General features: G+C 66.0%; 49 protein-coding genes and 1 pseudogene. 28 read left to right on the forward strand and 22 right to left on the reverse strand.

The window, feature by feature from the left end; genetic code table 11:
• Together HMPREF2716_RS20665 and acnA are read right to left on the reverse strand one after the other, a co-directional pair.
• The coding region (locus tag HMPREF2716_RS20665; protein WP_070621998.1) for a methyl-accepting chemotaxis protein at positions 1-1,123 on the reverse strand (1,123 nt) is incomplete at its 3' end.
• A gap of 372 nt (positions 1,124-1,495) precedes the next feature.
• A complete protein-coding gene (gene acnA, locus HMPREF2716_RS20670) occupies positions 1,496-4,228 on the reverse strand; it encodes an aconitate hydratase AcnA (protein WP_003087332.1) in 2,733 nt (910 codons plus the stop codon).
• A 326-nt stretch (positions 4,229-4,554) separates the two neighbouring features.
• Here acnA and rlmM point away from each other — a divergent pair, with 326 nt between their 5' ends.
• Both rlmM and tusA read left to right on the forward strand, forming a co-directional pair.
• Positions 4,555-5,613 carry a 23S rRNA (cytidine(2498)-2'-O)-methyltransferase RlmM gene (gene rlmM / locus HMPREF2716_RS20675; protein WP_003087345.1) on the forward strand — a complete coding sequence of 353 codons (1,059 nt, stop codon included), beginning with the start codon at positions 4,555-4,557 and terminating at the stop codon, positions 5,611-5,613.
• 84 nt (positions 5,614-5,697) lie between these two features.
• The gene (gene tusA / locus HMPREF2716_RS20680) at positions 5,698-5,937 is read left to right on the forward strand and encodes a sulfurtransferase TusA (RefSeq protein WP_003105999.1); all 240 of its coding nucleotides are present in this window, start codon (positions 5,698-5,700) and stop codon (positions 5,935-5,937) included.
• A 31-nt stretch (positions 5,938-5,968) separates the two neighbouring features.
• Here tusA and HMPREF2716_RS20685 read toward each other — a convergent pair whose 3' ends face one another.
• From HMPREF2716_RS20685 to HMPREF2716_RS20705, 6 genes are all read right to left on the reverse strand, one after another.
• On the reverse strand, positions 5,969-7,279 hold the full coding sequence (locus HMPREF2716_RS20685) for an NAD(P)/FAD-dependent oxidoreductase (protein WP_023518543.1): 1,311 nt from the start codon (positions 7,277-7,279) through the stop codon (positions 5,969-5,971).
• Between the two features lie 68 nt (positions 7,280-7,347).
• On the reverse strand, positions 7,348-8,712 hold the full coding sequence (locus tag HMPREF2716_RS20690; protein WP_023518544.1) for a glutamine synthetase family protein: 1,365 nt from the start codon (positions 8,710-8,712) through the stop codon (positions 7,348-7,350).
• 127 nt (positions 8,713-8,839) lie between these two features.
• Positions 8,840-9,028, reverse strand: coding sequence for a hypothetical protein (locus HMPREF2716_RS28995; protein WP_003449842.1), 189 nt, complete (start codon positions 9,026-9,028; stop codon positions 8,840-8,842).
• A gap of 151 nt (positions 9,029-9,179) precedes the next feature.
• Positions 9,180-10,577: an FAD-dependent oxidoreductase gene (locus HMPREF2716_RS20695; RefSeq protein ID WP_003120450.1), complete on the reverse strand. Its 1,398-nt coding sequence runs from the start codon at positions 10,575-10,577 to the stop codon at positions 9,180-9,182.
• 10 nt (positions 10,578-10,587) lie between these two features.
• On the reverse strand, positions 10,588-10,941 hold the full coding sequence (locus HMPREF2716_RS20700; protein ID WP_003104412.1) for a RidA family protein: 354 nt from the start codon (positions 10,939-10,941) through the stop codon (positions 10,588-10,590).
• A gap of 55 nt (positions 10,942-10,996) precedes the next feature.
• Positions 10,997-12,358, reverse strand: a complete 1,362-nt coding sequence (locus tag HMPREF2716_RS20705; protein ID WP_023118385.1) for an MFS transporter — start codon at positions 12,356-12,358, stop codon at positions 10,997-10,999.
• Positions 12,359-12,735: 377 nt separating this feature from the next.
• On the opposite strand from HMPREF2716_RS20705, the gene HMPREF2716_RS20710 reads away from it, so the two are divergent.
• Positions 12,736-13,617, forward strand: coding sequence for a LysR substrate-binding domain-containing protein (locus HMPREF2716_RS20710; protein ID WP_003104408.1), 882 nt, complete (start codon positions 12,736-12,738; stop codon positions 13,615-13,617).
• Between the two features lie 68 nt (positions 13,618-13,685).
• On the opposite strand, the gene HMPREF2716_RS20715 is transcribed toward HMPREF2716_RS20710, so the two are convergent.
• Positions 13,686-13,865 carry a PA1571 family protein gene (locus HMPREF2716_RS20715; RefSeq protein WP_003104406.1) on the reverse strand — a complete coding sequence of 60 codons (180 nt, stop codon included), beginning with the start codon at positions 13,863-13,865 and terminating at the stop codon, positions 13,686-13,688.
• A gap of 209 nt (positions 13,866-14,074) precedes the next feature.
• Between HMPREF2716_RS20715 and HMPREF2716_RS20720 the strand changes: the two genes are divergently transcribed.
• Both HMPREF2716_RS20720 and HMPREF2716_RS20725 read left to right on the forward strand, forming a co-directional pair.
• Positions 14,075-15,220: an ATP-NAD kinase family protein gene (locus tag HMPREF2716_RS20720; RefSeq protein ID WP_003122902.1), complete on the forward strand. Its 1,146-nt coding sequence runs from the start codon at positions 14,075-14,077 to the stop codon at positions 15,218-15,220.
• Positions 15,221-15,230: 10 nt separating this feature from the next.
• Positions 15,231-15,827 carry a DUF1287 domain-containing protein gene (locus HMPREF2716_RS20725; RefSeq protein ID WP_003104401.1) on the forward strand — a complete coding sequence of 199 codons (597 nt, stop codon included), beginning with the start codon at positions 15,231-15,233 and terminating at the stop codon, positions 15,825-15,827.
• 117 nt (positions 15,828-15,944) lie between these two features.
• On the opposite strand, the gene HMPREF2716_RS20730 is transcribed toward HMPREF2716_RS20725, so the two are convergent.
• Both HMPREF2716_RS20730 and HMPREF2716_RS20735 read right to left on the reverse strand, forming a co-directional pair.
• The gene (locus tag HMPREF2716_RS20730; RefSeq protein WP_003087375.1) at positions 15,945-16,226 is read right to left on the reverse strand and encodes a pyrimidine/purine nucleoside phosphorylase; all 282 of its coding nucleotides are present in this window, start codon (positions 16,224-16,226) and stop codon (positions 15,945-15,947) included.
• A gap of 94 nt (positions 16,227-16,320) precedes the next feature.
• Positions 16,321-16,872 (reverse strand): 3'-5' exonuclease, encoded by a 552-nt coding sequence (locus HMPREF2716_RS20735; RefSeq protein ID WP_003104398.1) that lies wholly within the window; start codon positions 16,870-16,872, stop codon positions 16,321-16,323.
• 103 nt (positions 16,873-16,975) lie between these two features.
• Here HMPREF2716_RS20735 and HMPREF2716_RS20740 point away from each other — a divergent pair, with 103 nt between their 5' ends.
• A complete protein-coding gene (locus HMPREF2716_RS20740) occupies positions 16,976-17,842 on the forward strand; it encodes an NAD(P)-dependent oxidoreductase (RefSeq protein ID WP_003104396.1) in 867 nt (288 codons plus the stop codon).
• A gap of 6 nt (positions 17,843-17,848) precedes the next feature.
• Here HMPREF2716_RS20740 and HMPREF2716_RS20745 read toward each other — a convergent pair whose 3' ends face one another.
• Positions 17,849-18,190, reverse strand: coding sequence for a DMT family protein (locus HMPREF2716_RS20745; protein WP_003104394.1), 342 nt, complete (start codon positions 18,188-18,190; stop codon positions 17,849-17,851).
• A 115-nt stretch (positions 18,191-18,305) separates the two neighbouring features.
• On the opposite strand from HMPREF2716_RS20745, the gene HMPREF2716_RS20750 reads away from it, so the two are divergent.
• From HMPREF2716_RS20750 to HMPREF2716_RS20760, 3 genes are all read left to right on the forward strand, one after another.
• The gene (locus HMPREF2716_RS20750; protein ID WP_003449855.1) at positions 18,306-19,061 is read left to right on the forward strand and encodes a hypothetical protein; all 756 of its coding nucleotides are present in this window, start codon (positions 18,306-18,308) and stop codon (positions 19,059-19,061) included.
• 103 nt (positions 19,062-19,164) lie between these two features.
• A complete protein-coding gene (locus HMPREF2716_RS20755) occupies positions 19,165-19,419 on the forward strand; it encodes a YkgJ family cysteine cluster protein (protein WP_003087397.1) in 255 nt (84 codons plus the stop codon).
• Between the two features lie 133 nt (positions 19,420-19,552).
• On the forward strand, positions 19,553-20,161 hold the full coding sequence (locus tag HMPREF2716_RS20760) for an START domain-containing protein (protein WP_003104390.1): 609 nt from the start codon (positions 19,553-19,555) through the stop codon (positions 20,159-20,161).
• 114 nt (positions 20,162-20,275) lie between these two features.
• On the opposite strand, the gene gltA is transcribed toward HMPREF2716_RS20760, so the two are convergent.
• Complete coding sequence (gene gltA / locus HMPREF2716_RS20765) at positions 20,276-21,562, reverse strand: citrate synthase (RefSeq protein ID WP_003087400.1); 1,287 nt, start codon at positions 21,560-21,562, stop codon at positions 20,276-20,278.
• Positions 21,563-21,910: 348 nt separating this feature from the next.
• Between gltA and sdhC the strand changes: the two genes are divergently transcribed.
• The 11 genes from sdhC to HMPREF2716_RS20820 all read left to right on the forward strand — a co-directional run bounded on the left by sdhC (position 21,911) and on the right by HMPREF2716_RS20820 (position 35,915).
• On the forward strand, positions 21,911-22,297 hold the full coding sequence (sdhC, locus tag HMPREF2716_RS20770) for a succinate dehydrogenase, cytochrome b556 subunit (protein ID WP_003104388.1): 387 nt from the start codon (positions 21,911-21,913) through the stop codon (positions 22,295-22,297).
• On the forward strand, positions 22,291-22,659 hold the full coding sequence (gene sdhD, locus HMPREF2716_RS20775; protein WP_003104386.1) for a succinate dehydrogenase, hydrophobic membrane anchor protein: 369 nt from the start codon (positions 22,291-22,293) through the stop codon (positions 22,657-22,659). Before sdhC ends, sdhD begins: the two co-directional genes overlap by 7 nt.
• Before the next feature lie 3 nt (positions 22,660-22,662).
• Positions 22,663-24,435: a succinate dehydrogenase flavoprotein subunit gene (gene sdhA / locus HMPREF2716_RS20780; RefSeq protein ID WP_003087407.1), complete on the forward strand. Its 1,773-nt coding sequence runs from the start codon at positions 22,663-22,665 to the stop codon at positions 24,433-24,435.
• Positions 24,436-24,446: 11 nt separating this feature from the next.
• Entirely contained in the window at positions 24,447-25,154 is a 708-nt protein-coding gene (locus tag HMPREF2716_RS20785) for a succinate dehydrogenase iron-sulfur subunit (protein ID WP_003087410.1), read from the forward strand.
• Between the two features lie 256 nt (positions 25,155-25,410).
• Positions 25,411-28,242, forward strand: a complete 2,832-nt coding sequence (locus tag HMPREF2716_RS20790) for a 2-oxoglutarate dehydrogenase E1 component (protein WP_003087413.1) — start codon at positions 25,411-25,413, stop codon at positions 28,240-28,242.
• A 42-nt stretch (positions 28,243-28,284) separates the two neighbouring features.
• Positions 28,285-29,514 (forward strand): 2-oxoglutarate dehydrogenase complex dihydrolipoyllysine-residue succinyltransferase, encoded by a 1,230-nt coding sequence (odhB, locus tag HMPREF2716_RS20795; RefSeq protein WP_003114264.1) that lies wholly within the window; start codon positions 28,285-28,287, stop codon positions 29,512-29,514.
• 68 nt (positions 29,515-29,582) lie between these two features.
• On the forward strand, positions 29,583-31,019 hold the full coding sequence (gene lpdA, locus HMPREF2716_RS20800) for a dihydrolipoyl dehydrogenase (protein ID WP_003087422.1): 1,437 nt from the start codon (positions 29,583-29,585) through the stop codon (positions 31,017-31,019).
• Between the two features lie 328 nt (positions 31,020-31,347).
• Positions 31,348-32,514 carry an ADP-forming succinate--CoA ligase subunit beta gene (gene sucC, locus HMPREF2716_RS20805; RefSeq protein ID WP_003087425.1) on the forward strand — a complete coding sequence of 389 codons (1,167 nt, stop codon included), beginning with the start codon at positions 31,348-31,350 and terminating at the stop codon, positions 32,512-32,514.
• Positions 32,514-33,401: a succinate--CoA ligase subunit alpha gene (gene sucD / locus HMPREF2716_RS20810; RefSeq protein WP_003087428.1), complete on the forward strand. Its 888-nt coding sequence runs from the start codon at positions 32,514-32,516 to the stop codon at positions 33,399-33,401. Before sucC ends, sucD begins: the two co-directional genes overlap by 1 nt.
• Positions 33,402-33,691: 290 nt before the next feature.
• Positions 33,692-35,005, forward strand: coding sequence for a branched-chain amino acid transport system II carrier protein (brnQ, locus tag HMPREF2716_RS20815; protein WP_016263674.1), 1,314 nt, complete (start codon positions 33,692-33,694; stop codon positions 35,003-35,005).
• Between the two features lie 145 nt (positions 35,006-35,150).
• Entirely contained in the window at positions 35,151-35,915 is a 765-nt protein-coding gene (locus HMPREF2716_RS20820) for a DUF599 domain-containing protein (protein WP_023130018.1), read from the forward strand.
• Between the two features lie 58 nt (positions 35,916-35,973).
• On the opposite strand, the gene HMPREF2716_RS20825 is transcribed toward HMPREF2716_RS20820, so the two are convergent.
• A complete protein-coding gene (locus HMPREF2716_RS20825; RefSeq protein ID WP_003087435.1) occupies positions 35,974-36,210 on the reverse strand; it encodes a hypothetical protein in 237 nt (78 codons plus the stop codon).
• Positions 36,211-36,382: 172 nt separating this feature from the next.
• On the opposite strand from HMPREF2716_RS20825, the gene HMPREF2716_RS20830 reads away from it, so the two are divergent.
• The 5 genes from HMPREF2716_RS20830 to HMPREF2716_RS20850 all read left to right on the forward strand — a co-directional run bounded on the left by HMPREF2716_RS20830 (position 36,383) and on the right by HMPREF2716_RS20850 (position 41,380).
• Positions 36,383-36,856, forward strand: coding sequence for a PaaI family thioesterase (locus HMPREF2716_RS20830; RefSeq protein WP_003087438.1), 474 nt, complete (start codon positions 36,383-36,385; stop codon positions 36,854-36,856).
• A complete protein-coding gene (locus tag HMPREF2716_RS20835; RefSeq protein WP_003087441.1) occupies positions 36,853-37,299 on the forward strand; it encodes a PaaI family thioesterase in 447 nt (148 codons plus the stop codon). The genes HMPREF2716_RS20830 and HMPREF2716_RS20835 overlap by 4 nt, the downstream gene beginning before the upstream one ends.
• A gap of 36 nt (positions 37,300-37,335) precedes the next feature.
• Positions 37,336-38,565, forward strand: a complete 1,230-nt coding sequence (locus HMPREF2716_RS20840) for a hypothetical protein (RefSeq protein WP_023106765.1) — start codon at positions 37,336-37,338, stop codon at positions 38,563-38,565.
• 117 nt (positions 38,566-38,682) lie between these two features.
• Positions 38,683-40,587 carry a molecular chaperone HtpG gene (htpG, locus tag HMPREF2716_RS20845; RefSeq protein WP_003087446.1) on the forward strand — a complete coding sequence of 635 codons (1,905 nt, stop codon included), beginning with the start codon at positions 38,683-38,685 and terminating at the stop codon, positions 40,585-40,587.
• Positions 40,588-40,654: 67 nt separating this feature from the next.
• Positions 40,655-41,380, forward strand: a complete 726-nt coding sequence (locus HMPREF2716_RS20850) for a dienelactone hydrolase family protein (RefSeq protein ID WP_016253593.1) — start codon at positions 40,655-40,657, stop codon at positions 41,378-41,380.
• A gap of 10 nt (positions 41,381-41,390) precedes the next feature.
• On the opposite strand, the gene panB is transcribed toward HMPREF2716_RS20850, so the two are convergent.
• Entirely contained in the window at positions 41,391-42,212 is an 822-nt protein-coding gene (gene panB / locus HMPREF2716_RS20855) for a 3-methyl-2-oxobutanoate hydroxymethyltransferase (protein ID WP_003087450.1), read from the reverse strand.
• Positions 42,213-42,292: 80 nt separating this feature from the next.
• On the opposite strand from panB, the gene HMPREF2716_RS20860 reads away from it, so the two are divergent.
• On the forward strand, positions 42,293-43,075 hold the full coding sequence (locus HMPREF2716_RS20860) for an AraC family transcriptional regulator (RefSeq protein ID WP_003117756.1): 783 nt from the start codon (positions 42,293-42,295) through the stop codon (positions 43,073-43,075).
• 10 nt (positions 43,076-43,085) lie between these two features.
• Here the strand turns inward: HMPREF2716_RS20860 and HMPREF2716_RS20865 are convergent, their stop codons facing one another.
• The 5 genes from HMPREF2716_RS20865 to HMPREF2716_RS20885 all read right to left on the reverse strand — a co-directional run bounded on the left by HMPREF2716_RS20865 (position 43,086) and on the right by HMPREF2716_RS20885 (position 48,744).
• A complete protein-coding gene (locus tag HMPREF2716_RS20865) occupies positions 43,086-44,387 on the reverse strand; it encodes a cytochrome c (protein WP_010794004.1) in 1,302 nt (433 codons plus the stop codon).
• Positions 44,388-44,436: 49 nt separating this feature from the next.
• The gene (locus tag HMPREF2716_RS20870) at positions 44,437-46,683 is read right to left on the reverse strand and encodes a xanthine dehydrogenase family protein molybdopterin-binding subunit (RefSeq protein ID WP_023518546.1); all 2,247 of its coding nucleotides are present in this window, start codon (positions 46,681-46,683) and stop codon (positions 44,437-44,439) included.
• A complete protein-coding gene (locus HMPREF2716_RS20875) occupies positions 46,680-47,171 on the reverse strand; it encodes a (2Fe-2S)-binding protein (RefSeq protein WP_003140151.1) in 492 nt (163 codons plus the stop codon). The genes HMPREF2716_RS20870 and HMPREF2716_RS20875 overlap by 4 nt, the downstream gene beginning before the upstream one ends.
• A 206-nt stretch (positions 47,172-47,377) precedes the next feature.
• Positions 47,378-47,800, reverse strand: coding sequence for a MarR family winged helix-turn-helix transcriptional regulator (locus tag HMPREF2716_RS20880; protein WP_003120438.1), 423 nt, complete (start codon positions 47,798-47,800; stop codon positions 47,378-47,380).
• Positions 47,801-47,838: 38 nt separating this feature from the next.
• Positions 47,839-48,744: a substrate-binding periplasmic protein gene (locus HMPREF2716_RS20885; protein WP_003120437.1), complete on the reverse strand. Its 906-nt coding sequence runs from the start codon at positions 48,742-48,744 to the stop codon at positions 47,839-47,841.
• Between HMPREF2716_RS20885 and HMPREF2716_RS20890 the strand changes: the two genes are divergently transcribed.
• Positions 48,743-49,777 carry an amidohydrolase family protein gene (locus HMPREF2716_RS20890; protein WP_003097898.1) on the forward strand — a complete coding sequence of 345 codons (1,035 nt, stop codon included), beginning with the start codon at positions 48,743-48,745 and terminating at the stop codon, positions 49,775-49,777. The genes HMPREF2716_RS20885 and HMPREF2716_RS20890 overlap by 2 nt on opposite strands.
• A 68-nt stretch (positions 49,778-49,845) precedes the next feature.
• Positions 49,846-50,322: a DUF3859 domain-containing protein gene (locus tag HMPREF2716_RS20895; RefSeq protein ID WP_003087466.1), complete on the forward strand. Its 477-nt coding sequence runs from the start codon at positions 49,846-49,848 to the stop codon at positions 50,320-50,322.
• 173 nt (positions 50,323-50,495) lie between these two features.
• Here the strand turns inward: HMPREF2716_RS20895 and HMPREF2716_RS20900 are convergent, their stop codons facing one another.
• Together HMPREF2716_RS20900 and HMPREF2716_RS30070 are read right to left on the reverse strand one after the other, a co-directional pair.
• Complete coding sequence (locus HMPREF2716_RS20900) at positions 50,496-50,936, reverse strand: biofilm oxidative stress transcriptional regulator BosR (protein ID WP_003087468.1); 441 nt, start codon at positions 50,934-50,936, stop codon at positions 50,496-50,498.
• Between the two features lie 105 nt (positions 50,937-51,041).
• A pseudogene (locus HMPREF2716_RS30070) lies at positions 51,042-51,183 on the reverse strand (methyl-accepting chemotaxis protein); the annotation flags it as partial.

Genomic DNA, 51,183 nt, shown 5'->3' on the forward strand with positions numbered 1-51,183 from the left:
CGATGGCGGCGTTGAGGGCGAGCAGGTTGGTCTGGTCGGCGATGCCCTTGATCACATCGACCACACCGCCGATCTCGTTGCTGTCCTGGGCCAGGCGACTCACCGCGGCCCCGGTCTCGCCCACCGACTCCGACAGGCGCTGGATGGCGTTGCGCGTCTCCGCGGCGATGTCGCGGCCGCGCGAGGTCAGTTCGTTGGCCTTCTGCGTGGCGTCGGCGGTCAACTGGACATTGTTCGCCACTTCCTGGGTGGTGGCGGCCATCTCGTTGACCGCGGTGGCCACCTGTTCGGTCTCTGCGCGCTGCTGTTCCAGACCGGCGGAGCTGTGGTGGGCCAGGGTGTCGGCCTTGCGCGCCTGTTCGGTGAGGTATTCGGCGGTGTCCTGCAGGCGCGTCAGGCAGGTCTTCAGACGCGCGTCCTGGCTGAGGATGGCCATTTCCAGGCGCGCCTGGTCGCCGCGGCTGTCGGTGTACATCTGCGCGATCAGCGGGTCGGAGGTGGTCTGTTCGGCGAGCCGCATCAGGCGCTTCAGCCCGCGCTTCTGCCAGCGCAGTCCGGCCAGGCCGAGCGGAACGGCGAGCAGGCCGGCGAGGATGAAGCCCCACCAGGAGTTCAGCCAGATACCGATGAGGAAGCCGATCTGGCTGATCAGGATGAACGGCAGCCAGTCGAGCAGTACCGGCAGCCAGCGGTCGCGCCGGGGGATCGCCGGCTTGCCGGCGCCGAGGCGACGGTAGAGGGCCTCGGCGCGCTGGATCTGTTCGGCGGTCGGCTTGACCCGCACCGACTCGTAGCCGACCACCGCGCCCTGGTCGTAGATCGGCGTGACATAGGCGCTGACCCAGTAGTGGTCGCCGTTCTTGCAGCGGTTCTTGACGATCCCCATCCACGGGCGGCCGGCTTTGAGGGTGGTCCACATGTGGGCGAACACCGCCGGCGGGACGTCGGGGTGACGGATCAGATTGTGCGGCGCGGACATCAGCTCCTCGCGACTGAAGCCGCTGATGTCGATGAAGGCTTCATTGCAGTAGGTAATGATGCCTTTGAGATTGGTGGTGGTGATCAGGCGTTGCTCCGCCGGATAGACGCGCTCGTGCTGGGTGATCGGTTGATTGTTGCGCATGGGCCTTCCAAAACAAGTGAAGCATTTACCTCTGCATCGGCGAAAACGCCTTTCACATGAGGGATTTGTGAATGCTTTCACGAGGAAAAACAGATAGCTATTGACCCAAAGCATGAGAACCGACCACGTGGTCGGATAGATGGCGGATTCGCTGATGGAGGTCAATACGTTACGGTTTCGTGTCATTCCCGGCGGCGCGCATGGGCTGGGGAGGGGCCTGGCGGATAAGCGCGAGGCGGCCATTCGCCGGTCCTGCGGGGTATCGGCGGATGACGCAGGGGCGGCGTTCGCCCTGCGAAGCGCCCGCTGCCCCGGGCGCCGGAATGAAAAAGGGGTGGCCGAAGCCACCCCTCCGCGCGTACCGCCGCTGCCTCAGAGCATGCTGCGCAGCACGTAGTGGAGGATGCCGCCGGCCTTGAAGTACTCGACCTCGTTGAGGGTGTCGATGCGGCAGAGGACCTTGAAGCTGTCCTGGCTGCCGTCCTCGCGGGTCACTTCCACGCTGAGCGGCATGTGCGGTTTGAGTTCGCCGCCGAGGCCGCGGATGTTCAGCACCTCCTTGCCGGTCAGCTTCAGGCTCTTGCGGTCCTGGCCGTTCTCGAACTGCAACGGCAGCACGCCCATGCCGACCAGGTTGGAGCGGTGGATGCGCTCGAAGCTCTCCGCGATCACCGCCTTCACGCCCAGCAGGTTGGTACCCTTGGCCGCCCAGTCGCGCGACGAGCCGGTGCCGTATTCCTTGCCGGCGACGATCACCAGCGGGGTGCCGTCCTGCTGGTAGCGCATGGCCGCGTCGTAGATCGCCAGTTTCTCGCCGCTGGGCACGTACAGGGTATTGCCGCCTTCCTCGCCGCCGAGCATCTCGTTCTTGATGCGGATGTTGGCGAAGGTGCCGCGCATCATCACCTCATGGTTGCCGCGACGGGAGCCGTAGGAGTTGAAGTCCTTCGGTTCCACGCCGTGCTCGCGCAGGTAGCGGCCGGCCGGGCTGTCGGCCTTGATGTTGCCGGCAGGGGAGATGTGGTCGGTGGTCACCGAGTCGCCCAGCACCGCCAGCACCCGCGCCTGCTCGACGTCGGCGATGGCCGGCGGCGCCTCGGCGATGTGTTCGAAGAAGGGTGGATGCTGGATGTAGGTGGAGTCGGCCTGCCACTCGTAGGTGTCCGACTGCGGCACCTGGATCGCCTGCCATTTCTCGTCGCCGGCGAAGACCTCGGCGTACTCCTTGTGGAACATCTCGGTGTCGACCTTCTGGATCGCCTCGGCGATTTCCTTCTGGCTCGGCCAGATGTCCTTCAGGTAGACCGGCTGGCCGTCCTTGCCGGTGCCCAGCGGTTCCTCGCTGAGGTTGATCCGCACGCTGCCGGCCAGGGCGTAGGCCACCACCAGCGGCGGCGAGGCCAGCCAGTTGGTCTTCACCAACGGGTGCACGCGGCCTTCGAAGTTACGGTTGCCGGAGAGTACCGAGGCGACGGTCAGGTCGGCCTGCTGGATGGCTTTCTCGATCGGCTCCAGCAGCGGCCCGGAGTTGCCGATGCAGGTGGTGCAGCCGTAGCCGACCAGGTCGAAGCCGAGTTCGTCGAGGTAGCGGGTCAGGCCGGCGGCCTTGAAGTAGTCGGTGACCACCTTGGAGCCCGGCGCCAGCGAACTCTTCACCCAGGGCTTGCGTTGCAGGCCTTTCTCCACCGCCTTCTTCGCCAGCAGCCCGGCGGCCATCATCACGCTGGGGTTGGAGGTGTTGGTGCAGGAGGTGATGGCGGCGATCACCACCGCGCCGTTCTTCAGGCGGTGGGTCTGGCCGTCGTGCTGGTAGTCGATCTCGCCGAAGGCGGCGTTGGCGCCGACCGCGGTGCCGCCGCCGCCCTCGCTGAGCAGGCGGCCTTCTTCGGTGCTGGAGGGATGCAGTTGCAGGCCGAGGAACTCGTTGAAGGCGCTGGCGACGTTCTGCAGGGCCACGCGGTCCTGCGGGCGCTTCGGTCCGGCCAGGCTGGCCTCGACTTCGCCCATGTCCAGGTGCAGGGTGTCGGTGAACACCGGCTCGTGGCCCTTCTCGCGCCACAGGCCCTGTTCCTTGCTGTAGGCCTCGACCAGCTTGACCGTGCTTTCCGGGCGTCCGGACAGGCGCAGGTAGCCGAGGGTGATCTCGTCCACCGGGAAGAAGCCGCAGGTGGCGCCGTATTCCGGGGCCATGTTGGCGATGGTGGCGCGGTCCGCCAGGGGCAGGTCGGCCAGGCCGTCGCCATAGAACTCGACGAATTTCCCCACCACGCCCTTCTTGCGCAGCATCTGCGTGACGGTCAGCACCAGGTCGGTGGCGGTGATGCCCTCGCGCAGCTTGCCGGTGAGCTTGAAGCCGATGACCTCGGGGATCAGCATCGATACCGGCTGGCCGAGCATGGCGGCTTCCGCCTCGATGCCGCCGACGCCCCAGCCGAGCACGCCGAGGCCGTTGATCATGGTGGTGTGGGAGTCGGTGCCGACCAGGGTGTCGGGGAAGGCGTAGGTCCTGCCATCCTCTTCCTTGGTCCAGACCGTGCGGCCCAGGTACTCCAGGTTGACCTGGTGGCAGATGCCGGTGCCCGGCGGTACCACGCTGAAATTGTCGAAGGCGTTCTGGCCCCAGCGCAGGAAGGCGTAGCGTTCGCCGTTGCGCTGCATCTCGATCTCGACGTTCTGTTCGAAGGCCGATTCGCTGGCGAACTTGTCGACCATCACCGAGTGGTCGATGACCAGGTCCACCGGCGACAGCGGGTTGATCTTCTGCGGGTCGCCGCCGGCCTTGGCCATGGCCGCGCGCATGGCGGCCAGGTCGACCACCGCGGGCACCCCGGTGAAGTCCTGCATCAGGACCCGCGCCGGGCGGTACTGGATCTCGCGGTCGGAGCGGCGCTCCCTGAGCCAGCCGGCGAGGGCCTTGAGGTCGTCGCCGGTGACGGTGCTGCCGTCCTCCCAGCGCAGGAGGTTTTCCAGCAGGACCTTCAGCGACATCGGCAGCTTGCCGAGATCGCCCAGGGTCCGGGCGGCTTCCGGGAGGCTGTAGTAGTGGTAGGTCTTGCCGTCCACAGCGAGACTGCGAAGGGTTTTCAGGCTGTCCAAAGCAGGCATTTCTGATTTCCTCACGGCGGGCCCGGGGGCGGCGGGCCTGGCCTCGTCCTGACGCCAGGCCCGTCGTCGAGCCGATAGTGCCTGGCTTCGCCCGGGACCCGCGGCGTCCGCGGACGCCAGGATGCCGTTACCTCGGTAATGCGCGGTGGCCCGATCCCATCGGTACCGGCCGCTGGCGAGAGTCAGACTTTGGGATAGCGTTGTTCGAAACCTTCAAGCTAGACCGGCTCGAGGGCTCCTGCCATATACACTGGACCGACGAACGGTCGCTGCAGTTCCCTTGAGGCATGCCCGGCACTATAGTGCGCGGCCAAGGAGACAACCCCATGAATACCCTGTTGATGCACTGCCGGCCAGGCTTCGAAGGTGAAGTCTGCGCCGAAATCGCCGAGCATGCAGCCACTCTCGAGATTCCCGGCTACGCCAAGAGCAAGCCGGCCAGCGCCCACGTCGAGTTCGTCTGCCAGGACGCCGACGGCGCCGAGCGCCTGATGCGCCGCCTGCGTTTCGCCGACTTGATCTTCCCGCGCCAGTGGGCGCGCGGGCCCGGCTTCATCGAATTGCCGGAAAGCCAGCGCATCGAGGTACTGCTGGCGGAACTGGCGAGTTATCCGGTTTGCGGCAGCCTCTGGCTGGAGGTGCTGGACACCAATGCCGGCAAGGAGGTGTCGACCTTCTGCCGCAAGTTCGAGAAACCGCTGCGCGCGGCGCTGGTGAAGGCCGGGCGGTTGCAGGAGGACCCGGCGCTGCCGCGCCTGCTGCTGACCTTCCGCTCTGGCCGGGAAGTCTTCGTCGGCCTCGCCGAGCCGCGCAACAGCGCGCTCTGGCCGATGGGCATCCCGCGCCTGAAGTTTCCCCGCGAGGCGCCGAGCCGTTCGACGCTGAAGCTGGAGGAAGCCTGGCACCAGTTCATCCCGCGCAGCGAATGGGACAAGCGCCTGGCGCCGGACATGCTCGCCGTGGACCTCGGTGCGGCGCCGGGCGGCTGGACCTGGCAACTGGTTAACCGGGAGATGCGGGTGACCGCCGTGGACAACGGGCCGATGGCGGAGAACCTGATGTATTCCGGGCTGGTCGACCACCAGAAGGTCGACGGCTACCAGTACCGCCCGCGCCAGCGGGTCGACTGGATGGTCTGCGACATCGTCGAGAAGCCGGCACGCACCGGTGCGTTGATCGAGACCTGGATCGGCGAAGGGCTTTGCCGCGAGGCGGTGGTCAACCTCAAGCTGCCGATGAAGCAGCGCTACGCCGAGGTGCGCAAGATCCTCCAGCGCCTGCGCGAGAGCTTTGACGCGCGCGGCCTGAAGGTAGCGATCGGCTGCAAGCAGCTGTATCACGACCGCGAGGAAGTGACCTGCCATCTACGCCGCCTCGAACGCTGAGGGGCGGCGGCATTCCGGCCGGGGACAGGTGACCGGCCGCGCCGCATGCGCGACAATGCGCGGATTCTGTTGCGGAGTTTCCCGATGACCCATTCTGTCGACGCCATTCTCGACGCCACCGGCCTGAACTGTCCCGAGCCGGTGATGATGCTGCACAACAAGGTCCGCGACCTGGCGCCCGGCGGCCTGCTCAAGGTGATCGCCACCGATCCCTCGACCCGCCGCGACATCCCCAAGTTCTGCGTGTTCCTCGGCCACGAGCTGGTCGAGCAGCAGGAAGAGGCGGGCACCTATCTCTACTGGATCCGCAAGAAGGCCGACTAGGCCTTCCGCGGACCCCGCCATCCCTCGCGCTTCAGCGCAGCTTCTCCATGAGCTGGTAGTACCACATCCCGGCGGCCAGCATCGGATTGCCGAAGAGGTCGCCCAGCGGCACCCTGAGGTGCTTGCAACGGGCGAAGGTGTCGAACTGCTCCAGGCTCCCGCTCATCGCCTTGGCCATGATCTCGCCCATGATGTGGCTGGTGGCCACGCCATGCCCCGAGTAGCCCTGGCAGTACCAGACGTTGTCGGAGAGCTTGCCGAGCTGGGGGATCCGGTTCATCACGATGCCCATGGCGCAACTCCACTGGAACTCGATCTCCACGCCCTTCAGGCGCGGGAAGGTGCGCTCGATGCATGGCCGCAGCTCGGCGGCGATGTCCCGCGAGTCGCGGCCCGAGTAGTTGGCGCCGCCACCGAACAGCAGGCGGCCGTCGGCGGTGGGGCGGTAGTAATCGAGGACGAAGCGGCAATCGTAGACCGCCAGCCCCTGCGGGTTGATCTCCCGTGCCAGCTCGCCCAGCGGCCGGGTGGTAACGATTCCGCCCATGGCCGGGAAGATCATCCCCTTGAGCTGCCTGCGTTCGAGCTTGTGGTAGACATCGCCGGCAAGCAGGATCTGCTGCGCCTCGATCCTTCCCTCGCGGGTAATCACCGCCGGCCGCAGGCCGTGGACGATATCCAGCACCTCGGAATGTTCGAAGATCAGCGCGCCGAGGCCGGCCGCCGCCCTGGCCTCGCCGATGCACAGGTTGAGCGGGTGCAGGTGCATGTTGCGGGTGTTCTTCAGCGCGCCGCAGTACAGCTCGGTCTCCAGGTGGGCCTGGACGCCGGCCTTGTCCAGCAGGACCACCTGGTCGCCCATGCCGCGGCGCACCGCCTCCTCGTAGGAGGCCTGCAGCTCGCCCATGTGGCTGGCCTTCATCGCCGCGTGCAGGTGGCCATGGCGAAGGTCGCAGGCGATGCCGTACTTCTCCACCCGCTGGCGGATGATCTCGTGGCCGCGCCAGCGCAGGTGCCAGATGAAGTCCTCGACCTCGGCGCCCAGCCATTGGCGCATCTGCTTGTGCATCGCCGCGTCGCCGGACAGGCTGCCGGTGACCTGGCCGCCGTTGCGCCCGCTGGCGCCCCAGCCGATGCGATGGGTCTCGACCAGGGCTACCTTGTAGCCACGCTCGGCCAGTTCGACCGCCGTGGCGACGCCGGTGAAGCCGCCGCCGATGATGGCGATGTCGACCGTCACCGCGCCCAGCAGGGTCGGATAGTCGGTTTCCTCGTTGAGCGTGGCGGCGTAGTAGGACGGCGCGCGTTCCGCGGCCGGACGGGGATGGATTGCTGCGTTCATCGGGTATTCCTTGTTCCAGTGCGGCGCGTCCTGCCGGCGCGCCGCCGTATGCGGGCGGGTCCGGGATCTCAGGCCTGGGTCAGGTACCAGCGCCAGTCCTGCTCGCCGACCTCGCCCATGAATTGCCGGTATTCCGCGCGCTTCACCGCCAGGTAGACGCCGAGGAACGGCTCGCCGAAGGCTTCCCGCGCCCACTCGGAGCCTTGCAGGGTATCGAGGGCGGTCAGCCAGTCGGTGGGCAGGCGCTTGCCGGCCTGGGCGTAGCCGTTGCCCTCCACCGGCGCACCCGGATCCATGCCTTCGCGGATGCCGCGGTGGACCCCGGCGAGGAGCGCCGCGGCGGCCAGGTAGGGGTTGGCGTCGGCGCCGCAGATGCGGTGCTCGATATGCCGACTGGAGGCCGGGCCGCCCGGCACGCGCAGGCTCACGGTGCGGTTGTCGACGCCCCAGGTCTGCGCCAGCGGCGCGTAGCTGTTGGCCTGGAAGCGCCGGTAGGAGTTGGCGTTGGGACAGAACAGCAGGAGCGAGTCGAGCAGGCTGGCGAGCATGCCGCCGACCGCCTGGCGCAGCAACGGCGTGCCGGCGGGGTCGTCGCTGGCGAACAGGTTGTGGCCTTGTTCGTCGGCCAGGCTGACGTGCAGGTGCATGCCGGTGCCGGCCAGGTCGTCGAACGGCTTGGCCATGAAGCAGGCGAGCATTCCGTGCTTGTGCGCGACGCCCTTGACCAGGCGCTTGTAGCGGATCGCCTGGTCCATGGCGACTAGGGCGTCGCCGTGGTCGAGGGTGATTTCCACCTGGCCCGGGGCGTATTCCGAGATCGCCGTGCGTGCCGGCAGGCCCTGCGCCTTGCATGCGGCATAGAGGTCGGCGAGGAACGGCTCGATCTGCTCCAGTTCGCGCAGGCCGTAGACCTGGGTCGCCCGCGGGCGGCCGCCATCGGCGTCGCGAGCCGGTTGCGGGCGGCCGTTGGCGTCGCGCTCACGGTCGAGCAGGTAGAACTCCAGCTCAGCGGCCATCACCGGGTGATAGCCCTCGCTCTTCAGCGCGTCGATGGTGCGCACCAGGAGGTGGCGCGGATCGGCGACGCTGGCGGGCAGGCCCTCGCTCGGGTGCATGCTGACCTGCACCGCCGCCGTCGGGATCTGCCGCCAGGGCAGGCGCACCAGGCTGCCGGACAGGGGGTAGGCGCGGCAGTCGATGTCGCCGACGTCCCAGACCAGGCCGGAGTCCTCGACATCCTCGCCGTTCATTGTCAGCCCGAGGATGGTGCTCGGCAGCGGCCGGCCGCTGCGGTAGACGGCCAGCAGTTCGTCGCGGTGCAGCAGTTTGCCGCGTGGCACGCCATTGGCGTCGAGGATGAACAGTTCGAAGAGTTCGATATCGGGATTGGCGGCCAGGAAATCCTGGGCTTCTTGTTCGCAGGCGAAGTTCATGGGGCTCTCTTGTCGGTCTTGTCCGGTAGCGTCGCGACGCTCGCAGCGGCGCTCCGGCGACGGCAGCGTCGCGGAACGGCATGCAAGCGGCAGGCCGGCCCCGCCGTTGCGCGGGGCCGGAGGGATATCAGGCGTGACGAGCGTCCGGCGGACGCGCGTGGCGGCAATGCCAGAGCGCCCAGAAGGCCAGTTCGAGAGGGAGGGAGAGCGGCTCCAGTTCCAGCCAGCGGCTGTGCTTGCGGGGTAGACGCGCGGGCGTTCCGGCCGGGTTGGCGGAAGGCTGGTAGGGGAGGGTGCGCGTCGTCGGTAGGTGCATGAAGGAAAACTGGGCCAGGGGTTGGAACAGCCTCGCACAGGCTGACGGGTGAATTAAATGCGCTTTTTACGACCTTTGCTTGAGCGAAATCGAAACCGAAGGAAAAAGAAGGGCGCCCCCGAATGGGCTGAAGAGACGCCCGGAAAGCGGCTCAACCCTTGTCGGCCTTGCCCGCGGCGGCGGCGAACCTGGCCAGGCGTACGTCGAGATGACGCGGGCGCCGGCCGGCGTCTTCGGCGTGCTCCTTGCGACGGATCGCGTTGCGCACCATCAGCGAACCGACATAGCGGATCGGCTCCGGCGGGAAGCGGCCGAGCGGCCCCTGGGTCAGCGGCGAACGGGTCCAGGGATTGTCCAGGCCGAGCGCCAGCGAAGAAAGGATCTGCCCGCCCATGTGGCATGGACCGACGCCGCTGCCGGAGTAGCCGAAGCCGTAGAACACATTGTCGCGGCCGTCGAGCCGGCCGAAGAACGGCAGGCCGGTCACCGAGCGATCCGACGGACCGTTCCAACTGGCCTCGATGGCGACCTCGGCGAACTCGGGGAAGAACTCCCGCAAGCTGCCACGCAGTTGTCCGAGATACGGCGAGGGGCGGTCGAACACCGGCAGCATGCGTCCGCCGTAGGCGAAGGTGTTGCCGCCCTTGCCGAGCATCAGCCGGCCGTCCGGGGTGTTGTGGTAGTAATGCACGAAGATCCGTGAGTCGAGCACGCTGACCCCGCTGGTCAGGCCGATCTCCTGCAACAGGTCCGGTCGTGGCTCGGTGATGAGCATGTCGCTGGAGACGATCGCCACGCTGCGTTCGAACTGCGGGAAGGCCCTCGCCATCCAGGCGTTCAGCGCCAGCACCACGCGGCCGGCGACGACCCGCCCGTGGGGGGTGACCACTTCCGCCGGGCGGCCGTGCTCCAGTCCTCGCATCGGCGTGCCTTCGTACAGGCGTACCCCCAGTTGCAGGGCGACCCGGCGCAGGCCGCGAACCAGCTTGCCTGGTTGCACCGTCGCGGCAGCCGGTGAGAACCAGCCCTCCAGGTGCCTGCGCGAGCCGGCCAGGCGCTGCACGTCGGCCAGCGGGCGCTTGGCGAAGGAGTTGATGCCGTGGCGCTCCAGAGCGGCGATCACGCTGTCGGTGCTGCCGACCTGGGCCGGGTTGGTGGCGGTATAGAGGGTGCCGTCCAGCCGGTAGTCGGCCTCGACGTCGTAGCGCTGGCAGAAGGCGCCGATGGCCCGGATGCTGTCCTCGGAGGCCTTGACCAGGCGGATCGCCTCGGTGAGCCCGAACAGCCGTTCCAGGGTGAAGAACTTGGCCGACCAGGACAGCGCGCAGCCGCCGTTGCGGCCGCTGGCGCCGGCGCCGCAGAGATCGGCCTCGACCAGCACCACGTCGAGCCCGGGATCGTGCTCCTTGAGCATGATGGCGGTCCACAGGCCGGTGTAGCCGCCGCCGACGATGCACAGGTCGGCGCGGGTATCCCCGGCCAGCGGCGGGCAGGGTGCCGCATGTTCGGAGCGTAGGGCCTGGTCCAGCCAGAAGGGTCGGAAGGTCATGGCTGTGCTCTCACTGCGGGCGGGCGGCGACGACGATCATTTCCACCCGCCAGCGCGGGTCGATCAACTCGGCCAGGCTACAGGCGCGGGTCGGCGCCCGGCCTTCGGGAAACCACTGGTCCCAGACCTGGTTGAGACCGGCGTAGTCCTCCCGGTGGGCTAGCAGTATGCGTACCGAGAGCACCTGGCCGCGGTCGCTGCCGACGCTCTGGAGCAGCCGGTCGATGTTCTCCAGAATCTGGCGGGTCTGGTCCTGGATGTCACCGCTGGGGTCGTCTGCGACCTGGCCGCCGATGTAGACCGTGTTGCCGTGCAGGGCCATCTCGGCCCGACGCTTGACGACTTCGAAACGTTCGATATGCATGAGGGGGTTCCCGGTTCGTGGAGAAGGACGCGGCGGAGGTTCCCGCCGCGGACGGTCAGGAGCGGATGGGACGGAAGTCCGCCAGGCTGGGGATATTCCGCAGGCTTTCCCGTGCGCCGCCGGGCCGGCTGTTCCAGTGCGGGAGGAGCACCGCGGTGGCGATCAGGGCGGCGACGGTGAAGCCGATGAACACCGTGTAGGTGTCGAAATAGCCGGGCAGCAGGCCACCGAGGATCGCGCCCACCGAACCGCAGCCATTGACGAAGCCGGAGGCGGTGCCGGCGGCCTCGCCGGTGCCGAAGTCGATGGCGGCGGAGCCGCAGATCATCGAGTCCGGGCCGTACAGGGTCAGTCCCATCATGAACAGCAGGCCGACCACTATCGGAATGCTGCCGGTGGTCATCGCCGGGACGAACAGCGCCAGGCAGACGGTCAGCGCCAGCAGGCTGATCACGCAGGCCGGCATGCGCCGTGCGCCGAACAGCTTGTCCGAGGCGAAGCCGATCAGGATCGGGCCGAGCAGGCCGGCTACCTCGAAGGCGGTGGGAACGATCGCCGCGCCGACCTTGCCGAGCGCCGGCATGCGTTCGTAGACGATCACCGGTCCCCACAGGAGGATCGCGTAGCGCGCCGGCTTGAGCAGGAAGTAGGCCAGGCCGAGGCAGAGCACCGTGCGGTTGCGCACCACCTTGGCGAGTACCTGCAGGCTGCCGCCGTTGCCGCCTTCCGGCCTGAAGCCGGCATAGCGCACGGCCTCGCTCGCGACCTGCGGTTCGACGGGTGGATGGCCGACGTCCTCCGGGCGGTTGCGCTGCAACAACAGGAACAGCAGGGCCACGCCGCCGACCACCGCGGCGCTGGAGTAGAACGCCGCGTGCCAGGTACCGAACACGCTGTACGCCCACCAGCCGGCGAACGGCGAGGCGACCAGGCCGCCGAAGGCGTAGCAGGTGCTCCACAGGCCGAGCACCCGACCGCGTTCGTGGGTGGCGAAGAAACTGCCGATGTTCTTGCACAGCCCCGACCAGCCGGTGGACTGCGCCAGTCCCTGGACCACCATGCAAGTGGCGAAGATCGGCAGGGTGGCGAAGGTGCCCATGACCAGCGCGGCCAGTGCGGAGATCAGCAGGCCGCCGAACACCACGATGCGCGGGCCGAAGCGGTCGGCCAGCACGCCCCAGGTGAACTGGCCGACGGCATAGGCGGCGAGGTAGATGGCGTCGAGATCGGCCATCGCCATCTTGTCCAACTGGAAGCCCGGATCTTCGGCGATGCCGAGCTTGGCGACGGAAAAGGCCTTGCGGGTGAAATAGAAGGCGGCGTAGGCCAGCCAGGTGATCGCGAATATCTGCAGGCGCCAGCGCTGGAAGCTGGACACGGGAGAGGACGGCAGCGCCGTCCCGGGACGTTGATTCATGGTTCTGACCTCGATCTTGTTATCGGTGCCGGCAGGTGTGAGGGGAACACGCCTTGTTGTTGTTCTGATGAGCACTTCCGCACCGCCATGTCGCGGTGCCTGGTCAGAGGTATCTGGAGTCGGCTTCACCTCCTGGGTAAGGGTTGCGGCTGCCCTGGCAGGGGCTGGCTGCCGAGGCGCTGGCGCGCTGTGGTGAAGCGATGGAAACAATTCCGGATAAATAAGTGAAATCGATTTATCAAATTTTAAATATAAGTTTTACTTGTTTGTCCGTAAGCCTGGCGCGGCGTGGGTCGAGGAAGTTGACCGAACGGTCATTCCCGTGTGCGCCGCCCATGGCGCGGAACCGCTTGTCCTGCCTGGAATGGTGAAGGTCCATGTCGGTATCCCATGCACAGTTGAAGGCTTTCCATGCGGTCGCCGTGTACGGCAGCTTCACGCGCGCCGCCGAGCGCCTGTTTCTCACCCAGCCGGCGGTTTCCGACCAGGTGCGCAAGCTGGAGGAGCGTTACGGCGTGCTGCTGTTCCACCGTAACAAGCGCTCGGTGCGCCTGAGCGAACTGGGCGAGCGCCTGCTCGCGGTGACCCAGCGGCTGTTCGCGATCGAGGCCGAGGCGGAGGAGCTGTTGTCCGCCTCCAGCGCCCTGCAGACCGGCACCCTGACCCTGGCGGTGGATGCGCCGGTGCACGTATTGCCGCAGATCGCGCGTTTCTGCGAGCGCTATCCGGGCATCGCGGTGCGGGTGGAGACCGGCAATACCGACGAGTCTCTGCAGCGACTGTTCAGCTACCAGGCCGACCTGGCCCTGTTGGGCCGGGACGTCAGCGACGAGCGGTTGCTTTCGCTGACCCTGCGCAACGACCCGATCGTCGCCTTCGTTTCGCTCAGCCATCCGTGGGCCGGGCGCGAGTCGATCCGGCTCGCCGATCTCGACGACATGCCGCTGGTGCTGCGCGAGCAGGGCTCGGTGACCCGCCAGACCCTGGAGGAGGAGATGAGCCGCGCCGGCCTGCGGATCCGTCCGGCGATCCAGGTCGAGGGCCGCGAGGCCTCGCGCGAGGCGGTGGTGGCGGGGATCGGCGTGGGGGTGGTGTCGGCCGCGGAGTTCGGCGCCGACACGCGGGTCCATGCGCTACCCATCGTCGATTGCCAGCGACGCCTGACCGAGACCCTGGTGTGCCTGCGCGAACAGCGTTCGCGGCGGATCGTCGAGACCTTCCTCGACCTGGTCGGCGAGGACCTGCCGGCGCCGAGCTAGGGCGCGGCTTCGCGCAAGCGAAAAAAAGCCCGGCGGATGCCGGGCTTCGAAGTCGTGCTGGCGGGCGCTCAGGCCTGCTTCTGTTCCTGCTCCAGGGACCTGTCCAGTTCGCGGCAGGCGCGCTGGATCATCACCTCGGTGATCGGGATCTCCCGGCCCTGGGCGTCGATGATGGCGCCACCGGTGTGCTGCTGCGTATTGAAGGGGATCACGCGGCGCTTGGCGGTATCGGTGTGTTGCGAATTCATTGCCCGTCTCCTCATCAGGTTTATCGGCAGTCTAGGGAGCGCAGATGAAACCGCCGTGACAAACGGCGGATGTCGTGCCGCTCCAACGCGAAAGCCATGGACCATAGCAATCTTGCAGTCGGCGTGCCAGCTTGCCGGCTACCGCTGGGTTTTTCTGGTTATAGTGGTCCGACCGGTGTGGGCGTCCTGGAGTTCGCCCGAGGATGAGTATGGACATGTTTCGCCTGGGGTTGGTGGTCAATCCCCTGGCCGGGCTTGGTGGCCCGGTCGCCTTGAAGGGTAGCGACGGGGTGGCCGCCGAGGCCCTGGCCAGAGGCGCCGAACCACGTGCGCTGGAGCGCACCCGGGTAGCCCTGGAGTGCCTGTTGCCGCTGGTCGAGAAGATCGAGTTCCTGACCTTTCCCGGGGCCATGGGTGGCGAGTTGCTCGAGCGCATGGGCTTCCGCCATCGCCTGCTCGGCGAGTGGCAGGGAGCGGTCAGCAGCGCGGCGGATACCCGGTTGGCGATCGAGCGCCTGCAGGAGGCCGGTGTCGCCCTGATCCTGTTCGCCGGTGGTGATGGCACAGCACGGGATGTTGCCGGGGTGGTGCGCGAGCAACAGCCGGTGCTCGGCATTCCGGCCGGGGTGAAGATCCACTCCGGGGTCTATGCCATCAGTCCGCGCGCGGCCGGCGAATTGGCCAGGCGCCTGGTCGAGGGCGGCTTGGTGCGCCTGGCCAGCGGCGAGGTGCGCGACCTCGACGAAGAGGCGCTGCGCGCCGGCCGCGTCGCCGCGCGTTGGTACGGCGAGATGACAGTGCCGGAGGAGGGCCACTTCATGCAGCACGTGAAGCAGGCAGGGATGGAGTCCGAGGAGCTGGTGCTGGTGGACCTCGCCGACTGGCTGGCGGAAAACTGGGAAGACGGCGTGCGCTATGTGCTCGGACCGGGCTCGACCTTGCATGGCCTGGCGCGCAATCTCGGCCTGGAAACCACCCTGCTGGGCGTCGACGTGCTGGAGAATGGCGCGGTGATCGCCCGCGACGTCGACGAGGCGCGGCTGTTCGAACTGGTGGACGGTCATCCGGCGTACCTGCTGGTCACCGCCATCGGCGGCCAGGGCCACGTGATCGGTCGCGGCAACCAGCAGATCAGTCCCCGGGTGTTGCGCGCCATCGGCCTGGAGCGCATGCGGGTGGTCGCCACCAAGCGCAAGCTGGGGACCCTCGGGGGCCGCCCGTTGCTGGTCGACAGCGGCGACCCGGTGCTGGACGACAGCTTCCCGGACGCCATCCGGGTCTGGGCCGGCTACAAGGAAGAACTGCTGTATCCGCTGGGATACGCGAAGGACCAGGACGCGCCCGCGGGCGCTTAGGAGGAAAAGGATGGACAAGGACGTATCCGGCGCGCTGCGCCGCCTGTTGCTGCTCGCCATGCTCGGACTGCCGCTGGTGGCGGCCGCTGCGGTCGAACCGCAGCGACTGGTGGATGCGGCGCGTGCCCAGGTGGGCGTTACCCTGGGCTACGACCCGGCCTACCGGCAACTGGACTATCCGGGCGGCGACGTGCCGCTGCAGACCGGGGTCTGCACCGACGTGGTGGTCCGTGCGCTGCGCGGACAGGGGCTGGATCTACAGAAGGCGGTGCACGAGGACATGCGTCGCCACTTCGCGGCCTACCCGCAGCAATGGGGAATGAAAGGCACCGACCGCAACATCGATCACCGCCGCGTACCGAACCTGATGACCTGGTTCAGCCGCCAGGGCCTGGCCCTGGCGCCTAGCCGCGACGCTTCCGCCTACCGGGCCGGAGACATAGTCGCCTGGCGCCTGGACAACGGCCTGCTGCATATCGGCGTGCTTTCCGATCGCAGGCTGGAGGGCAGGCCGCTGGTGTTGCACAACATCGGTGCCGGCGTGCGGGAAGAGGACCTGCTGTTCCGCTACCAGGTCATCGGCCACTACCGCTTCCCGCAGGGCTGAATGGGCTGGGCAAGCCGCTCCAGCGGCGGATGAGCGCAGCTCGATTCCTCCGCCGCCGCCGCTGGACGGCGGGCAAGAAAAAACCGGCCTGCGGCCGGTTTTCCTGTCTGCCCGGGCTCAGCGGTATTCGCAGAGGTAGGCGGTGTCCTGGGCGACCTTGAGCTGGAACTTGCTGTTCGCCGGGACGGTGAACTGGCTGCCGCTGGCGTATTCCTGCCACTCGTCACTGCCCGGCAGCTTGACCGTCAGCGCGCCGGCGACCACATGCATGATCTCCAGCTGGCTGGTGCCGAACTCGTATTCGCCTGCCGCCATCACGCCGATGGTGGCCGGGCCGGCGGTCATGTCGAAGGCGATGGATTTGACGGTGCCGTCGAAGTATTCGTTGACCTTGAACATGGGCTTCTCCTGAAGGGGTGAACAGGCGGGTTTGAAAAGGCCCGCCAGTATGCCCAAGCCTCGGAAAGGCGTCACTAGGCGGCGCGAGCCTCGTTCAATGCTCCACCGGCAATACCAGCGGCAGCAGCCGTGCGGTATTGCGGGCATCCTCCAGGGCGCGGTGCTGCTGGCCCTGGAAACTCATCCCGGCCAGTTGCAGGGCCGCGTTCAGGCCGACTGGGCGGGGCAACTGGCGGACTTCGCCGAAGCGTTGCTTGAGATTGACGTGCGGCACTTCGCTGAGCTGGCTGGTCAGCCCGTGCTGGCGCCATTCCTGCTCCAACTGGCGGCGGTCGTAGTCGCCCCAACTGGCCCAGCCGGCCAGTCGCGGACGATGCTGGGCGAGCCAGCGCTCGAAGGCTTCCCAGACCGTATTGAGATGGGCTGCGCCATCGACGTTGGCCTGGCTGATATGCGTGAGGTCGCGGCAGAAGTGGGTCAGCAGCGGCCGCCTGACCGGCCGTACGAAACGCTGGAAGTGGTCCAGTTCGCGGGCGTCCGCGGCGGCGACCAGGGTGGCGCCGATCTCGATGATTTCCATTTCCTCCAGGGGCCAGCCGCCTTCCGCGGTGGTGGCCTCCAGATCGATTACCAGCCAGTGAGGCATCGGAGCTATCCATACCAGGGTCCGCGCTGAGTATGGCGGGGCTTCCGGACCTCGGCAAACCGCTGTGCTAGGCTGCGGGATCGGATTTCGAGGAGATGACGGAATGACTGCGGTCGCATTTCTCGGCCTGGGCACGATGGGCTACCCGATGGCCGGGCACCTGCAACGAGAGGGCTACGACGTCTGTGTCTACAATCGCTCGTCGGCCAAGGCGCTGCGCTGGGTCGAGGAGTACGCCGGACGGCGCGCCGATACGCCGCGCGAGGCCTGTGCTGGCGCCGAGCTGGTGTTCTGTTGCGTCGGTAACGACGACGACCTGCGTGCCGTGGCGCTGGGCGAGCAGGGCGCCTTCGCCGGAATGGCGCCGGGCAGCCTGTTCGTCGACCACACCACCGCTTCGGCGGAAGTCGCCCGCGAGCTGTCGCTGCTGGCTGCCGAGCGTGAGCTGGGCTTTCTCGACGCGCCGGTCTCCGGCGGCCAGGCAGGCGCGGTCAACGGCGCCCTGACGGTGATGGTCGGTGGCGAGGAGGCCTTCTATCGACGCGCCGAACCGCTGTTGCGCAGCTATGCGCGGATGGTCCGGCGAATGGGCGACGTGGGTAGCGGGCAGTTGACCAAGATGGTCAACCAGATCTGCGTCGCGGGGCTGCTCCAGGGCCTGGCCGAGGCGCTGCACTTCGCCCGGTGCGCCGGTCTCGATGGCGAGGCGGCGATGCAGGTGATCGGCAAGGGCGCGGCCCAGTCCTGGCAACTGGAAAACCGCCACCAGAGCATGCTGGCCGGAGAGTTCGACTTCGGCTTCGCCGTGGACTGGATGCGCAAGGACCTGTCGATCCTGCTCGCCGAGGCGCGGCGCAACGGCGCGCAGTTGCCGGTCACGGCGCTGGTCGACCAGTTCTACGCCGAAGTGCAGGCGATGGGCGGCGGTCGTTGGGATACCTCCAGCCTGATCGCCCGGCTGCGTTCGTGACGCGGCTCAGGCGCGGAAGATGAAGTACACCGCGCCGAGCAGGCACAGGCCGGCCCAGAGGTAGTCCAGTTTCAGCGGCTGTTGCATGAAGTAGACGCTGAACGGGACGAAGATCGCCAAGGTGATGACTTCCTGCATGATCTTCAGTTGGCCGACCGAGAGTTCGGTGTAGCCGATGCGATTGGCCGGTACCTGCAGCAGGTATTCGAACAGCGCGATACCCCAACTGATCAGGGCGGCGATGATCCAGGGCTTGCTGTTGAGAGTCTTCAGATGACCATACCAGGCGAAGGTCATGAACAGGTTGGAACAGGCTAGCAACAAGGCGGTTTGCAGCCAGACGGGCATGATGGGTGGGCTCCGGGGGATTGGGACGGCGCCGCAGCCTAATTGGCTGCGGCGATAAATCCAAGTGGGCAGGCATCGACCGGTAGGGGCTGGTGCTCGGAAAAGGATGAAAGGTATGCGGTTGCACAAACGCTCGCTGGTCTGGGGGCTCGCCTTGAGCGGGCTGGCCGTCGTGCTGGCGGCCGCCTGGTGGGCGAGCCAGGCGTCGCGGGAGCCGGCTCTGTGGAGCGAGCTGCGGGTGCCGCCGGCGTTTGCCATCCCGCGCGATTTCGACCTGGGCGAATACCGCTTGAGCTGGGGCGGCAAGAGCCTCGCCCTGTCAGTGGCGGGTAGCGCTCGGCCGCCGTTGTGGGAGAGCGAGGGCGGTTTTCTCGGGGCCGGGCGGGAAAGCGCCGGTCGCCTGCAGTTGCGCTGCCAGGAGCAGAGCCTGGAGAGCTTCGAACTGGTCGGTCGACGCTTGTCCCTGAAGGGGCACCTGCGCTGCGCCGATGGCCGGCTCAGCGCCTACGAGCTGTCGTTCGAGCCGCGCCAGGGCGGCGTGGAGGTGCGCGTCGCGCTGGCGGACAGCGAGCTGAACCGGGTCGCCCTGTCCTGGCGGCGTGGAGCGGGGGAGCGCTTGTCCGGTATCGTCGATGACGAGGCGGAAGGTCGCTCCTGGGTCTTGCCGGCCGGGATCGCTGGCTACTGGAGTTCCGCTGGCAACGCCTTCCTCGGCCACTCGACGGCGGCGCAATCCCTCGACCTGCGCGAGCCGGGCCGCGTGCAATGGCGGGCAGCGACGGAGTCGGCCAGGGCCTGGCTGTTCGCTGCCGGCAACCGCGAGCAGTGGCAGCTTCGCAGCGCACGTCTCGAGGCGGAAACGCGCCGCTGATCCGCCGGGCTTGGCGGCGGCCTGGCCGGTCCGTATTCTTTGCGCCCGTTTCGGACGGCTGTCCTGGCCGCTCCTCTGCCAACTTTCGGGCGAGATCCTTCCCATGCAATGTAGAGCCGGCTGCGGCGCCTGCTGCATAGCACCGTCGATTTCCTCTCCGCTGCCGGGCATGCCGGCCGGCAAGCCCGCGGGTGTACGCTGCCTGCACCTGGACGAAAACCATCTCTGCGGGCTGTTCGGCCGACCGGAGCGACCGGCCGTATGCGGCCAGTTCGGCGCCGATCCGGAAATCTGCGGCGACAGCCGTGAGCAGGCGCTGGCCCTGATCGCGGAGTGGGAAGTCATCACTGCCGCGTGAACGGGTTGGAAGTCTGGCTGTCTCACGCCATACTGCTGCGCATCCTGCGCCGAAGGCTCAGGATCGCGGCTTGCAGGGCGTCGACCGCCCGGCCGGCGAACCGAAAATAACCATAAAGAGAGGAACAGGAACGATGCGTGGCATTTTGCGTATGACCGTGCTGGCTGCCGCAGTGTTCGGGGTGGCCGGCAATGCGCTGGCCGAAGACTGGAAGCTGGCCAAGGACGAGGATGGCGTGAAGGTCTACCTCAGCAGTGTCCAGGGCTCCAAGTACAAGGCTTATCGCGGCGTTACCGACATCAAGGCCGACGTGGCGACCATCGAGGCGCTGCAGGAGGACGTCAAGGGTTCCTGCAAGTGGATCCATGCCTGCGCCGAGATGAAACTCCTGAAGCAGGAAGGCGCCGACGCCTGGACCTACTCGAAGATCGACATGCCCTGGCCAGTTACCGGTCGCGACGTGGTCATCCATGTCACCACCGAGAAGACTGCGGATGGCACCGTGATCCGTCACCTTAAGGCCGATCCGACCTATATCCCCGAGGAAAAGGGCCAGATCCGCGTGCCCAAGCTGGTCGGCGAGTGGAAGTTGCAGCCGAAGGGGCAGGGCGTGACGGAAGTGACCTACCAGGTGGAAACCGAGCCGGGTGGCAGCATTCCTTCCTGGTTGGCCAACAGCTTCGTGGTCGACGCGCCGCTGAACACCCTCAAGGGCCTGCGTAGCGCTGCCGAGAAGCGCTGAGCGCGCCTTCCTTGCAAAAAGACCGCCTCCGGGGCGGTTTTTTTGTGTCCGGCGGAAAGGGGCGGGCACAAAAAAGGCTGCCGAAGCAGCCTTTCTCGCCGGGCGTGACGGGTTTCAGCCGCGATCCTTGAGGGCGGTGAAGTCGCGCTGGGTGTGGCCGGTATAGAGCTGGCGCGGGCGGCCGATCTTGTAGGGGCCGGAGAGCATTTCCTGCCAGTGCGAGATCCAGCCGACGGTACGTGCCAGGGCGAAGATCACGGTGAACATGCTGGTCGGAATGCCGATCGCCTTGAGGATGATCCCCGAGTAGAAGTCGACGTTCGGGTACAGGTTGCGTTCCACGAAGTAGGGGTCGTGGCGGGCGATTTCTTCCAGCTTCATCGCCAGTTCCAGTTGCGGGTCGTTGATGCCCAGCTCCTGGAGGACCTCGTCGCAGGTCTGCTTCATGACCTTGGCGCGCGGGTCGAAGTTCTTGTAGACACGATGGCCGAAGCCCATCAGCTTGAACGGATCGTTCTTGTCCTTGGCCTTCTCGACGAACTTGTCGATGTTGGACACGTCGCCGATCTCGTCGAGCATGCGCAGCACCGCTTCGTTCGCGCCGCCATGGGCCGGTCCCCACAGGGCGGCGATGCCGGAGGCGATGCAGGCGAACGGATTGGCGCCGGAGGAGCCGGCCAGACGCACCGTGGAGGTGGAGGCGTTCTGCTCGTGGTCGGCGTGGAGAATGAAGATGCGGTCCATGGCCTTGGCCAGCACGGGGCTGATCGGCTTGGTCTCGCAGGGGGTGTTGAACATCATGTGGAGGAAGTTTTCCGCGTAGTTCAGGTCGTTACGCGGATACATCATCGGCTCGCCCTTGGAGTACTTGTACACCATGGCGGCGATGGTCGGCATCTTGGCGATCAGGCGATGCGCGGAGACTTCGCGATGCTTCGGGTTATTGATGTCCAGGGAGTCGTGGTAGAAGGCCGAGAGGGCGCCGATCACGCCGCACATCACGGCCATCGGATGGGCGTCGCGGCGGAAGCCGTTGAAGAAGGTCTTCAACTGCTCGTGAACCATGGTGTGGTTCTTGATGGTGCCGACGAACTGTTCCTTCTGCGCGGCGGTGGGCAGCTCGCCGTTCAGCAGCAGGTAGCAGGTTTCCAGGTAGTCGGATTTCTCTGCCAGTTGCTCGATGGGGTAGCCGCGATGAAGGAGGACGCCTTTGTCGCCGTCGATATAGGTGATCTTCGACTCGCAGGAGGCGGTCGACATGAAGCCAGGATCGAAGGTGAAGTGGCCCGTGGCGGTGAGGCCCCGTACATCCACTACATCGGGACCCATGGTACCGGATAGGACGGGCAGTTCGACGGGGGCTGAGCCCTCGATGATCAACTGCGCTTTTTTGTCAGCCATGATGGCCTCCTATTTATGCTTGAAATCATCAGTACCCCCCACGCAGGGCCCGCACCACTATAGAGGGATAAATTCGAAAGTCAATTTGCGCGAATCCATGCCGTAGAGCCTTCCGTGGCGGGGTTTTCGCAGAAAAAGGGGGCTATTTACGCCTTTTATAAAAGGCCCGCAATCAACCATTTGGCGATGGGTGTTTTCGTTGTCATTAGTAGCCTAACTGTCTATACTCGGCGTCCGACCGCAAGGGGTATTCCTGGCCCGCTTTCATAGACGGTCGCCACTCCCTGGTGATGGGTACCTGACAAGTGCACTTCCCGACAACTAGCCCTGTTCGTTAGGGCTCTCAGTGTGAAAAAAGCCGTGAATAGCAAACGACCTGTAAACCTAGACCTAAGGACCATCAAACTCCCTGTCACCGCTTACACGTCCATTCTCCACCGTATCTCTGGCGTCATCCTGTTCCTCGGTATTGCCGTGCTGCTGTTCGCGCTCGACAAGTCGCTGAGTTCGGAAGAAGGCTTCGAGCAGGTGAAGGCGTGCCTGACCAGTCCCCTGGCCAAGCTGGTGATCTGGGGCCTGCTGTCTGCGCTGCTGTACCACCTGGTGGCCGGTGTTCGCCACCTGGTCATGGACGCTGGCGTCGGCGAGACGCTGGAAGGCGGTAAGCGTGGCTCCAAAATCGTCATCGCCATCGCGGTGGTGCTGATCGTTCTGGCGGGGGTATGGGTATGGTAACTAACGTCACAAACTTCTCGCGCTCCGGCCTCTACGACTGGATGGCCCAGCGCGTTTCCGCGGTCGTGCTCGCGGCTTATGTCATTTTCCTGCTGGGCTACCTCATTGCTCACCCCAACATTTCCTACGCGGACTGGCACGGCCTGTTCTCGCAGGGTTGGATGCGCATCTTCAGCCTGTTGACCCTGGTTGCCCTGAGCGTCCATGCGTGGGTCGGTATGTGGACCATCTCCACCGACTACCTGACTTCGATGGCTCTCGGCAAGGCGGCGACAGTCGTGCGTTTCCTCTTCCAGGCGGTTTGCGGCATGGCGATGTTCGCATTCTTCGTCTGGGGTGTGCAGATTCTTTGGGGTATGTGATCCATGGCTAGCATTCGTACACTTTCCTTTGACGCCATCATCGTCGGTGGCGGTGGCGCCGGCATGCGTGCCGCGCTGCAACTGGCCCAGGGCGGCCACAAGACCGCCGTGGTGACCAAGGTCTTCCCGACCCGTTCCCACACCGTATCCGCACAGGGTGGCATCACCTGCGCGATCGCTTCGGCCGACCCGAACGACGATTGGCGTTGGCACATGTACGACACCGTCAAGGGCTCCGATTACATCGGTGACCAGGACGCGATCGAATACATGTGTTCCGTCGGCCCCGAGGCCGTGTTCGAGCTCGAGCACATGGGCCTGCCGTTCTCCCGTACCGAAACCGGCCGCATCTACCAGCGTCCGTTCGGCGGCCAGTCCAAGGACTTCGGCAAGGGTGGCCAGGCCGCCCGTACCTGCGCCGCCGCCGACCGTACCGGCCACGCGCTGCTGCACACCCTGTACCAGGCCAACCTGAAGAATGGCACCTCGTTCCTCAACGAGTGGTACGCGGTCGACCTGGTGAAGAACCAAGACGGCGCGGTGGTCGGCATCATCGCCATCTGCATCGAGACCGGCGAGACCGTCTACATCCGTTCCAAGGCCGTGGTCCTGGCCACTGGCGGTGCCGGCCGTATCTACGCCTCCACCACCAACGCGCTGATCAACACCGGTGACGGCGTGGGCATGGCCCTGCGTGCCGGCGTGCCGGTGCAGGACATCGAGATGTGGCAGTTCCACCCGACCGGCATCGCCGGCGCCGGTGTACTGGTCACCGAAGGTTGCCGCGGCGAAGGCGGTTACCTGATCAACGCCCACGGCGAGCGCTTCATGGAGCGTTATGCGCCGAACGCGAAGGACCTGGCCGGCCGCGACGTGGTCGCCCGTTCCATGGTCAAGGAAGTCCTGGCCGGCAACGGCGTGGGCCCGAACAAGGACCACGTGCTGCTGAAGCTCGACCACCTCGGCGAGGAAGTCCTGCACAGCCGCCTGCCCGGCATCTGCGAACTGTCCAAGACCTTCGCCCACGTCGACCCGGTCGTCGCGCCGATCCCGGTGATCCCGACCTGCCACTACATGATGGGTGGCGTTGCCACCAACATCCATGGCCAGGCCATCACCCAGGACGCCAACGGCAACGACCAGATCGTCGAAGGCCTGTTCGCCGTGGGCGAAGTGGCCTGCGTATCGGTACACGGCGCCAACCGCCTGGGCGGCAACTCGCTGCTCGACCTGGTGGTATTCGGCCGTGCCGCCGGTCTGCACCTGGAAAAAGCGCTGAAAGAGGGCATCGACGCCCGCGGCGCTTCCGAGAGCGACCTGGAAGCCTCCTTCAAGCGCCTGAACGGCGTGAACGAGCGCACCAGCGGCGAAGAAGTCGCTCCGCTCAAGCGCGAGCTGCAAAGCTGCATGCAGAACTACTTCGGTGTGTTCCGCACCGGCGAGTACATGCAGAAGGGCATCGCCCAGCTGGCCGACCTGCGCGAGCGTATCGCCAACGTCAAGATCAACGACAAGAGCCAGGCATTCAACACCGCGCGCATCGAAGCGCTGGAACTGCAAAACCTCCTCGAGGTGGCCGAGGCCACCGCGATCGCGGCCGAGCACCGCAAGGAGTCCCGTGGCGCCCACGCCCGTGAAGACTTCGAGGAGCGCGACGACGAGAACTGGCTGTGCCACACCCTGTACTTCCCGGGTGAGAAGCGCGTATCCAAGCGTTCCGTCAACTTCGCGCCGAAGACCGTTCCGGCATTCGAACCCAAGGTTCGGACTTACTAAGGGTGCCCGCCATGTTGCAAGTGAGTGTTTATCGTTACAACCCCGACAAAGATGCTGCGCCGTACATGCAGGATTTCCAGGTCGACACCAACGGCAAGGACGTGATGGTCCTCGACGTGCTGGCGCTGATCAAGGAACAGGACGAGGGCTTCTCCTACCGTCGTTCCTGCCGTGAAGGCGTCTGCGGCTCCGATGGCATGAACATCAACGGCAAGAACGGCCTGGCCTGCATCACCCCGCTGTCGGCCGCCGGCCTGAAGGGCGGCAAGCTGGTGATCCGTCCGCTGCCGGGCCTGCCGGTCATTCGTGACCTGGTCGTGGACATGAGCATCTTCTACAAGCAATACGAGAAGGTGAAGCCGTTCCTGCAGAACGATACGCCGGCCCCGGCCATCGAGCGTCTGCAGACCCCGGAAGAGCGCGAGAAGCTGGACGGTCTGTACGAGTGCATCCTGTGCGCCTGCTGCTCGACCTCCTGCCCGTCCTTCTGGTGGAACCCCGACAAGTTCCTCGGTCCGGCCGCACTGCTGCAAGCCTATCGTTTCCTGGCCGACAGCCGTGACACCAAGACCGAAGAGCGCCTGGCTTCGCTGGACGACCCGTTCAGTGTGTTCCGCTGCCGCGGAATCATGAACTGCGTGAACGTTTGCCCGAAGGGTCTGAACCCGACCAAGGCGATCGGCCACGTGCGTAATATGCTGCTGCAGAGCGGAACCTGATCCTCTCGCAGTTGTTATATGAGTTGTACCTAGCAACACCTGTGGCGCCGGAGTTCTTCCGGCGTCGCAGCAACTAAGCGGGCCAAGCTCACAAAGCCATGGCCCAGATTTGAAAAATATGACCAGCAGGGGCATCCGGGCTGGTACCCGGACTATCTGCGGGATCTGTAGTGGCCATACCGATGTCGCTGCCTGAGGACTTCGGAGCCTTCAAGGTTTCGCCAGGTGGTTGTCCCCTTACCGAGGGTGACCTAGCATGCACGAAAGCGTAATGCAGCGGATGTGGAACAGTGCCCATCTATCCGGTGGTAACGCTGCCTACGTCGAAGAGCTCTACGAGCTCTACCTGCACGACCCTAACGCTGTGCCAGAAGAGTGGCGCACGTATTTCCAGAAGCTTCCCGCCGATGGCAATCCCGCCCCCGACGTCTCGCACTCCACAGTGCGCGATCATTTCGTCCTGCTGGCCAAGAACCAGCGCCGTGCCCAGCCGGTTTCCGCCGGTAGCGTGAGCAGCGAGCACGAGAAGAAGCAGGTCGAAGTCCTTCGTCTCATTCACGCTTACCGTCTCCGCGGCCACCAGGCTTCCACCCTCGACCCGCTCGGCCTGTGGCAGCGTCCCGCGCCTGCCGACCTGTCGATCGACCACTACGGTCTGACGGGTGCCGACCTGGACACCACTTTCCGCACCGGTGAGCTTTACATCGGCAAGGAAGAGGCGACCCTGCGTGAAATCGTCGACAGCCTGAAGAGCACCTACTGCGGTACCTTCGGCGCCGAGTTCATGCACATCGTCGATTCCGAGCAGCGCAAGTGGTTCCTCCAGCGTCTGGAAAGCGTGCGTGGCCGTCCCGGCTTCTCCGCCGAGGCGCGTGCGCACCTGCTCGAGCGCCTGACCGCGGCCGAAGGCCTGGAGAAGTACCTGGGCACCAAGTACCCGGGCACCAAGCGTTTCGGCCTGGAAGGCGGCGAAAGCCTGATCCCGATGGTCGACGAGATCATCCAGCGCTGCGGTTCCTACGGCGCCAAGGAAATCGTCATCGGCATGGCTCACCGCGGTCGCCTGAACGTCCTGGTCAACACCCTGGGCAAGAACCCGCGCGACCTGTTCGACGAGTTCGAAGGCAAGAAGATCGTCGAGCTGGGCTCCGGTGACGTGAAGTACCACCAGGGCTTCTCCTCGAACGTGATGACCAGCGGTGGCGAAGTCCACCTGGCGCTGGCGTTCAACCCGTCGCACCTGGAAATCGTTTCCCCGGTGGTCGAGGGTTCCGTTCGTGCTCGCCAGGACCGCCGCAAGGACAGCTCCGGCGACAAGGTGGTACCGATTTCCATCCACGGCGATGCCGCCTTCGCGGGACAGGGCGTGGTCATGGAAACCTTCCAGATGTCGCAGACCCGCGCCTACAAGACCGGTGGCACCATCCACCTGGTGATCAACAACCAGGTCGGTTTCACCACCAGCCGCCAGGACGATGCGCGTTCCACCGAGTACGCCACCGACGTGGCGAAGATGATTCAGGCGCCGATCTTCCACGTCAACGGCGACGATCCCGAAGCCGTGCTGTTCGTCACCCAGCTGGCCGTCGACTACCGCATGCAGTTCAAGCGTGACGTGGTCATCGACCTGGTCTGCTACCGTCGCCGCGGCCACAACGAGGCGGACGAGCCGAGCGGCACCCAGCCGCTGATGTACCAGCAGATCGCCAAGCAGCGTACTACCCGCGAGCTGTACGCCGATGCCCTGGTGAATGCCGGCGTGCTCAGCGCCGAGCAGGTTCAGTCGAAGATCGACGACTACCGCGACGCCCTGGACAACGGCCTGCACGTGGTGAAGAGCCTGGTCAAGGAACCCAACAAGGAACTGTTCGTCGACTGGCGTCCGTACCTGGGTCATGCCTGGACCGCGCGTCACGACACCCGCTTCGACCTGAAGACCCTGCAGGAACTGTCCAGCAAGATGCTGGAAGTGCCGGAAGGCTTCGTGGTTCAGCGCCAGGTTTCGAAGATCTACGAAGATCGCCAGAAGATGGCGGCCGGTGGCCTGCCGATCAACTGGGGCTTCGCCGAGACCCTGGCCTACGCGACCCTGCTGTTCGAAGGCCATCCGGTACGGATGACCGGCCAGGACGTCGGCCGTGGAACCTTCTCGCACCGTCACGCGGTGCTGCACAACCAGAAGGACGACTCGGTCTACGTACCGCTGGCGAATCTGTTCGATGGCCAGCCGCGCCTGGATATCTACGATTCCTTCCTTTCGGAAGAGGCCGTGCTGGCGTTCGAATACGGTTTCGCCACCACCACGCCGAATTCGCTGGTGATCTGGGAAGCCCAGTTCGGCGACTTCGCCAACGGCGCCCAGGTGGTCATCGACCAGTTCATCACCAGTGGCGAAAGCAAATGGGGCCGACTCTGCGGCCTGACCATGCTGCTGCCGCACGGCTATGAGGGGCAGGGTCCGGAGCACTCCTCCGCGCGCCTGGAGCGCTACCTGCAGCTCTGCGCCGAGCAGAACATCCAGGTCTGCGTGCCGACCACCCCGGCTCAGGTCTACCACATGCTCCGCCGTCAGGTGATCCGCCCGCTGCGCAAGCCGCTGGTGGTGATGACGCCGAAGTCCCTGCTGCGTCACAAGCTCGCCATCTCGACCCTGGAAGATCTGGCCAACGGTTCCTTCCAGACCGTGATCCCGGAAATCGACAGCCTGGATCCGAAGAAGGTCGACCGCGTCGTGCTGTGCAGCGGCAAGGTGTACTACGACCTGCTGGAGAAGCGTCGCGCGGAAGGCCGCGAAGATACCGCGATCGTCCGTATCGAGCAGCTGTATCCGTTCCCGGAAGACGACCTAGCGGAAGTTCTGGCTCCCTACAAGAACCTCAAGCACATCGTCTGGTGCCAGGAAGAGCCGATGAACCAGGGCGCCTGGTTCTGCAGCCAGCATCACATGCGTCGTGTCATCGCCGCGCACAAGAAGGGCCTCAATCTCGAGTATGCCGGCCGCGAAGGCTCCGCTGCTCCGGCTTGCGGCTACGCCTCGATGCACGCCGAGCAGCAGGAAAAACTGCTGCAAGACGCCTTTACTGTTTAACGCCTACGCGCTGAAGAAACCGAATTTAAGGAAACGCACACAATGGCTATCGAAATCAAAGCCCCAACCTTCCCGGAATCGGTCGCCGACGGCACCGTCGCCACCTGGCACAAGAAGCCGGGCGAAGCGGTCAAGCGCGACGAACTGATCGTCGACATCGAGACCGACAAGGTGGTCATCGAGGTTCTCGCCGAGGCTGACGGCGTGCTGGCTGAGATCATCAAGAACGAAGGCGACACCGTTCTGAGCAACGAGCTGCTCGGCAAGCTGAACGAAGGCGGCGCCGCCGCTCCGGCCGCTCCGGCTGCCGCTGCGCCCGCCGCCGCTCCGGCTGCCCAGGCCGCCGCTCCGGCCGCCGCTGGCGGCGACGACGCCATCCTGTCCCCGGCCGCGCGCAAGCTGGCCGAGGAAGCCGGCATCGATCCGAACAGCATCGCCGGCACCGGCAAGGGCGGTCGCGTGACCAAGGAAGACGTGGTCGCTGCGGTCGAAGCGAAGAAGAACGCCCCGGCCGCCCCGGCCAAGCCTGCCGCCCCGGCTGCCGAGGCGCCGATCTTCGCCGCCGGCGACCGTGTCGAGAAGCGCGTGCCGATGACCCGCCTGCGGGCCAAGGTCGCCGAGCGCCTGGTCGAGGCGCAGTCCGCCATGGCCATGCTGACCACCTTCAACGAGGTCAACATGAAGCCGATCATGGACCTGCGTTCGAAGTACAAGGACCTGTTCGAGAAGAAGCACAACGGCGTGCGCCTGGGCTTCATGTCCTTCTTCGTCAAGGCCGCCACCGAGGCGCTGAAGCGCTTCCCGGGGGTCAACGCTTCCATCGACGGCAACGACATCGTCTACCACGGCTACCAGGACATCGGTGTTGCCGTTTCCAGCGACCGCGGCCTGGTGGTTCCGGTACTGCGTAACGCCGAGTTCATGAGCCTGGCCGAGATCGAGGGCGGCATCGCCAACTTCGGCAAGAAGGCGAAGGAAGGCAAGCTGACCATCGAAGACATGACCGGCGGCACCTTCACCATCTCCAACGGTGGCGTGTTCGGTTCCCTGCTGTCGACCCCGATCGTCAACCCGCCGCAGACCGCCATCCTCGGCATGCACAAGATCCAGGAGCGCCCGATGGCCGTGAACGGCCAGGTGGTGATCCTGCCGATGATGTACCTGGCGCTGTCCTACGACCACCGTCTGATCGACGGCAAGGAAGCGGTGAGCTTCCTGGTGGCGATCAAGGACCTGCTGGAAGATCCGGCTCGCCTGCTGCTGGACGTCTGATTTAGCGTTTCTCTTCACGGCGGCCCCCTCGTGGGGCCGTCCGGTTTCACCCGAATAAGGATTGAGATATGAGCCAGAAATTCGACGTGGTAGTGATTGGTGCCGGCCCCGGCGGTTACGTTGCCGCCATCCGCGCTGCCCAGCTGGGCCTGAAGACCGCCTGCATCGAGAAGTACATCGGCAAGGAAGGCAAGGTGGCGCTCGGCGGTACCTGCCTGAACGTTGGCTGCATCCCGTCCAAGGCGCTGCTGGACAGCTCCTACAAGTACCATGAGGCCAAAGAGGCCTTCAAAGTCCATGGTATCGAAGCCAAGGGCGTCACCATCGACGTTCCGGCGATGGTTGCGCGCAAGGCCAACATCGTCAAGAACCTGACCGGCGGCATCGCTACCCTGTTCAAGGCCAACGGCGTGACCTCCTTCGAAGGCCACGGCAAGCTGCTGGCCAACAAGCAGGTGGAAGTGACCGGCCTGGACGGCAAGACCCAGGTCCTGGAAGCCGAGAACGTGATCATCGCTTCCGGCTCCCGCCCGGTGGAGATCCCGCCGGCCCCGCTGACCGACGACATCATCGTCGACTCCACCGGCGCCCTGGAATTCCAGGCCGTGCCGAAGAAGCTGGGTGTGATCGGCGCCGGCGTCATTGGCCTGGAGCTGGGTTCGGTATGGGCCCGCCTGGGTGCCGAGGTGACCGTGCTGGAAGCCCTGGACAAGTTCCTCCCGGCTGCCGACGAGCAGATCGCCAAGGAAGCCCTGAAGGTCCTGACCAAGCAAGGCCTGAACATTCGCCTGGGCGCCCGCGTGACCGCTTCGGAAGTGAAGAAGAAGCAGGTCACCGTGACCTTCACCGATGCCAACGGCGAGCAGAAGGAAACCTTCGACAAGCTGATCGTCGCGGTCGGCCGTCGCCCGGTGACCACCGACCTGCTGGCCGCCGACAGCGGCGTGACCCTGGACGAGCGTGGCTTCATCTACGTCGACGACCACTGCAAGACCAGCGTTCCGGGCGTCTTCGCCATCGGTGACGTGGTTCGCGGCGCGATGCTCGCGCACAAGGCCTCGGAAGAGGGCGTGATGGTCGCCGAGCGCATCGCCGGCCACAAGGCGCAGATGAACTACGACCTGATCCCGTCGGTCATCTACACCCACCCGGAAATCGCCTGGGTCGGCAAGACCGAGCAGACCCTCAAGGCCGAGGGCGTCGAAGTCAACGTCGGCACCTTCCCGTTCGCCGCCAGCGGTCGCGCGATGGCTGCCAACGACACCACCGGCCTGGTCAAGGTCATCGCCGATGCGAAGACCGACCGCGTCCTGGGCGTCCACGTGATCGGCCCGAGCGCCGCCGAGCTGGTACAGCAAGGCGCGATCGGCATGGAATTCGGCACCAGCGCCGAAGATCTGGGCATGATGGTCTTCTCCCACCCGACGCTGTCCGAAGCCCTGCACGAAGCTGCCCTGGCGGTGAATGGCCATGCCATCCACATCGCCAACCGCAAGAAGCGCTGAGTGATCCGACGCCCCGGTTCACGCCAGGGGCGTCACAGCGACGCGGGACGCGTCGTCCGTCAGGCCAGGACAGGTTCCTGGCCTTGTCGGGTCCGGGTTCTGTAGAATCCACGGTTTGCCGCCTGCGTCGGGATGACGCAGGCGGCAGACTTTCAGAAGAACCACGGCGGGTGAGCGCCGGCGACCGTTGCGAGGTGGCCGCGGGCGTATGCCGCCGGACTGTTTTTTCGCGAGCCGGGTGGTTCGCGAAGCGACGGTCACAGGTGGTGGGGTGCCACGAGCGCTCCGCCGAAATGCGCAATACCTAGACGAATAACGGTAGACAAGCATGAATCTCCACGAATATCAGGGTAAGCAGCTGTTCGCTGAATACGGCCTGCCTGTATCCAAGGGCTTTGCCGTAGACACCCCCGAAGAGGCCGCAGAAGCCTGCGACAAGATCGGCGGCAGCGAGTGGGTCGTCAAAGCTCAGGTGCACGCCGGCGGCCGCGGTAAAGCGGGCGGTGTGAAGCTGGTGAAGAGCAAAGAGGACGCCAAGGCGTTCGCCCAGCAGTGGCTGGGCAAGAACCTGGTGACCTACCAGACCGACGCCAACGGCCAGCCGGTCAGCAAGATCCTGGTGGAGTCCTGCACCGACATCGACAAGGAGCTGTACCTCGGCGCCGTGGTCGATCGTTCCAGCCGCCGCATCGTGTTCATGGCTTCCACCGAAGGTGGCGTGGACATCGAGAAGGTCGCCCACGACACTCCCGAGAAGATCCTCAAGGCCACCATCGACCCGCTGGTCGGCGCGCAGCCGTACCAGGGCCGCGAGCTGGCCTTCCAGCTGGGCCTGAAGGGCGACCAGATCAAGCAGTTCACCCATATCTTCGTCGGCCTGGCGAAGCTGTTCCAGGATTACGACCTGGCCCTGCTGGAAGTGAACCCGCTGGTGATCAAGAAAGACGGCAACCTGCACTGCCTGGACGCCAAGATCAACATCGACAGCAACGCCCTGTACCGCCAGCCGAAGCTGCGCGCCATGCACGACCCGTCCCAGGACGACGCCCGTGAAGCCCATGCGCAGAAGTGGGAGCTGAACTACGTCGCGCTGGAAGGCAACATCGGCTGCATGGTCAACGGCGCCGGCCTGGCCATGGGTACCATGGACATCGTCAACCTGCACGGCGGCAAGCCGGCCAACTTCCTCGACGTTGGCGGCGGTGCGACCAAGGAGCGCGTGACCGAAGCGTTCAAGATCATCCTGTCCGACAGCAACGTGAAGGCTGTCCTGGTGAACATCTTCGGCGGCATCGTGCGTTGCGACATGATCGCCGAAGGCATCATCGGCGCCGTCAAAGAAGTCGGCGTGAAGGTTCCGGTTGTCGTCCGCCTGGAAGGCAACAACGCTGAACTGGGTGCCAAGGTCCTGGCCGAAAGCGGCCTGAACATCATCGCGGCAACCAGCCTGACCGACGCTGCCCAGCAAGTCGTCAAGGCCGCGGAGGGTAAGTAATGAGCGTCCTGATCAACAAAGACACCAAAGTCATCTGCCAAGGCTTCACCGGTAGCCAGGGCACCTTCCACTCCGAACAGGCCATCGCCTATGGCACCAAGATGGTCGGCGGCGTGACCCCCGGCAAGGGCGGCACCACCCACCTCGGCCTGCCGGTGTTCAACACCGTCAAGGAAGCCGTGGAAGCCACCGGCGCCGAAGCCTCGGTCATCTACGTTCCGGCTCCGTTCTGCAAGGACTCGATCCTGGAAGCGGCATTCGGCGGCATCAAGCTGATCGTCTGCATCACCGAAGGCATCCCGACCCTCGACATGCTGGACGCCAAGGTCAAGTGCGACGAGCTGGGCGTACGCCTGATCGGCCCGAACTGCCCGGGCGTGATCACTCCCGGCGAGTGCAAGATCGGCATCATGCCGGGTCACATCCACCTGCCGGGCAAGGTAGGCATCGTGTCGCGTTCCGGCACCCTGACCTACGAAGCCGTGAAGCAGACCACCGACGCCGGCTTCGGCCAGTCCACCTGCGTGGGCATCGGCGGCGACCCGATCCCGGGCTCCAACTTCATCGACATCCTGAAGCTGTTCCAGGAAGATCCGCAGACCGAAGCCATCGTCATGATCGGCGAGATCGGCGGTTCCGCCGAAGAAGAAGCCGCGGCCTTCATCAAGGCCAACGTGACCAAGCCGGTGGTGTCCTACATCGCTGGCGTGACTGCCCCTCCGGGCAAGCGCATGGGCCACGCCGGCGCCATCATCTCCGGCGGCAAGGGCACCGCGGACGAGAAGTTCGCCGCCCTGCAGGACGCCGGTGTGAAGACCGTGCGCTCCCTGGCCGACATCGGCAAGGCCCTGGCCGAGCTGACCGGTTGGGAAGTGAAGAAGGCCTGAGCCTCGCCCAGCGCCTGAAAACGGAGGCCGCCATCTGGCGGCCTCCGTTGTTTCCGTTTGATGAAAAAATTGTCCGGGATGCGTCGTTGACGGACATCCATCGGACACTCTGATCTGTGTCACTGCCGACCCGGCGATATTGCAGCTAGTCTGCAAGACTTTGGCATTCCCGCCCCAAAAGGGTGGCGCCAGCATACGGTTCGTCCTTACCCGGATGAGTAACGTTTCCCCCTAACCCTTGGGAAGCCCCCTCTGCAAAATTCTGTTTGAGCCATGCGGTATTCCCCAACATGAAAGTATTGAAAGGTCAGGACATCCTGGCGCTTGGCTTCATGACGTTCGCCTTGTTCGTCGGAGCCGGCAATATCATTTTTCCACCCTTCGTAGGCCTCCAGGCGGGTCCCCATGTCTGGATCGCCGCCCTGGGCTTCCTGGTCACGGCCGTCGGCCTGCCGGTGATCACCGTGATCGCACTGGCCAAGGTCGGCGGCGCGATGGATACTCTGAGCCATCCCATCGGGCGCTTCGCCGGCGGCCTGCTGGCGGCGGTGTGCTACCTGGCGGTGGGGCCGCTGTTCGCCACCCCGCGAACCGCCACGGTTTCCTTCGAGGTCGGCCTGGCGCCGCTCACCGGTAACGGCCCGCTGCCGCTGTTCCTCTACAGCCTGGTGTACTTCCTGGTGGTGATGGCTATCTCGCTCTATCCGGGCAAGCTGCTGGATACCGTCGGTCGTTTCCTGGCGCCGCTGAAGATCATCGCCCTGGCGGTGCTCGGCATCGCCGCCTTCGCCCTGCCGGCCGGCACTATCGGCAAGGCCGAGGAGGCCTACCGGGTGGCGGCGTTCTCCCAGGGTTTCGTCAATGGCTACCTGACCATGGACACCCTTGGCGCCTTGGTGTTCGGCATCGTCATCGTCAATGCCATCCGTTCTCGCGGCGTGCAGAACCCGCAACTGATCACCCGCTACGCGGTGATCGCCGGCCTGATCGCCGGTCTCGGCCTGGCGCTGGTGTATATCAGCCTGTTCCGTCTCGGTTCGGGCAGCCACGACATCGCCGCCGGTGCCGGCAATGGCGCCGCTGTGCTGCATGCCTACGTCCAGCATACCTTCGGCTCGCTGGGCAGCGTGTTCCTTGCGGCGCTGATTTCCCTGGCCTGCCTGGTCACCGCAGTGGGCCTGACCTGCGCATGTGCCGAGTATTTCTGCCGGGTGCTGCCGTTGTCCTACCGGACCCTGGTGCTGCTGCTGGCCGGTTTTTCGCTACTAGTGTCGAACCTTGGCCTGACCAAGCTGATTCAGGTCTCGATCCCGGTACTCACCGCGATCTATCCACCGTGCATCGTACTCGTCGCCCTGAGCTTCTTCGCCAGCCTGTGGCGTTCGCAGACCCGCATCGTCGCTCCGGTGATGGCCGTTTCGCTGCTGTTCGGCCTGATCGATGGCCTGAAGGCTGCCAGCCTCGACCACTGGCTGCCGAACTGGTTGACCCACTTGCCGCTGGCCGAGCAGGGCCTGGCGTGGCTGATCCCTTCGGTGGCCACCCTGGCGTTGGTTGCGGTAATCGACAGACTGCTGGGCAAGCCCAGCGAAGCGGTCGCCTGAGACGTCAGGCGAACCCCAGGAAGGCCGCCTCCGGGCGGCCTTTTTCATGAGCCGACGAAAGTCGTGTCCTGGCCGCGGCGAGCGGCGTCCCAACGGCGCGAAACAACGGCGGGGCGATTCCCGGCCGGCTCAAGAGGGAGTTTTCATGACCGCCGAACTCGGCATTTTCAACGGGCACCTGCTGCAACACCTGCTGGCGGCGCTCTGGTTCCTGTTCTGCTGGGTGGGCTACACCCGCTACGCCACCTGGAAGGGCCGCGACACCGCCTGCCTGGCCAGCGTCCTGCACCTCTACCGGGAGGACTGGATGCGCCGGTTGCTGCTGCGCGACAACCGTATCGCCGACGCCAGCGTGATCGGTAACCTGGAGCGTAACGCGTCGTTCTTCGCCTCCAGCACGCTGATCATCCTCGCCGGCATCCTCACCCTGCTGGGCTCCACCGATCGCGCCGTCTCGGTACTGGCCGACCTGCCGTTCGTGGAGGAGGCCAGCCGGGGACTGTCGGAACTGAAGCTGCTGTGCCTGGCAGTGGTCTTCGTCTATGCCTTCTTCACCTTCAGCTGGTGCATGCGCCAATACAACTTCGCGGCGATCCTGGTCGGCTCGGCACCGATGATCGGCGAGCGCAACGTCGGCGAGCTGGAGCGCAAATCCTTTGCCGAGCGTGCCGCCCGGGTCATCTCGCTGGCGGCCAACCAGTTCAACTTCGGCTTGCGCTCGTACTATTTCGGCCTGGCCATGCTCGCCTGGTTCATCAACTCCTGGTTCTTCATGCTGGTGACGGCCGGCGTGGTGCTGGTCCTGTATCGCCGCGAATTCCATTCGGACGTGCTGGAGGTGATGGTCTACACCGAGACCGCAATCGCCGAAAGCCCGCGGGAAGGCGAGGGCGAGGTGCCCAGGGACTGAATCCCGGGCATGAAAAAGCCCGCTTGCGCGGGCTCTTTCAGGGTACGTCAACGAGAACTTATTGCTGGTTCTGTTGCGGTTGCTCCGGAGTCGGTGCCGGAGTCTGCGGGGTTGCCGGAGTGTCGCTCGACGGCGCCGGGGCGCTGGGCTCGGCAGGGGGAGTAGCCGGAGCGCTCGGCTGGGTCTCGGTAGCCGGAGCTGCCGGGGCCGCTGCCTTGTCTTCCTCTTTCTTGTCGCAAGCGGCCAGGCCAAGGCTGGCAGCGAGCAGCAGGGCAAGAGTTACGGTCTTTTTCATCGTTTAGCCTCCATGTGCGGCTTTCCTCGTTGTAGCCCTTTGAACATTTGCGCTGGCGTGAAGTTCCACACACTTCGACTATTTCGATCGTTATGTCCAAAACCCCGGCTGCCGGGGCTTTGGCGGCAGGGTATGATTCGCCCTCCAGAAAACTCCCAGCAAGGTCGCCGTCATGTCGGAAAATCCTCTCCTCGAGCGCGCCCGGCGCTTTCTCTCGGCCTTGCGTCATTGCCAGGTGCTGGGGTTGACGGTCGAGGCCGCCGACGAGAAAGGACTGACCCTGCGCCTGCCCTACAGCCAGGCGATCATCGGCAACCCGGAAAGCGGGGTCGTCCACGGCGGCGCGATCACCACCCTGATGGACACCACCTGCGGTATTTCCACGGTCTGCGTGCTGCCGGACTTCGAGATCTGCCCGACGCTCGACCTGCGCATCGACTATATGCATCCCGCCGAACCGCACAAGGATGTCTATGGCTTCGCCGAGTGCTACCGGGTCACGCCGAACGTGATCTTCACCCGCGGCTTCGCCTACCAGGACGATCCGGGCCAGCCCATCGCCCATGTCGTCGGCGCCTTCATGCGCATGGGCGGTTCGGCTCGCTCCGGGGCGGCCAGGCCGGCCGCGCAGGGAGGTGCGGCATGAGCCCGACCAGCCTCGAGCAACTGGTCCGCGACGCGCGCCGGAACAACGACTACAGCCCGCTGGTGGAGCTGATCCCGTACGCCAAGCTGCTCGGCATCGAATGCCTGCGCCTGGGCGACGACATGGTCTTCCGCCTGCCGGCGAACAAGGACAACATCGGCAACCCGACCCTGCCGGCCATCCATGGCGGCGTGATCGCCGGCTTCATGGAGCATGCGGCGATGTTGCACCTGCTGACCTTCATGAGCATTCCGCACCTGCCGAAGATCATCGATTTCTCCATCGACTACCTGCGTGCCGGGCACTTCCGCGATACCTACGCGCAATGCCAGGTCTGGCGCCAGGGGCGGCGGGTGGCGAACGTCGCGATCAACGCCTGGCAGACCACCCAGGGCGAGCCCATCGCCACCGCGCGGGCGCATTTCAAGGTGGACGAGCCGTGAGCCGTACGCTGCGGAAAGTGGGCTGAGGATATCGCGATGGATGCCTTGCTGATTCTGGGCGGCCTGCTGCTGATGGTCGCCGGCTATATCTGGGTCATCGTCCTGGCCTTCGGTACCGGTCTGCTGTGGGGTTACGGCAGCCTTTTCCCGCCGGTGGCACTGGCCTATATCGGCGTGCACTGGCGTACGGCGCGCAAGGGCGTCGGGCTGGCCGCGCTGGGTTGCATCCCGCTGGTGGTCGGCCTGGCGCTGCTGGCCAGTCACGACGCTGCGCGGCTGGAGGCGATCCTCAGCCTGCGCTGGCTGAAACCGGAGGCCAGGCCGCCGGCGGAACTGGCCATCGCGCTCAGCGGGGAGTTCAACGGCAAGCCTTTCGCGCCGCAGAGCGGCGAGTTGATCGGCGGCGTGCTGAGCCTGCGCCAGGGGCACGATTTCTACGCCCAGCGCGAGCTGCAGATCCGCCTTCCGGCACAGCCGCTCGGGGCGCTGCGCCTGGACGTGCTGCCCGAGGACGGCGGCGCGTTGCCAGAAGTCGAGCTGAGCTGGCTGCAACCGGAGCAGGACCTGCCCGAGGCGCGTCGTCTCCTGCGTGGCTATACCTTGCACCTGGACCTGCGGCCCAAGGCGCCGAACCGCCTGGAGGGCGAGTTCCACCTGAGCCTGCCGAGCGACTACCGGACCACCCTCAGCGGCCATGTCGAGCTGTATACCGACCGGCTGCGCTATCGGCACGGCAAGGTCGACCTGGGCTACGACTCCGACGATACCCTGGCCCTGGTCTTGCGCGACTATCTGCAGCGACGCTTCGCCAGCCGCGACGTCAGCCTCGTGCGGGCGCCGTCCTGGCGCGCGGCCAGCCATGCGCGGCCGCTGCGCATCGAGGCCCTGGTGGCCGGCCAGGCTCAGGTACTGGAGCTGACGCTGGAGAAGAACGCCCGGCGGGAGTGGTCGGTGCGCGGCGACGCGTTCCCCGCTTTGCCGGCGGAGCCTGCGACCGTGGCCGCGGCGGCGCCGCCCGAGCCGCAGGCGCTGCCGGCGCCGGGCAACGCCACCCTCGACCTGGAGCTGGTCCAGGTCGAACCGCAGCGCTACAGCCAGCGCCTGGTCAAGGCCACTACGGTACGCGGGCGTATCGCCGAGGGCCGTTTCACCGGCCTCGACAGCGAGGGGCGCCTGGTGATCCGCCGGGAAATGCCCGGTGCGGGGGAGGCGAGCTACCTGTTGCGCCCGGCGGAGATCGCCCGTCTCGAACTGCTCGAACGCTAGTCGTCGCACGATGGTGCGCGGTTTTTTCGCATAAGCGCTTGAAAAGCCGGAAGAAGGCCCCACCTAGGGGACATCCGCCGTGGTACGCGGCTTATGTCATTGATGGAGCTTGGAGCGATGAGCGTGGAAACCCAAAAAGAGACACTGGGCTTTCAGACTGAAGTGAAGCAACTGCTTCACCTGATGATTCATTCTCTCTATTCGAACAAGGAAATCTTCCTCCGCGAACTGATTTCCAACGCCTCGGACGCCGCCGACAAGCTGCGTTTCGAAGCCCTGGCCAATCCCGAGCTGCTCGAGGGCGGCGCCGAGCTGAAGATCCGCGTCAGCTTCGACAAGGAAGCCAACACCGTCACCCTGGAAGACAACGGCATCGGCATGAGCCGCGAGGATGTGGTGACTCACCTGGGCACCATCGCCAAGTCCGGGACCGCCGACTTCCTGAAGAACTTGTCTGGCGACCAGAAGAAGGATTCGCACCTGATCGGCCAGTTCGGCGTCGGTTTCTACAGCGCCTTCATCGTCGCCGACAAGGTCGATGTCTACTCCCGTCGCGCCGGCCAGCCGGCCAGCGAAGGCGTGCACTGGTCGTCGAAGGGCGAGGGCGAGTTCGACGTCGCCACCATCGACAAGCCCGAGCGCGGCACCCGCATCGTCCTCCACCTGAAAAAGGGCGAGGAGGAGTTCGCCGATGGCTGGCGCCTGCGCAACGTGATCAAGAAATACTCCGATCACATCGCCCTGCCGATCGAACTGCCCAAGGAATTCCACGGCGAAGAGGCCGACAAGCCGGCCGAGCCGGAATGGGAAACGGTCAACCGCGCCAGCGCGCTGTGGACCCGTCCGCGCGCCGAGGTGAAGGACGAGGAATACCAGGAGTTCTACAAGCACGTCGCCCATGACTTCGAGAACCCGCTGAGCTGGAGCCACAACAAGGTCGAAGGCAAGCTGGAATACACCTCGCTGCTCTACGTGCCGGGCCGCGCGCCGTTCGACCTGTACCATCGCGAGGCGCCACGAGGCCTGAAGCTGTACGTACAGCGCGTGTTCATCATGGACCAGGCCGACGAGTTCCTGCCGCTGTACCTGCGCTTCATCAAGGGTGTGGTCGACTCCAACGACCTGTCGCTGAACGTCTCCCGGGAAATCCTGCAGAAGGATCCGGTGATCGACTCGATGAAGTCGGCGTTGACCAAGCGCGTGCTGGACATGCTGGAGAAGCTGGCGAAGAACGAGCCGGAGCAGTACAAGACCTTCTGGAAGAACTTCGGCCAGGTCCTCAAGGAAGGCCCGGCGGAAGACTTCGGCAACAAGGAGAAGATCGCCGGCCTGCTGCGCTTCGCCTCCACCGGCGACGATTCGGGCGAGCAGAGCGTAGCGCTGGCCGACTACATCGGTCGGATGAAGGAAGGCCAGGACAAGATCTACTACCTCACCGGCGAGAGCTACTCGCAGGTGAAGAACAGCCCGCACCTGGAAGTCTTCCGCAAGAAGGGCATCGAGGTGCTGCTGCTCACCGATCGCATCGACGAGTGGCTGATGAGCTACCTGCCGGAGTTCGACGGCAAGCAGTTCGTCGATGTCGCCCGCGGCGACCTGGACCTGGGCAGCCTGGACTCGGAAGAGGACAAGAAGGCCCAGGAAGAAGTCGCCAAGAGCAAGGAAGGCCTGATCGAGCGCCTGAAGAAGGTGCTCGACGAGCAGGTCAGCGAAGTCCGCGTTTCCCACCGCCTGACCGATTCGCCGGCGATCCTCGCCATCGGCGAACAGGACCTTGGCCTGCAGATGCGCCAGATCCTCGAGGCCAGCGGGCAGAAAGTGCCGGACTCGAAGCCGATCTTCGAGATCAACCCGCAGCATCCGCTGATCGAGAAGCTGGATGCGGAGCCGGACGAGGACCGCTTCGGCGAGCTGTCGCATATTCTCTTCGACCAGGCCGCCCTGGCCGCGGGGGACAGCCTCAAGGATCCGGGCGCCTACGTACGCCGACTGAACAAGCTGCTGGTGGAGCTGTCCGCTTAAGCAGTAGCCCCGACAAAGCCCGCTTCGGCGGGCTTTGTCTTTTCCAACTCTCGCAGGAGCAGTACCCATGAGTGAGATTCGTGTAGAGCCGGTCGCCTACGACATCGATGGGCAGCCGTACGAAGGTCAACTGGTGTACGACGCCAGCCACGCGGGGCCGCGCCCGGGCCTGCTGATGGCGCCGAACTGGATGGGCGTGAGCGCCGCCGCGCTGGACATCGCCCGGCAGGTCGCCGGCCGTGGGCACGTGGTGCTGGTCGCGGACCTCTACGGCAGGGACGTGCGTCCGCAGAACGGCGACGAGGCGGGCGCGGCGATGATGCCGCTGAAGAACGACCGGGCCCTGCTGCGCAAGCGCATGCAGGCAGCGCTGGCGGCCTTGCGCGGACAGGCGCTCGCGGCTGTCGATACGACCCGCCAGGCCGCCTTCGGTTTCTGCTTCGGCGGTTGCTGCGTGCTGGAGCTGGCTCGCGACGGCGCCGAGCTGAAGGCCTTCGTGTCCTTCCATGGCACCCTGGATACGCCGGACCCGGCGCATGCCAGGAATATCAAGGGCGCGGTACTGGTCCTCGACGGCGCCTCCGATCCGCTGGTGCCGCGCGAGCAGTTGCCGGCCTTCGCCAGGGAGATGACCGATGCCGGCGTCGACTGGCAGCTCACCAGCTACGGCGGCGCGGTGCATTCCTTCACCGATCCGAACGCCAAGGTGCCGGGCAAGATGCACTATGACGCCAGGACCTCCCGGCGTGCCTTCCAGGCGATGGACGACCTGCTGGCGGAAGTCTTCGCCTGAGACCGCCGGCTCACTCGCGCATGGCGAAGCAGTGCCTGGCCTCGGGGAAGCGCCGTTCGCGCACGTCCTCGGCGAAGCGCCGGGCCGCCTCGTCGATTTCCCGGTCGAGGCGCGCGTAGCGTTCGACGAAGCGCGGTACCTGTTCGCCGCTTAGCCCGAGCAGGTCCTCGCTGACCAGTACCTGGCCGTCGCAGGCCGGCGAGGCGCCGATACCGATGCAGGGGATCGCCAGTTCTTCGCTAAGGCGACGGGCCAGCGGCTCGCCTACGCCTTCGATGACCACCGCGAAGGCGCCGCCGCGCTGCATGGCGAGGCCGTCGCGGCGTACCCGTTCGGCGCTTTCCGGGTCACGCCCCTGGGCCTTGAAGCCGCCCATGGCGTTGACCTGCTGCGGCATCAGGCCGATATGGGCGAGCACCGGTATGCCACGGCGTACCAGGAAGTCCACGGTTTCTTCCATTTCCTCACCGCCTTCCAGCTTCACCGCCTGGGCGCCGCTGTCGGCCAGCAGGCGTGCGGCGTTGCGGAACGCCTGTCGGGGCGATTCCTGGTAGCTGGCGAACGGCAAGTCGGCCACCACGCAGGCGCGCCGACTGCCGCGCATCACCGCCAGGGTGTGGGCGACCATCATCTCCAGGCTCACTCCCAGGGTGCTGGGCATGCCATAGAGCACCATGCCCAGCGAATCGCCGACCAGCAGCAGGTCGGCATGCGGATCGAGGAGGCGGGCCATGGGCGTGCTGTAGGCGGTCAGCGCCACCAGGCTGCCGGCACCCTTGCGGCGCTGGATATCGGGAACGGACAGGCGATGTTGCGGGCGATGACTGCTCATGGCGTGGCTCCGGTTTGTCTATGGGGAGCCACACGCTAACATCGGCCGCGCACCGCTCACTCGACGGATGGGGACAACCGATGCCGCAAACGGGACAAGAACGCGACCTGCCGCGATTCCGCAGCCTGCCCTGCGCGGTGTACCTGCGCGCCTTCGAGATGCCCGCCGGGCACCGGGTGGAGATGCACGAGCACCCCTGGGGCCAACTGATGTACGCCGCCAGCGGCACCTTGCGCGCCAGCACCGAGCGGCACAGCTATCTGGTGCCGGCGCAGCGGGCGCTGTGGATTCCGCCGGGCGTCCGGCACGCCGCGGAGGCTTGCAACCCTGTGCTGTTCCGCAGTCTCTACCTGGATCGTTCGCTGCCCGGCGGTTGCCGGGTACTGGAGGTGTCCGGCCTGCTGCGCGAACTGTTGCTGCGGGCGGCGGAGTTTCCCCGTGAATATCCGCCGGGTGGCGAGGCCGAGCGTCTCATGCAGGTGGTCGCCGATGAGGTCGGGCGCCTTCGCGAGGCGCCGCTGAACCTGCCGTTGCCTGGCGACCCGCGCTTGCGCCGGATCACCGACGCGCTACAGGCGGATCCCGCCGATCCGCGCGGCATCTCGGATTGGGCGGGACTGGTGGGGGCGTCCCGACGGACCCTGGCGCGGTTGTTCCGCGAGCAGACCCAGTTGTCGTTTCGCGAGTGGCGCCAGCGCCTGCGTCTGCTCAACGCGGTCGCCGCGCTGGAGGAGGGCGCCAGCGTGACGCGGGTGGCCAGCGACCTTGGCTACGACTCCACCTCTGCGTTCATCAGCCTGTTCCAGCGTCATTTCGGCCAGACCCCCGGTTGCTTCGCCCGCTCCCTGCGCTTGCCCAACTGAGCCGCATGCTTCAGGGCGCCGCCTGTCGGCGCAGGCTTGCCGCCTTGGCCGCGAGGTCCGGCCAGGCGGGCTTGCCGGCGAAACGCTCGCGCAGGTAGTTGGCCAGGGCGGCGACTTGCCGGTCGTCGAGGCTGTGGCGGAAGCCGGGCATATAGCCGAGGTCGCCGGTGGCCGGGCTGTGGATGCCGTCGAGGATGATCCGCAGCAGGTTGTCCGGGCTGTCCGCATGCACATTGCTGTTCAGCGCCAGGGATGGACGCACGCCGAAGAAGCGCGGTCCGTCGCCGTCATGGTGGCAGGCCAGGCAGGCCCCGGCGAACAGGCGCGCGCCGCTGCCGCTGGGCGGTTGCACGCGGCCGTAGCCCTGCCGGTCGAGGCGTTGCGCCTGTTGCTGATCGGTTTCCCCGGCCGGGGCAGCGGCGTAGGACGCAAGGTAATGGGCCAGGGCCCGCAGGTCCTCGTCCGACTGCTTGGCCAGGCCTTCGCCGACCACTGGCGCCATCGGCCCGCTGGCGACCCCGTGGTAGGCCGAATAGCCGTGGCGGAGGTAGGCGTAGAGGGCCTCCTCGCTCCAGGCGATGGGCGCCGGCGAACTGGCGTTCAAGGCTGGCGCGGTCCAGCCCTCCGCCTCGCCGCCGGCGAAGTGCGCGCTGCCGGACTTTTCCGCGCCGAGCGCATTGCGCGGCGAGTGGCAGGCGCTGCAATGGCCGAGGCCTTCGGCGAGATAGGCGCCGCGGTTCCATTGCTGGTTGCGCGTCGGCTCGTCGCGGTAGGCGCCGGGCTCCAGGAACAGCAGGTTCCAGCCGGCCATCAGCTGGCGTTGGTCGAAGGGGAACGGCAGCTGGTTGGCAGGCGTTTCGCTGTGCACCGCCGGCTGGCTCATCAGGTAGGCGTACAGGGCCTTCAGGTCTTCGTCGCGAGTCCTGGTGAAGGCGGTGTAAGGGAACGCCGGATACAGGTAGCTGCCGTCGCGGGCCACGCCATGCCGCATGGCCCGCTCGAAGGCGGGGTAGGACCAGCCACCGATGCCGCTCGCGCGATCCGGCGTGAGGTTGCTGCTGTAGATCGTCCCGAACGGCGTCGGCAAGGCCCGTCCGCCGGCGTTGCGCGGGCCGCCTTCGCGAGTGTGGCAGACCGCGCAGTCGCCGAGGGCGGCGAGGCGTTCGCCGCGGGCGATCTGCTCGGTGCTGAAGGGACCGGGTGTGCCTTCCAGTGGCCCGATGGCCGGTTGCCAGGCGTAGCCGAGGGCGATGGCGGCGAGCGCGACGAGGCTGCCGGAGGCCCAGAGGCCGATGCGTGTTGCCTTCTTCATCTGTCAGTCATCCACTGCGCGGGGCGCCGCGGCGCCCCGGGGAAAAGGATCAGGCCTGCGCGCTGCGCAGCGCCGCGAGTACGCGTTCCGGAGTGAACGGCACCTGTCGCAGGCGCGCTCCGGTAGCGTCGAAGATCGCATTGGCGATGGCCGCGGCGCTGGGCACCGAGGCTGACTCGCCAGCGCCCATCGGTGGCTGCTCGGGGCGGTCGAGCAGCAGTACGTCGATCTCCGGCAGTTCGGGGAAGCCGAGGATCGGGTAGCCGCCCCATTCCAGGCTGGTGACGCCACGGCGGTCGAAGGTGGCGAACTCCTTGAGTACCCGGCTGGTGGACTGGATGACGTTGCCGTGGACCTGGTGCCTGACCCCATCGGGATTGACCATCTGCCCGCAGTCATGGGCGACCCAGACCTTGGCGACGCGCACCGCGCCGTTCTCCGGGTTCACCTCGACGTCGACGATCCAGGCGGCCCAGGCGGCGCCGAAACCGGGAAACTTGCTGTGGAAGTAGCGCGCATAGGCGAAGCCGCGTCCCTTCAGCACGCCGTCCCGGCGCGCCTCTGGGTTGGGGGAGGTGCGTGGCTGCCAGCCGGCGCGGGCGACCAGGGCGTCGATCAGCGCCAGGGCGCGCTGGTCGTCCAGGTAGCGGCGGCGGAAGGCGATGGGGTCGATGCCGGCCAGGTGCGCCAGTTCGTCGGCGTAGGACTCATGGGCGAACACGTTCGGCAGCGCCGAGACGCCGCGCATCCAGGACGCGCGGACGATGGGGGCGGCGTCGTTGGCCACCACCCGCATCCGCGGGTAGCGGTATTGCGGGATCGCGGTGCGGTCGCCCATGTCGGCCACCTGCGGGGTGGCCTGGATCCGCCCGGTGAGGAGCAGGGCCAGGGTCGGCGCACCGTTGGAGGGGTAGCAGGTGGCGAAGTCGTAGGCCGCCACCCGGCCTTGCTCGTCGAGGCCGCCGCGGACCTCGATCAGTTGCGCGGTGCCTTTCGGTTCCCAGCCATGTTCCTGTTCGCGCATCAGTTGTACCCGTACCGGTCGGCCCACTGCCTGCGCCAGGAGCACGGCGTCGGCGCTGACGTCGTCGGCGCCGTTGCGTCCGTAGCAGCCGGCGGCTTCCATGCGGATCACCTCGATGTCCCCGGTCTCGCGCTGCAGCAGCCTGGCCAGGTCGTTGCGCAGGTCGTGCGGGTTCTGCGTGCCGGACCAGACGCGAGCGCGCTGCGCATCGACCTCGGCGAGGGCGCAGGAAGGGCCGATGGAGGCGTGCAACTGGTAGGGCCAGACATAGGTGGCCGACAGCGGCCGGGCGATGCCCGCGAGGTGCTGCTCGAGACCGGGCGAGTCGTGCAGCGTGCGTGGCTTCTTCGGATGCCGGCGAAGCGTGTCCTCGAGCCGGTCGGGTTCCAGCGGCGGCAGGCCCTGCCAGTCCTTCCAGCGCACCTTGAGCTGGCGCGCGGCGCGGATCGCCTGCTCCTCGCGTTCGCAGACCACGCCGACGAAGTCGCCGATCACGACCACCTTGACCAGCCCCGGCAGCCCGGCGACCGAGCTTTCGTCCACCGCCAGCAGGCCGCTGCCGAGCGGGGCGCTGACATCCGCGCCGGTATAGGGCGGGCGTACCACTCGCCCATGCAGCATGCCGGGCAGGCGCATGTCATGGACATAGGTCAGTTGACCGGTCAGCTTCGCCGGGATGTCCACCCGACGCACCGGCTTGCCGACCAGACGGTACTCGCTGCGCGGCTTGAGCGGCGCCTTGCCGTCGATGTTCAGGTTGAAGCGCTGGCCTCGCAGCAACTCGCCGTAGCCGATCCGTCGCTGCGGATTGGCGGCGGCGAAGACCTGGCCGTTTTCGCTGCGCAGGCTGTCCGGATGCACCGGGAAATGGCTTCCGGCCTGGCGCAGGAGGAAGCGCCGGGCTTCGGCGGCGGCCTGGCGCAGCGGCACGGCGCTGACCTGGATGCTGGCGCTGGCGATGGTCGGCCCCTGGTCCGGTGTGCGACGGGTGTCGCCGAGGATCATCTCGACCTGCTCGAACGCGACGTCCAACTCTTCGGCGACGATCTGCGCCAGTGCCGTGCGGATGCCGGTACCAAGGTCGACGTGACCGCAGAAGGCGGTGACCTTGCCGTCCGCGGCGATGGCGATGAACGAGTCGACCTGGTCCAGCGGCAGGTCGGTGGCGCCCTGCTCGGCAAGGGCGAGCAGCGGGGCGGGCAGGTTGACGGTGACCAGCAGCAGGCCGCTGGCCTTGAGGAAGCCGCGTCGCGAGGGATTGGCCAGGCTCATGCCGGGTGCTCCTCCTGACGCTCCTTCAGGCTCTCGGCGGCACGCCGCACGGCCTTGAGAATCTCCACATGGGTGCCGCAGCGACACAGGTTGTAGGCCAATTCCTGGCGGATCTCGCCGTCGCTGGGGTTCGGGTTGCGATCCAGCAACGCCTTGGCGGTCATCACCATGCCGTTGATGCAGTAGCCGCATTGGGCGGCCTGTTCGTCGATGAAGGCCTGTTGCAGCGGATGGGGATGGGCGGCATCGCCGAGTCCTTCGAGGGTAACCACCTGGCGGCCCACGGCAGCCTCCACCGGGGTGATGCAGGAGCGGGTGGCGACGCCATCCATCAGCACGGTGCAGGCGCCGCACTCGCCGAGGCCGCAGCCGAACTTGGGACCGTTCAGTTGCAGGTCGTTGCGCAGGACATAGAGCAGGGGGGTATCGGGGGCGACATCGAGGCGCAGGGACTGACCGTTGACGGTCAGGGCAAGGGCATCGCTCATGGCGGTTTCTCCCCATGCCGGCGGCATGGCTGTTCATCAGGCGGATGTCCCGTCGGCCGTGCCTGGTAGCGTGCGGCTCTGCGGGAATTTGTTTGTATACAAACATGTTATGGACGCCTGCGGCGAACTGTCAATGGCAGGCCGCTACGACGAAAGGCGCAGCTCCGGGCGACGCAACGCGGACAAAAGGATAGACCGCAATGGCCTCAGGTCAGGCGAGCGAGCAACCCGCGCAGGGTTTCCTGTTCTTGCGGGGAGAGGGGGGCCAAGGCCTGCCGGTTGATCTCGCGGGCGGCCGCCAGGCCGGCCTCGAGTTCGGCGCGTCCGGCAGGACTGAGGCTGACCAGCAGGCGCCGGCCGTCGTCCGGATCGGCGCTGCGCTGGATCAGTCCCCGTTTGTCCAGGCGTTCGACGACGCCCTTGATGGTCGCGGCGTCCATGGCGGTGAGTCGGCCGAGCTGGTTCTGCGGGCAGGGTCCGGTCTCGCCGAGGCGGACCAGGGCGGCCCACTGGGTGGGGGTCAGGCCGTTGCCGATGCCATTGGCGAACAACGCCGCATAGCGCTGGTTGGCTTGGCGCAGGATGAAGCCGATCTGGTCGTCGAGGCGGTACGGGGCGTTACGGGACATGCTGGACATCGGTGGTGGCGTGAGGGCTTCATTCTAGCTCACGGCCGGTACCAGAGCGCCTCGCGCTGAAAAGGAGTTTTTCCTGGAAGATAGGGGTTTTTCAGCTCGATTATTCTCCGCTGACGAAGGGCAAGCTTGCCCAGCCGCGTCTTGAAATGTCGCTCGAACAGCCGTTCGAAGCTACCGTCGGCAATCGCCTTCTCCAGGCCCTGGCGAATGGCCTCGGCCAGTTCCGGGCGTTGACGCGAAACGAAGAAATAGAAGGCCGCGGGGTAGTGCAGGGCCACGTGCTGGTCGATCGCCAGGTGCAGCCCGGCGCGGGAGGCGTCCTCCAGTTCTCCGTCGATCACTACGACCTCGCGGGGGAAGACCTCGAAGCGGCCGGCATCGAGCATGCGGAACAGGCTCTCGTAGTTCTGGCTGGTCTTCACCTCCAGGCCGTTGGCGCGCAGGATCGGTGTGTCGGCCCAGTCCTGGCGCTGGCCGAAGCGCAGGCGGCGGAGATCGTCGAGGGTCCGCGCCGAGGCCAGGAGATCCTTGTTGGCGGCGCTGACCAGGGGGATGCGCCAGCCGATCAGGCCGCGATAGATCGGAATGCGGATCGGCAGCAGGGTCTCTTCCAGGTCGTCGCGGGACTGCGCCCACATCACCTGCAGGCCCGGATCGTCCTGCTCCAGGCGCAGTTGCGCACGGGACTGCGGCATGGGCTGCGCGCTGGGCTCCAGGCGGTAGTCGCCGCCGCTCCTGGCCAGCGCCAGTTGCAGCAGCTCGACGACGTAGGGTTCGGGGTTGCGCCCTTCGGAGTGGCGCGGATAGATCACCCGTTCGCCAGCCCCGGCATGCCAGGCCAGCAGGCCGAACAGCAGGGCCAGCCAGCGGAGCGGCGAACCCTGGCCGAGCGGCAGCGGTCTATGTTCACTCAGGCCTATCAGGAGGAATGCCATGGCTGGCCCCCGTACGCGTGCCCTGTTTTCGACATTGTTCGCCCTGTCCCTGGTGACATCCTTGACCCATGCCAGGGATTATCGCTACAGCGACGCTCACGTGCACTACGTGGATTTCTTCCAGGAAAGCGAAGGCATGCCGCGGCTGCTGGAGGCGATGGACAAAGGCCGGGTCGACCATGTGATGCTCAGCGGCGTCGCGGTCGCCAAGAAATGGCACGAGGACGAGCCGAAGCGGCCGCGCTACTACGCTGGTGACGATGCCGGAGCCTATTGGTACAGCGCCACCGACGTGATCGTGGCGGCGGCGGTGAAATCCCTGCCAGCCGAGCAGCGGCGGCGCGTGCATCCGTTCCTGACCGGTTTCAACCCGACCGACAAGAACGCCGACGCGCACATCCGTCGCATGCTGGAGCTGGACCCGGGACTCTGGCAGGGCATCGGCGAGATCTTTACCCGTCACGACGACCTCACCGCGCTGACCTACGGCGACGTGCCGAGGGCCAACAACGAGGCGCTGGCGCGGGTCTATCACCTGGCCGCCGAATTCGACCTGCCGGTGTTGCTGCACGCCAACGTCACTTCCAAGCGCGAACGCAACCCGCTGTACCTGGCGGAAATCGAGGAGCCCCTGCGCAATCACCCGCATGTGCGGTTCATCTGGGCCCATGCCGGGACCAGCATGGAGATCCATCGCCACCAGAAGAAACTGGACTTCCTCCTGCCGACCCTTCGGCGTCTGCTACAGCGCTACCCGAACCTCTACATCGACCTGTCCTGGTCGGTGTTGCGCCCGTACCTGCTGGACGAGCAGGGCAAGCCCGATCCGCAGTGGCTGGCACTGGTCGAGCGGTTTCCGCAACGCTTCATGCTCGGTTCCGATGTGGTCGGCCAGTTCGACAGCCTGCCCGAGTTGATGGCGAGCTTCGATCCGTTCCTCGACGCCTTGCCCGAGCAGGTCGCTCGCCAGGTGGCGCGGGACAACTTTCTGGCGGTGCTGCCGCGCCAGCCCGCCGATCCGCGAGGCGAATAACCCGGATTCGTCATCAGTCTGTCATGCCGGCGTCATAGGCTCGCGCCAGTCCCATCCAGGAGTGAGTCATGTCCTTCATCCGTTCTTGCATCAGTCGTTCCGTCTTCCTGCTCGGCGCCGGCGTCGCCGTGGCGGCGCAGGCCGAGGTGCGTATCGACGGCCCCATCGAATATGGCGTGTTCGAAAGCCGCTACCAGGATTTCCAGCCCGGCGAACGGGTATTGACCCGTAGCGAGCAGAACATCCAGCAGACCACCGAAGTCCCGGCCAAGCTCGGCACCAAGTTCGGCATGCGTTATCAACTCAGCGGCAAGCAGGAAGGCGATACGCCTTTGACGCTGCTCTACCTCACCCCGGGCGTGGTCACTCCGGATGGTCAGCGGCATGACAAGTTCGAAGTGGTGCAGAAGCTGGTGCCGGGCGCGCCGACCGATGTCATGGCCTACGAATTCACCGAGCCGCACGAAGTGGTGAAGGGCGAATGGCGGTTGATGGTGTTCCAGGGCGATCGCCTGCTGGCGGAGAAATCCTTCGACGTGCGCTGAGCGCGAGCCATGCAAAGCGCTGGTTTTCTTGTGTGGCGTGGATAACGCGGGGGCGCCATTCGCTCTACCGGGCAAGGGTTGCCTGCGTGCGGTAGGGCGAATAACCGCCTGCGGTTATCCGCCGTTTGGGCGGCGTACGAACGGATGCCGTCGGTAGCCTGTTCGTCCTTCGATCAGTCCCTGCTGACCCGGGTATCTTCCGCGGCGAGCGGACTGCCGTCGCCGGCGCGTACCTGCAGGCGCGGCACCGGCTGGCCGCTGTCGCGCTCGACCAGGCGGACATGGGATTCGTCCGGGGCGAAGAAATAGTCCTCGCCCCACTGCCGAATCGCCACCAGCAGGGGGAAGAGCGCGCGTCCCTTGTCAGTCAGACGGTATTCCTGGTGACTGCCGCTTTCGGCCGGGACCGCCACCATCACGCCGTGCTCCACCAGGTTGCGCAGGCGCGCCGCCAGGATGTTCTTGGCCAGGCCGAGGCTCTTCTGGAATTCGCCGAAGCGCGTCAGTCCTTCGAAGGCATCGCGCACGATGAGCATCGACCAGCCGTCGCCGATCACGTCCAGCGGGCGGGCGACTGGACAACTGGCTTGCTTGTGGCTGGTGCGCTTGACCATCTGGGCGGCTCCGGAGGGGGAGAGGATCGGGTTTCATGGTAAAACCCGGGCTCCACGCTGGGCAACCGGAGGAAGTGCGCCGCCGTGAGACGGCGCACGGCATGGTCAGACGACGAAGCGGGTGACCATGTTGTTCAGGTCGATGGCCAGTTGCGACAGTTCCTGGCTGGCGGCGGCGGTCTGGTTGGAGCCGGCGGACGTCTGCAGCGAGATGTCGCGGATGTTCACCAGGTTGCGGTCGACCTCG

It is taken from the genome of Pseudomonas sp. HMSC076A11 (assembly GCF_001810205.1).
GTDB classification, from domain to species: domain Bacteria; phylum Pseudomonadota; class Gammaproteobacteria; order Pseudomonadales; family Pseudomonadaceae; genus Pseudomonas; species Pseudomonas aeruginosa.

Excerpts from the sequence above, each read along its gene's own strand:
- HMPREF2716_RS20740 (WP_003104396.1), top strand. The coding sequence starts at position 16,976 with ATGACTGCGGTCGCATTTCTCGGCCTGGGCACGATGGGCTACCCGATG.
- HMPREF2716_RS20685 (WP_023518543.1), bottom strand. The coding sequence starts at position 7,279 with ATGAACGCAGCAATCCATCCCCGTCCGGCCGCGGAACGCGCGCCGTCC.
- HMPREF2716_RS20880 (WP_003120438.1), bottom strand. The coding sequence starts at position 47,800 with ATGTCCCGTAACGCCCCGTACCGCCTCGACGACCAGATCGGCTTCATC.
- HMPREF2716_RS20710 (WP_003104408.1), top strand. The coding sequence starts at position 12,736 with ATGTCGGTATCCCATGCACAGTTGAAGGCTTTCCATGCGGTCGCCGTG.
- HMPREF2716_RS20870 (WP_023518546.1), bottom strand. The coding sequence starts at position 46,683 with ATGAGCCTGGCCAATCCCTCGCGACGCGGCTTCCTCAAGGCCAGCGGC.
- HMPREF2716_RS20860 (WP_003117756.1), top strand. The coding sequence starts at position 42,293 with ATGCCGCAAACGGGACAAGAACGCGACCTGCCGCGATTCCGCAGCCTG.
- HMPREF2716_RS28995 (WP_003449842.1), bottom strand. The coding sequence starts at position 9,028 with ATGCACCTACCGACGACGCGCACCCTCCCCTACCAGCCTTCCGCCAAC.
- HMPREF2716_RS20820 (WP_023130018.1), top strand. The coding sequence starts at position 35,151 with ATGACCGCCGAACTCGGCATTTTCAACGGGCACCTGCTGCAACACCTG.
- HMPREF2716_RS20830 (WP_003087438.1), top strand. The coding sequence starts at position 36,383 with ATGTCGGAAAATCCTCTCCTCGAGCGCGCCCGGCGCTTTCTCTCGGCC.
- HMPREF2716_RS20720 (WP_003122902.1), top strand. The coding sequence starts at position 14,075 with ATGGACATGTTTCGCCTGGGGTTGGTGGTCAATCCCCTGGCCGGGCTT.
- odhB (WP_003114264.1), top strand. The coding sequence starts at position 28,285 with ATGGCTATCGAAATCAAAGCCCCAACCTTCCCGGAATCGGTCGCCGAC.
- htpG (WP_003087446.1), top strand. The coding sequence starts at position 38,683 with ATGAGCGTGGAAACCCAAAAAGAGACACTGGGCTTTCAGACTGAAGTG.
- HMPREF2716_RS20865 (WP_010794004.1), bottom strand. The coding sequence starts at position 44,387 with ATGAAGAAGGCAACACGCATCGGCCTCTGGGCCTCCGGCAGCCTCGTC.
- HMPREF2716_RS20900 (WP_003087468.1), bottom strand. The coding sequence starts at position 50,936 with ATGGTCAAGCGCACCAGCCACAAGCAAGCCAGTTGTCCAGTCGCCCGC.
- HMPREF2716_RS20890 (WP_003097898.1), top strand. The coding sequence starts at position 48,743 with ATGGCTGGCCCCCGTACGCGTGCCCTGTTTTCGACATTGTTCGCCCTG.
- HMPREF2716_RS20745 (WP_003104394.1), bottom strand. The coding sequence starts at position 18,190 with ATGCCCGTCTGGCTGCAAACCGCCTTGTTGCTAGCCTGTTCCAACCTG.
- HMPREF2716_RS20750 (WP_003449855.1), top strand. The coding sequence starts at position 18,306 with ATGCGGTTGCACAAACGCTCGCTGGTCTGGGGGCTCGCCTTGAGCGGG.
- panB (WP_003087450.1), bottom strand. The coding sequence starts at position 42,212 with ATGAGCAGTCATCGCCCGCAACATCGCCTGTCCGTTCCCGATATCCAG.
- HMPREF2716_RS20790 (WP_003087413.1), top strand. The coding sequence starts at position 25,411 with ATGCACGAAAGCGTAATGCAGCGGATGTGGAACAGTGCCCATCTATCC.
- HMPREF2716_RS20695 (WP_003120450.1), bottom strand. The coding sequence starts at position 10,577 with ATGACCTTCCGACCCTTCTGGCTGGACCAGGCCCTACGCTCCGAACAT.
- HMPREF2716_RS20875 (WP_003140151.1), bottom strand. The coding sequence starts at position 47,171 with ATGAGCGATGCCCTTGCCCTGACCGTCAACGGTCAGTCCCTGCGCCTC.
- sdhA (WP_003087407.1), top strand. The coding sequence starts at position 22,663 with ATGGCTAGCATTCGTACACTTTCCTTTGACGCCATCATCGTCGGTGGC.
- HMPREF2716_RS20690 (WP_023518544.1), bottom strand. The coding sequence starts at position 8,712 with ATGAACTTCGCCTGCGAACAAGAAGCCCAGGATTTCCTGGCCGCCAAT.
- sdhD (WP_003104386.1), top strand. The coding sequence starts at position 22,291 with ATGGTAACTAACGTCACAAACTTCTCGCGCTCCGGCCTCTACGACTGG.
- HMPREF2716_RS20850 (WP_016253593.1), top strand. The coding sequence starts at position 40,655 with ATGAGTGAGATTCGTGTAGAGCCGGTCGCCTACGACATCGATGGGCAG.
- HMPREF2716_RS20730 (WP_003087375.1), bottom strand. The coding sequence starts at position 16,226 with ATGTTCAAGGTCAACGAATACTTCGACGGCACCGTCAAATCCATCGCC.
- brnQ (WP_016263674.1), top strand. The coding sequence starts at position 33,692 with ATGAAAGTATTGAAAGGTCAGGACATCCTGGCGCTTGGCTTCATGACG.
- HMPREF2716_RS20705 (WP_023118385.1), bottom strand. The coding sequence starts at position 12,358 with ATGAATCAACGTCCCGGGACGGCGCTGCCGTCCTCTCCCGTGTCCAGC.
- HMPREF2716_RS20700 (WP_003104412.1), bottom strand. The coding sequence starts at position 10,941 with ATGCATATCGAACGTTTCGAAGTCGTCAAGCGTCGGGCCGAGATGGCC.
- HMPREF2716_RS20825 (WP_003087435.1), bottom strand. The coding sequence starts at position 36,210 with ATGAAAAAGACCGTAACTCTTGCCCTGCTGCTCGCTGCCAGCCTTGGC.
- sucC (WP_003087425.1), top strand. The coding sequence starts at position 31,348 with ATGAATCTCCACGAATATCAGGGTAAGCAGCTGTTCGCTGAATACGGC.
- HMPREF2716_RS20715 (WP_003104406.1), bottom strand. The coding sequence starts at position 13,865 with ATGAATTCGCAACACACCGATACCGCCAAGCGCCGCGTGATCCCCTTC.
- rlmM (WP_003087345.1), top strand. The coding sequence starts at position 4,555 with ATGAATACCCTGTTGATGCACTGCCGGCCAGGCTTCGAAGGTGAAGTC.
- HMPREF2716_RS20760 (WP_003104390.1), top strand. The coding sequence starts at position 19,553 with ATGCGTGGCATTTTGCGTATGACCGTGCTGGCTGCCGCAGTGTTCGGG.
- HMPREF2716_RS20885 (WP_003120437.1), bottom strand. The coding sequence starts at position 48,744 with ATGGCATTCCTCCTGATAGGCCTGAGTGAACATAGACCGCTGCCGCTC.
- HMPREF2716_RS20835 (WP_003087441.1), top strand. The coding sequence starts at position 36,853 with ATGAGCCCGACCAGCCTCGAGCAACTGGTCCGCGACGCGCGCCGGAAC.
- HMPREF2716_RS20755 (WP_003087397.1), top strand. The coding sequence starts at position 19,165 with ATGCAATGTAGAGCCGGCTGCGGCGCCTGCTGCATAGCACCGTCGATT.
- HMPREF2716_RS20735 (WP_003104398.1), bottom strand. The coding sequence starts at position 16,872 with ATGCCTCACTGGCTGGTAATCGATCTGGAGGCCACCACCGCGGAAGGC.
- sucD (WP_003087428.1), top strand. The coding sequence starts at position 32,514 with ATGAGCGTCCTGATCAACAAAGACACCAAAGTCATCTGCCAAGGCTTC.
- tusA (WP_003105999.1), top strand. The coding sequence starts at position 5,698 with ATGACCCATTCTGTCGACGCCATTCTCGACGCCACCGGCCTGAACTGT.
- HMPREF2716_RS20840 (WP_023106765.1), top strand. The coding sequence starts at position 37,336 with ATGGATGCCTTGCTGATTCTGGGCGGCCTGCTGCTGATGGTCGCCGGC.
- HMPREF2716_RS20785 (WP_003087410.1), top strand. The coding sequence starts at position 24,447 with ATGTTGCAAGTGAGTGTTTATCGTTACAACCCCGACAAAGATGCTGCG.
- HMPREF2716_RS20725 (WP_003104401.1), top strand. The coding sequence starts at position 15,231 with ATGGACAAGGACGTATCCGGCGCGCTGCGCCGCCTGTTGCTGCTCGCC.
- HMPREF2716_RS20895 (WP_003087466.1), top strand. The coding sequence starts at position 49,846 with ATGTCCTTCATCCGTTCTTGCATCAGTCGTTCCGTCTTCCTGCTCGGC.
- lpdA (WP_003087422.1), top strand. The coding sequence starts at position 29,583 with ATGAGCCAGAAATTCGACGTGGTAGTGATTGGTGCCGGCCCCGGCGGT.
- acnA (WP_003087332.1), bottom strand. The coding sequence starts at position 4,228 with ATGCCTGCTTTGGACAGCCTGAAAACCCTTCGCAGTCTCGCTGTGGAC.
- gltA (WP_003087400.1), bottom strand. The coding sequence starts at position 21,562 with ATGGCTGACAAAAAAGCGCAGTTGATCATCGAGGGCTCAGCCCCCGTC.